The sequence below is a fragment of the Nostoc sp. genome (assembly GCF_036916655.1).
Classification (GTDB): domain Bacteria; phylum Cyanobacteriota; class Cyanobacteriia; order Cyanobacteriales; family Nostocaceae; genus Nostoc.
Genome location: NZ_JBALFY010000064.1, coordinates 1 through 57671 on the forward strand (window position 1 = coordinate 1; position 57671 = coordinate 57671).

Sequence of the window (57671 nt, forward strand, 5' to 3'; positions counted from 1 at the left end):
AGGATGAATGTCGGATTCGTTCTCTGCACAGCCCACAGAATTTTTCTTTGCTACGTCGCATTGCTCTTAATGCCTTAGAGCGAGAATCCTCTTTCGGCCGCAGTATTCGCCAAAAGTCACGGCGAGCCGCGATGAATGATCAGTATATGATTTCTGTGTTGGTGGCAGCTCTTCCAAACTCAACACTCTCCTAGAACCCCACTATCAATAGGGTTTGAGATGCGCTAACCCTGGTATTATGCTTTGGCTAACGCACCCCACAAGATCAAGCGATCGCTTTATTGGCATATTTACAGAAACCATTTAAATATTAGACTGAGGAGTGAAAAAGAATGTAGAGACGCGTTAGTGCAGCATAGTCTAATTTTGCGTCTCTAGAAGGATTTTATAATTTTGAATTATCAACTCTCCCTTTTCTCTTGCCGTTCTTTGAGTTTCAGCATGATTTCTGCGTGCATCTCGCGAGTAATTGGGTAAAAATACGTTAAAATCAAGCCCAGAATCAAACAAACTGTAGGTATGGGGCCGACGGCAACGCGAATCGCAAACAGTGCCGATGCCGGCTGAATGGGCGATGGACTTCCGGCTACAGATGCTTGAAAACCGGCTACTTGCAAAGCATTTCCCACCAAAAACAGCCCGAAAGCTAAACCAAATTTTTGCAGCAAAACCATGAAGCCATAAAAAATGCCTTCTCTGCGTTGTCCGGTTTGGAGTTCATCTAATTCAATCACATCTGGAATCATCGACCAGGGAATTAGATAAGCTGTAGATACGCCAAAACCTGCCATCACAGCCATCACATACATCAAAACTATTTGACCAGGTTGTAAGAAAAATAGTCCGGCGGCGGCTATAATCCATAAACTCATTCCCAGAAAATAAACAACTTTTTTCCCGAATTTTTTACTCAGCGCCCCCCAGACAAATAGCATTAGTAAGGCAGTTCCTTGTACTGCAATCAGTATCGTCGGGACATCTGATTCTTTGAGACCCATGCAATTTACTACAAAATAGGGAATAATACTGGCTGTAATTTGCACACCTAGCCAAGAAAAAAGATATATACCAATAACAAATAGAAAAGGTCGGTTGCTAAAGACAATTTTTAGCTGTTCCAAGAAGGGGAGAGATGCAGGTTCCTCAGCTTGGATGCGTTTGGACTCAAAAGCCATGATGCGATCGCGGACTCCAAAAACGCACCAATATAATCCTAAAATTGAAATTACCGTACAAATTGCTGCTAAAACGAGATATGCTTGTTGGCGATCGGCAATCTGCGAAAAAACAATTAGTGCTAAAATCAATGACAGAATGCTACCACCAATGGAAAATGTAAAGCGAAAACTGTTAAGGCTGGTGCGTTCGTCGTAATCTTGAGTTAATTCTGGAGTCATTGCTGTATAAGGCAAATTCACAACGGTGTAAAGGGACTGAGATAGAATCCCAATCGCTACGTAATACCAGAACAGCGGCCAAATATTATTACTATGATTTGCACTAAATTGCGGTACAATCCACTGCAAGAAAAAGAAAATTCCAAAAGGGATTGCTCCATAAAACATCCAAGGAAGACGACGACCCCAGCGACGAGATTTCGTTTTATCACTCAGGAACCCAACAAGCGGATCGTTTACACCATCCCAGATTTTGCTAATCATCAAAATGCTGCCAGCTAAACCCGCAGGGATACCAGCGATATTGGTAAAGAAAAACAGCAGATAAAAGACGGAGATATTTGCAGTGATTGCTGGGCCTAAATCTCCAGCACCGTAAGCCAGCTTTGTTTTTAAGTCGAGTTTTTTACTGAGAATATCTCGTTGGGCATCGCCATCAGCAGCAGAATCGTTCATAATAACTTGCACTCATACTAAGATAAATTTGCAATCGCCATCAATACTAGCTATCTACCACTCCCGTTAGCCTTATGCCAGACCTTTATGTTTCTTGGTCAGATTATCACCAAAAAATTGAACAACTGGCTATTCAGATTTATGAATCCGGTTGGAAATTTAACCAGATTATCTGTCTTGCTAGAGGAGGACTAAGAGTTGGAGATATTCTTTCTCGCATATACCAGCAACCACTGGCAATTTTAGCAACATCATCTTACAGTGGCCCTGGTAAACAAGATAGAAGTAATTTAATTTTCTCGCGCCACTTAACAATGACTGCTGAAAAGTTGGGTTCGCACATTCTTCTAGTGGATGACTTAGTAGACTCTGGGGTAACACTAAAACAGACTATACCTTGGCTTCAGCAATATAGTGATTTCCCCATTGAGGAAATTCGCACTGCCGTACTTTGGTATAAAGCCTGTTCAGTTCTAAAACCCGATTACTATGTCGATTACTTGGCTAACAATCCCTGGATTCACCAACCCTTTGAACACTACGAGCAGATGAACCCCGCAGAACTAGCGGCTAAGGCGAGTTAAGAAGGCAGGAGGCAGGAGGTAGGCTGTTGACTTTGTTGGTTTTACTGAATTACGTTAGCGTAGCGGTAACAAGTCCGCGTACCCCTGCGGGAAAGCAAGCTACGCGCGGCGTCTTGTAGAGAGCGTCATTACGAATTACGAATTACGAATTACGAATTATTTTAATGAGCCGTTTTTTTGTCGCCCTTTTACCACCGCAAGATATTCAAGATTACGCCAACCAGGTTAAACAGTATTTTGCCGATCGCTATGCTAGTAGCGGGGCGTTAAAGTCTCCGCCTCATATTACCCTGCAACCGCCCTTTGAATGGGCAGATGCTAACCTGTCACTGCTAGAAACATCTTTAAAAGAGTTTGCTAGTGGACAACAGCCAGTAGCAATTACACTCAAGGGGTTTAGTGCCTTTGTGCCTCGCGTCATATACATAAATGTAGTTAGAAGTCAAGAGATTTTAAATTTACAAGCTGATTTAATGGCTTATACAGAAAGCAACTTGGGAATTGTTGACAAGGTTTCTAAAACTCGCCCTTTTTCACCTCATATAACGGTTGCGTTTCGGGATTTAACAAAGCAGAATTTTAAAGCTGCTTGGCCAGAATTTGAAAAGCGTCAGTTGGATTTTGAGTTTACCGCCGACAAATTAACGCTACTACTTCACGACGGTAGGCGCTGGAATGTTAAATCGGAGTTTGCTTTTGCTGATGATGGTTTAATTCTCAGTCTATAATCTCTGAGCCAATAGAGCGATCGCTCTATTGGCTCAGATTCGCGTTCGGGTAGCACAGCTGTATAACCTACTGCGTAGTATCATCAATAGTTGAGGAGAAGCGATCGCGATCGCCCTTTCTTTTTCTCGGTGTGTAGTCGCCTACGCCAAACGTCACACATCATCTAACTTTTGGAACGCCTTGCAAACAAGAAATGTTAGATTTATTTATTTCTACTTACCTAATTTTTGTAAACCAAGATACATTAAATGGTAGTTTAATCGCAAAGGAACCAAAACGTATGTCCGTTAGTAGCCCTGAAGTCATCCGTCATATATTGATTGGGCTGGGATATTTAGCTCCTGAGATTGATCCTAAGCCGGATCTCACTAAATTTGCTCCCTGGAAGCGGAATAACAACTCCTTGACGGACGATCCGACTGAAGAAGCTATTAAAAAGTTTCAGAAACAGTACCCACAGAAACTTGCGGTTAATGGTAATGCTGATGCCGAGACTCGAACTGTAATCGAAGATACAGTCAAAGGGCTTCAGAATAGATTGAAGTTTCACGGTTTTGCAACCAATGCCGAAATTCCTCCTGACAAGCCTTTTTATGGCCCAGCTACTTATACAGCAGTTAAGAGATTTCAGAAATCTCAGGGTTTAACTGAAAATGGTATTGCTACTATTGAACAGCGTCAAATTCTACAGCAACCGAGTCTCACAGATAAGCCCCCAACTCCACCTCAGTCACAACTCAAGCTGATAGATTTGTGCTTTCAATTCAAAAAAAATCCTCAAAATCCTTCTTACATTGCAGCGTTAAATAACTTACAACAAAATTTACCCAAGGATGTTTTAAACAAAGTTACTAACAAATGGAGGGGAACAAACGATCAAAACCCTGAGATTGTCAAGCTGACAAATCTTTTTACTTATTATGATGACAACAATGCAAACCATCGTGATGCACTAAATCACTTACAAAGTCAGATTACTCCAGCCATTTCTCAAGCATTTTTAAATCTCTGGAATAAGAAGTAAACAAATGGGACATACAGCAGTGAATAGAGAACAGGGGAAATTTATACCTCATTTCCCGGAAATCTGCTGTATTTCGCGTTTCTTATAGGCAATGAAATCAGTTTAGATGTTGGGCTAGAGAGTTTCTACACAGACACAAATGGACATCAACGAAAATCGGCGAGCGACTATCCCAGACACGTCTCTTGTTGGTATGTATAGCAACAAACAAGGAGGTTAGGACATTAACTGATGATAAAACCTATATACAAACAGACTTTCAACCCAGTCCCCAGTCCCCAGTCCCCAGTCCCCAGTCCCCAGCTATAATTCTCGCGGATTTTCGTTGATTTTGGATTAGTCCACGGAGGTGGGCTTTGTTGGTGTAGTAGTGATTTCAATCCCTCAAAGACTTCCGTGTATACCGTAGCCTTTTAGGAGAAAGAAATAGAAGAGACTTTTTCCAGATACCGTGAAAAGTCAGAGATGCGATCGCAGTTAGGGGAAATTGCCCCCGAATTGTTCGGTTCTACCACTGTCATCAGTACACAAATAGCTATAACCTCTTAGGTAGTAGTGAAATGTCTACCCTAGACGCTGTTAGTCGCTCTTGAATTAAGGGGTGAAAACCTGTGTACGAATGGATATTGCCAAGCCTGAGCGAAATCTTGGCTGAAAATCAATCAAGTGTGGCTGAATCTTCACCTGCTAAAGCAGAGCAGCAATGGCGTGTCAGCCTCGCAGCGACAGAACATTTGCTATTAAATACTTTAGCATCTGATTCAGTTGACACAATCCAAGGATTAGTTTTAGCTGCACCAGCACCTTTATTTAGTCAACCAAAACTGATTCAAAGTTTACAAACAGTAACTTTTACAGCAAAACCATTTAATCCCTTGGCACTAATGCCATTTCAGATGCCAGGTGTGATGTCTGCTGCGGATTACACGAACGCGTATGTAAATGAAGAAATTGCTCCCCATGAATCGGTACTTCCTTTACTATCTGCCGATCCGCTAGGAGCAGAACAATTTTGCTTAGTTTTTACAGATAAATTTAGATTAGTACTGGTTTTAGCAACCCACAAAAACGGTAAAAAAACCTTTTCATTTTCTTTTGAGCCAGAAGTAGTGCAACAGGCTTGGCGATCGCTAGGGACACGAGTAATGCTGGCTAATCCAGAATTTTTCGCTCGCCTGGATGCATTAGTAGAAGAGTATTCCCCGGTAGCACCAGACTACCGTATCATGATTCAGTTTAGCCAGTTGTTGCTTCAGAAATTAACAGAACCAGAAGAAACTAGGGACTCTTTACTAGGAACTGGGGATAAGGCGGACAAGGAGAATAACCAATCCCCAATGCCCAATCCCCAATCCCCAAATCCTGATGTAGAATTGCTCCAAGCCTTCGCTCACGAAGTTCGTACACCTTTAACAACTATTCGCACCATGACTCGTCTACTACTGAAACGGCGAGACTTAGATGCTAGCGTGATCAATCGCTTAAAAATTATCGATCACGAGTGTACCGAGCAAATTGACCGCATGGAGTTGCTGTTTAAGGCAGCAGAATTGGAAACTACTACCTCAACAAAATCATCAAAAACTCAACTCACACCGATGTCTTTAGATCAAGTGTTGCAGCAGAGTATTCCCCGTTGGGAACAAGCAGCACATCGGCGGAACTTAACTTTAAATGTTGTTTTACCTCAGCAACTACCAACAGTAGTGAGTAATCCCACCATGCTAGATCAGGTACTCACTGGTTTGATGGAAAATTTTACTCGCAGTTTACCTGCTGGCAGCCATATTCAAGTACAGGTTATTCCAGCTGGAGATCAACTGAAATTACAATTATCGCCCCAATTCGGCTGCAAAGATTCAAATAAAGCTGCCACACCTGCAACGCCACCAATTCGTAAAGCTCTGGGTCAATTGCTAATGTTTCAACCAGAAACAGGTACGATTAGTTTGAATATCGCCGCAACCAAGCATTTGTTTCAGGCGATCGGTGGCAAACTGATTGTGCGTCAGCGTCCACATTATGGGGAAGTTTTGACGATTTTCCTGCCTTTAGAAGTTAGCAATAAACAGAAACCAGTAGTCAGAAATTAGACATCCAGTGAAAAAAAATATAGAGACGCGTAAAAAGTAAAGTAGAATTTCGTGTCTCTACAAGGGTTTTGGATAAGTTTCTAGATTAGGCATATCTAATTTCACTAAATGTCTACTATATAAACCAATTTCCATCAGCAGATTGAATTTATTGAAAGGATTGGGACTACAGAGCTTATGTCATAGAAGGATAATTCTGTTACAAATTGCGTTACCAATGTCTCACTAATAGTCAGATGGGTTTATGATTGTAATTAAATTAAGTCTCCTTACACCACACTAAAAAGCCGTAAAATTGTTTAAATTTTCACGGCTTTTATTTTCCAATTGTAGATAAAGATTTTGAATGGATTAGGTAGGCTTTTGAGCGCGCCATTATAAATATTTGAAGAGTTTATAGCGATTTGCTAAAAATTTACACTGTCCCCCAATAAAGAGGACAGTGTAGGTAATTTACGCCATTAAAGTGACAGTTTAGCGAAACATACTACTGACTGAAGTATCTTCATGAATCCGCCAAATAGTTTCTCCTAACAGATTAGCTACTGACAGTACCACTAGTTGGGGAAAACGATTGTTTTCTGGTATGGGAATCGTATTTGTCACAATAACTTCCTCAAATAACCCACTGGATAATCGCTCCATCGCTGGTGGAGAGAACACCGCATGAGTTGCACAGGCATATACCTGACGCGCTCCTTCTTCACGCAGCAATCGCGCTCCTTCAGCGATCGTGCCCCCAGTATCAATCATGTCATCCACTAAGACTGCTGTTTTGCCCCTAACATCACCGATGACATTTAACACTTCTGCAACATTATGTGCCTGACGACGTTTGTCAATAATCGCCAATGGGGCATCACCCAGTTTTTTCGCAAATGCCCTGGCTCTTGCTACACCACCAACATCAGGAGAAACAACTACCAGATCGGGTAATTGTTTGCTTGCTAGGTAATCCAGCAATACTGGTGAACCGTAAACATGGTCAAAGGGTATATCGAAATAGCCTTGAATCTGAGCCGAGTGTAAATCCATTGCTAGAACGCGATTGGCACCGGCTTCAGTGATCAAGTTAGCAACCAGCTTGGCAGTTATTGACTCTCGTCCTGCTGTTTTGCGATCGGCACGAGCATAGCCATAGTAGGGAATTACTGCTGTTACCTGTCGCGCCGAAGCCCGACGACAGGCGTCAACCATAATCAATAATTCCATCAAATGATCGTTTACGGGTTGACAACATGGCTGGATTAAATAGACATCACAACCCCGAATCGATTCTTGGATTTGAACGTAAAGTTCACCATCCGCAAATCTTTTGCGAATCATTGGCCCCAAGTCCATACCCACATAACGAGCGACTTCTTGAGACAGATGTATGTTGGCAGAGCCAGAAAACAGCCGCAGACGATGATTATCGTTCAGTCCTGTTGTAGATGGTTGCACTTTGAAAGTTGCAGAACTGAGTACAGCAGATCCTCTATGTGCATTCATAGTAATATTATCATTAGAGATTTAATAGATTTAACCGAGAAACAGCCTAAAAAAACATCTGTGAGTTTTGTTAAAGCTTCCATACAAAATTTAAACATTTCTGCATAAAATTATCAAATTATCATTCGCTAATTATTTAGTCTTCTTGGCAAATAAGGTATTGATAGCTTAACTGTCATCAATTTCATCCACTAAGTCTATAGTTCAATTTTTTTAGGTTGAGGTAAATAATCCCAATCGCTTAAACATTGTGGTGGTAAGTTTTTCTAACTATCTTATTTATAGCTGGCAGTAAAGCATTTAGAACTTAATGAGTTTATTCTCATAACAGTATAGCACCTATTATTAAGTACAACAAATGTACTTTTTGTTCTATATATTACGCATCGATCAAAACGATAATCAATTGCGAAGTCTAAAAGAGTTAGCAGCGCCCAAAACTCACCTACGTACAAGCCAGTTTTTAGATAAAGATTGGATAAAGCTTGAATAAAGATTAAATAAAAAAAAAATTTGATACCAAAATAAAGGTAGTATGCTATTGGGAAAACTTTGTAAGTATTTTTACTAAAAAAATCTATTATTAATAAATCTAAAGGAAGTTGTTGAATCTAAATTCTCTTGAGATATAGAAGCGGTAGGCATACTTATGGACTCTAGGCGTACTTCAGTAGTAGAAAAATCTTTAACTGCCATAGCAACTAATTCCAAGAAGTCAGGGCACTACTTAGCTGCCATACGACCGCGACAATGGACGAAAAACCTGGTGGTGTTTGCAGCACCATTGTTCGCATTTAGTATCAATGTGCAATCTCTGCTGGGTAGCTTATTGGCATTTGTATTATTTTGCTGTGCATCAAGTGGCTTCTACTTAATCAATGACATCGTAGATGTAGAATCTGACCGTCAACACCCTGTAAAGTGTAAGCGTCCAATAGCCGCTGGATTAGTTAGTATCCCTGTTGCGACTGTGATGGCATTGCTACTTTTAGGTGGTGCCCTAATTTTCGGGTGGTTGCGATCGCCCCATTTGGGTGCAGCGATAACTGCATACGCCCTGTTACAAGTTGCCTATAATCTGCGACTCAAACGGATGGTAATTTTGGATGTTGGGGCGATCGCTACCGGATTTGTGCTACGAGCTTATGCCGGCGCTGCTGCTACCAGTATTACTTTGTCATCTTGGTTTTTAATGTGTACTGCAATGTTGGCGCTATTTCTAGGTATTGAAAAACGCAAAGCAGAACTACGGTTAGCACAACTTAAAGGCAATAAGCCTCGCTCTGTTCTCAAATACTATTCCTTGCCTCTGCTGGGTCGCATGGAAAATGTTGTCACCACAGGCACAGTTCTCACCTATGCTCTTTGGAGTTCCGGGCCCTATCTACATGGAGCGCCCACCTCTTGGATGCTACTGACTTTACCGTTTGTGTTGTATGGAATTTTTCGCTATCAACTACTGAGCGATCCCCAAGAGATTAGTACTTACAGCGACAACGATCATCCAGAGCAAGGTGGACGTAGTGAACGCCCAGAAGAAGTTTTATTGAAAGACTTGCCGATACTAATCACAGTTATTGGTTGGATTATCACATGCTTTTTGATTCTCTGGTTGAGAAAGCAAGGGATGATTGAATAAATCTTACAGGAGAAGCCACTAGCAGTTAGTCTACCCGATCAAGCTTGTAACTGTTTCACCCTAACAAGTTGTATGAATAGTTTTAGCCTTGCTGACGAGATGAAACTACCTTGTCAAAAAATGTCTGGACTTGCTGCACTAAAAACGCGCTATCGTCCATTCATTTGTCCGCTTGATATGGTTCTGGCCAAGATTCCCGAAGGCGCACGTCTTTATGATATTGGCTGCGGTACAGGAGCATTACTTTATCTGGCTTTAAAGTTGCGTTCAGTAAAAGTAGCTCATGGTTATGATATTTCACGTGAAGCTGTGAAAGCTTCTGAGGCTTTTGCAATGAAATCTGAAATTTTTCAGGTCAGGCATTTGCATCCAGAAGAAACACCACCAGATTTGCATGGATATGACACTGTAACTATGATTGACGTTCTCCACCACATTCCTCCAAAATTACAAGACGATTTTCTCCGTAAAATAATTTCGCAGATGGATTCGGGAGCAAGGCTGATTATTAAAGACATTGAGGCATCCAAGATTATTGGGTCTTTTATGAATCAGCTTCATGACTTATTACTGGCGAGAGAATGGGTTCACCAACGCCGAAGTAGCGATCTTGTTCAGGTTTTTCAATCAATGGGAGCTACAGTTAGTCGTCCAATTCTCCGTTGGACTCTTTGGTATCCACACTTTCAAATTGTGGTATTAGTACCTTAAAGCACTTCCAAATAAAAAAATCTCAAATTTTCTTGTTGATGGGTGTTCGCATTCCCTGCCGCGACGCAAACACCCATCCCATATTCAGGGCATGCAGAACCGAGAGCAACACATCGACTCTTCTCTACGAGACTCTCTGTGTGCGTAGCTTTCTTCCACAAAGTGCTACTACACAAGTTGGATAGTAAGCCTGTCGAACTGCTCAGTACAAGTCAGTCAAACGCTGCCCACCCCACAAGAAGGATAATTTATTTATTGGAAGTCCCTAAAGGTCTGATGGGAGGAAACTTGACGGAATTTGTAGATGAAAAATCCCACAGCTATTTTCAGAAAACTCTTCAGCACCTTTATCTCCTGGCTGCATTTGCTCATTCAGGGAAACAACCAACCAGGTTTTAAAAAGAACCACCACAGACTACCACAACAAGTCTATACATTGGCAAGTATCGAAATTGAGTGGCTAAAAACATGTAAAATTCAAGGGATAATCCTGGATTTAGACAACACTATTGTTTCAGAAGACGATCGCTACCTATCTCCTTATGCAGAAAATTGGATTAAGCAAGCAAAGTTAGCCGGATTGCAATTTTTTATCCTCTCAAATGGGAAACGTCGCTATCGCGTCAAATATTGGTCTCATCGCCTTGATATTCCAGCACTCAGTCCGGCGAAAAAACCCTTTCCCCATGCATTTCGACAGGCAAAAGATTATATGAAGTTACCAGCAAAACAAATACTCGTCATTGGTGATAGTTTACATACTGATTTTGTGGGAGCATTAATTTGTAGATGTGGCTTCATCCAAGTCGCTAGCCTACCGCACCCGCCCCGATGGTGGGAAAAATTTGCTGGTAAATGGCTGCAAATACCTTATCCATCTGGAGGAGAGCTTTGGGATTTTGACGATACTACTGGCTATGAGAGTTTCTTCTAAATTGTTCTTTTCATCAAAAAATATCACTTTGTAAATTGAGTAAATTTTAATTATGAATAACCAGATAGTTTTTAGCTTGCTGATTTTAATCACGGTGGGGTTAAACACACTGGCTCAAAATCTATTGAAACTAGGAGCAGGACAAAATCCATTAAATATCTATTTAATGGCAGGGATTTTGAGTTATGGTTTAAGTGCGGTTTTTTATGTAATAGTTTTAGGCAAACTGAATTTATCTGTTGCCTATCCATTAGTAATAGGATTAACTATTATAGTTACAATGATTACTGGATCTGTAATTTTGAAAGAAAAAATCTTAATTTCCCAATGGTTAGGAGCAGGTTTGGTGTTAAGTGGTATCTGGGCAATCGCTTTAGGTAAACATTGACTATAAAAAAACTAAATTATGTAAGAACTAAAAGTGCCAGGACGTAAAACAAATGATGATGACAATCAAAAATCAGAGATGGTCTAAATATTATATCTCTATTTTAATATTGGTTTTTTTGAGTGCTTTACTTCGCTTTTTTATGCTGTCAAACCAGAGTCTTTGGTACGATGAAGGCTTGACCTTAACTAATTCTGATGTCTCGACTCTTCAAGAGAGTATTGAAAGGGTTAGAAACATCGGCAATAGTGATAGGTTTCAGCCACTATACTTTATAGTTATGTTTTGGTGGCGTCAGCTATTTGGCGAAAGTGAATTTGCCCTTCGCTCGCTCTCTACTATTTTAGGTATTGGCTCAAATGTCATTCTATTCTTTACTGCTTTGCAGATATATGGTAAAAAGCATGCCTTCTGGACTCTGGTAATTTTGACATTCAGTTCTTTCTGTGTCAACTACAGCCAAGAAGCAAGAATTTATTCCTTGGCAATGTTTATCGCCTCACTTCAATTATATTTCTTTAGCAAAGTATTAGTTAAAAATCAAGCTCATCAAAATACTTCAAAATGGCTGTTTAGTATTTTTACTGCCTTAGGGGTTTTTAGTAACATTACTATGTGGCTTTTTACTACAGCCTTATGTGTATCTCATATTGCCATCTATAGAAATTTCAAGCAATGGCTACAATGGTGGCTTCCTGCTGCGTTTTTATCTATACCGTCAGTTATATATCACCTGACTTTACCTGGAGCAACCGACCCCGAAACAATTCCAATTAATCGTTTGGGATTACCCATAATCCAAAATATTCTTTTTGTGTTAAATGGAATTTTGGTGGGAACAACCTATGGCCCTTCAATGGAGCAGCTGCGCGGCGACGATAGAGTGCAAGTTATGCTTAGTTACTGGCCTCAACTACTTGTATTATTAATTGTCGGTATTGTAATTTTATTGGCTTTAGTAAGAGTTTTATTGATACACAAGAAAAAGGGCAGAATTCAACATCCTGATTACTTTTTTACTTCTGTTTTTATCCTAGCATTTTTGCTGGGATTGCTCTTAGCTATAGTCGCCAAAACTAATTGGGTGCCTCGTCACTCCTATTATCTTTGGTTACCACTTGCCATACTTCTCCCATCGGTTTTGAGTCAAAGACCTAGTATCACATCAAAGCGCTATGGAGTGTCTCAGTTGGCTCAAATTGCTGTCATTTCTCTGATAGTTATGAATATTTATTCTCTTGGTAACTACTACTTCAATGCAGACTATCAGAGAGATGACTATCGTTCTGCTGTCCAATACCTGATAAAAAATCGCTCTTCTTCTACAGAATCTGTATTTTTATTTGCTAATCCCAGATTATTTGAATATTACGGTGACAGTTTCACTCGGGATGCAAGAAATTTGGGGGATCGGTTAAAAGATGAAATCTCGAATGAAAATTCTGCTAAAAAAATTGAAAAATTAACAAATAATAAGGATAAGGAAGTCTCTACTGAAAATTTTGCTGAAGAAATTGAAAAATTAACAAATAATAAGGATACCGTTCTTCTGACAATTAATCGTGATTATCAATTTCCTAAAGGGTTGATTGAAAGAAAAATGAGTAGTTTGTATAAGCTGGATTCTCAAGTTGATTTTGCATATTTTAAAATATATCGTTTTGTCAAGAAGAAAAATTGAATTGGGGGATTGGAGGCTCTGAAAGTTATGGAGTAAAAAACAACCTTGCTCTGGTGGGTGTGTACTTGTTAGGTATAGTAGAATATTGCGGCAGGTAACTGTCAGTCGCCTCTTGGACTTAATCTTTGTGGGTGACTTCTTCTTCAGTTGCTACTACACTCAATCAATCGATCATGCAACCACCCATTACAGTTGGTACTGTCTTGCAAAACCGTTACCGCATAATTCAAATTCTCGGACAAGGAGGATTTGGTAGAACCTATCTGGCAGAAGACCAGAGGCGCTTTAACGAACTTTGCGCGATCAAAGAATTGACTTCAACAGCAACAGGGGCTTTAGCTTGGGAGAAGGCACAAGAGCTTTTTCACAGAGAGGCTGCCATTTTATATCAAATCGAACACCCACAAGTCCCTAAATTTCGGGAAAGATTTGAGCAAGATCAACGCTTATTTTTGGTGGAGGACTACGTTGCAGGTCAGACGTACCGGACTCTGCTAGCTGAACGTCAAGCTGTGGGTCAAACTTTTACAGAGGCAGAAGTATTACAGCTAATAGAGTTGTTGCTGCCTGTTTTAGAGCATATTCACAGTCGAGGGATTATTCACCGAGATATCTCGCCAGAAAATATTATTTTGCGAGATAGTGACGCGAAACCTGTGTTAATTGACTTTGGGGTAGTCAAAGAACTAGCAACGCGTTTACGATCGCCAGATAGTGCCCTGCCAGAAACCACAGTGGGAAAATTAGGCTACTCTCCTAGCGAACAAATGCAAACAGGGGGAGCTTATCCTAGCAGTGATTTGTATGCCTTAGCGGTAAGCGCGATCGTTTTGCTGACTGGTAAAGAACCAAAGGATTTATTTGATGAAAACCAACTAACCTGGAATTGGCAGCAGTGGGTAAAAGTGAATCCGCGATTTGCTATAGTGTTGAATCGGATGTTGAATCATATACCGAGCGATCGCTATCAAAGTGCTGCTAGTGTATTGCAAGCACTGCAACCTTTACAGCAACCGAGTCTTCCTCCTCTGAATGTCTCCAACTTACAGACAATGGCTGTTGGTCGTCGTCCTGACTTAGTACCACCACCAGCTTTGTCTCAGAAACCCAATCCTGTGATTCCACCAAGCACCACTAACTCAATTTTAGATAATCCTTTAGCGATTACCGCAATTGGCAGCGCTGTCGTGATTATCGCCGGATTCGGCTCTTGGGCGCTGGTAAGTACCATCCGCAGTCAACCGAAAACACCAATTGAAACGCCTCCACAAAATTTCCCTTCCCCAGTGATTCCTGGTGGCACTACACCCACACTTACAGCTACACCCACACCTAGCAGCAATCAATCTGTTGTACCTAGTAAACGCCTCAATCTGGGAGCATCTAATAACACAGCCACGGTTAACGATACTCTGAAAACAAATCAAATAATCAGGTACACTTTTTTCGGGCAAAAAGATGACAAGCTAACTGCCTTTCTTGACCCAGGAAGCAACATTTTGTTAACAGTCTTCAGTCCCAATCAACAACCAATTGATATTAATGCCCAACAAGTAACAGCATATCAAGGCATATTGCTGGTTACTGGTAGATATACTATTGAGTTAACTCTGGTTCCAGGAATTACCGAAAGCAATTACAACCTGAATGTTGCATTAGAAAAACTAGTTAAACCAACACCGACAGCAACACCCTTGCCAATACCCACAGAGAAACCCTTGCCGATTCCCACAGAGAAACCCTTGCCGATTCCCACAGAGACACCCTTGCCGATTCCCACAGAAACACCTTTGCCAATACCCACAGAAACGCCCTTACCAATACCCACAGAAACACCCTTGCCAATTCCTACCACTATTGAAACGCCAACTTTGCCACCGACTGATGGAACACAACCATTTTCTGGTCAAAGAAATTAATGTTAAACACACTACTAATTACTGGAACTGATACGGAAGCTGGTAAAACTGTTTTAACAACAGCATTAGCAGCCTATTGGCAAAAATATTACCCGCAGCGTAGCTGGGGAATCATGAAACCGATTCAATCGGGAATTGGTGATCGCGAGTGGTATCAAAAGGTATTTGCGCTTGAACAATCTGCTGAAGAAATTACACCTTTGTACTTTCAAGCACCTCTGGCTCCTCCCATAGCAGCAGCACGGGAAAATCGCCAAATAGATTTAGCATTGGTGTGGCAAGCTTTGTCTAAGTTGCGATCGCACCGTGATTTTGTGCTTGTAGAAGCCTTGGGAGGGTTGGGTTCGCCAATCACAGAGGAATTAACGGTAGCTGATTTGGCAGGGGAATGGCGTTTACCAACGGTATTAATAGTACCAGTGAGATTAGGTGCGATCGCTCAAGCAGTGGCAAATGTAGCATTAGCTAGACAATCGCGCGTCAATCTCAAAGGTATTGTTCTGAACTGCGTACAACCCCGAACAGATGCAGAAATCGCCGACTGGACACCGCATCGATTGATTCAATCACTTACCAACACACCAGTTTTAGGCTGTTTACCTTATTTAGATAACCTGACTGATTTAGATAAACTTGCTCAAATAGCATCAGATTTAGATTGGGAAACACTGACACTTTAAATTGGGGATTAGGCATTTTGTAGCGATCGCCCAAGCCCTGTTTACAATTGGTGCAGTCATAGTTCTGACATAAGTCGGTAATAGCTTTGTCAAAATGGTAAATGAACCTAACTCTAATGACACACAAGGCAGGATTTACCTGCCTTATTTCATCTTTGGGACTTAGCAAGAAAAGAGTAAATGTCATCCAAGTGCCATATCTTAGTCACAGAAACGTCACTGGCATAAGTTAATTTGTCGGTATTTGATTGAAAGTAAATTATTTACGCCTGATCTGATGATGCTTTCTTTTGCGGTGGCGAGTGTAGTCTGTGGCAACGGTAGTGAAGTAAATCTAGACTTTGCTAGCCTTAGCTGGATTGACGTGATTATTTTAGGCATCGTTCAGGGAATTACAGAACTACTACCAATTAGCAGTACTGCTCATTTGCGGATAGTGCCAACTCTACTGGGGCTGAAAGATCCGGGGTCTGCTTTTTCAGCAGCAATGCAGTTAGCTAGCTTGACGGCTGTTTTAGTCTATTTTTGGCAAGACTTAAAAAAATTAACCGGAGAGACAGTTAGAGCAATTAGCGGGCAAGACTATCAATCTAGTTCTTTACAACTGATGTTAGGTTTATTGGTAGGAACTTTGCCCATTGCTGTGGCTGGTGTGCTACTCAAACCAATTCTTAACTCTTGCAATTCACCAATGCGAGGGTTAGTAGTTATTGGTGCAGCTTCAATTATTATGTCAGGATTGCTGGCGATCGCAGAAAAACAGGGAGGACGCGATCGCACTTTCGATAACCTCACCCTCTGGGATGGCATTTGGGTAGGCGTTGCTCAAGCTTTTGCCCTGATACCTGGCGTTTCTCGCTCTGGTTCTACCCTCACTGCTGGGTTATTTTTGGGCATGAAACGGGAGACATCAGCCCGATTTTCTTTTTTGTTGGGCTTACCAGCCGTGATTTTGGCAGGTGCCGTAGAACTCCACACTCTTACGAAAGCAGGACTGAGTGCAGCTGGTTGGTTAACTTTATTGGTGGGTTTAATCTCCGCCAGCATTTCTGCTTTTTTAGCAATTTGGGGACTCCTACGCTATCTGGAAGAACACAGTACCTTGATTTTTATTTTCTACCGCTTGGCTATGGGTGTATTTTTGATAGTTGCTGTGATGGCTGGATGGTTGCAAAATTGATTTTAACTAATATATAGATATTAGTAGCATCGGAACAAAAACTGCGAACAGAGGTGTTATATGAATATAGGACTTACGTAAAGCTTCAGGCTGTAGGGGGCAATTCATGAATTGCCCCTAACTAAGAATAAAATCAGGGTTTAAGCTATTGTTTGGCTAAGTCCTGGAATAATACAAAAGTTTTTTGGCATTGAAACCCTTATTTTGTTTTTAAGTGAAATTGGTATAACGATATGGACATAAACCCAATCGATCTGATTGAGGATGAAAACGATGAACCTGAAACCCCAGCTAACCGCGAAAAACGCAAAAGTCGTCTAAATAGTGCTGTTGCAATTGCAGTTGCATTGATAGCAACCTTTATGGGCATCTGCAAAATCAAAGACGATAATCTTGTTCAGGCAATGCAACAAGCTCAAGCAAATAAAATTGACGATTGGGCGTTATACCAAGCTCGTAATATTCGTGAAGAAATAGCCAAATCAAATGTGGTGCAACTGAAATTGCAATCTGTTTCTCAGCCTGCTGCTGTGAGGGCTGACTATGAAAAACAGATTGCCGCTTATCAAAGCATTGCTGATAAAGAAAACCAGAAAAAGCAGGAACAGAAGGTAATTGCCGAAAAAGATCAAACAACTTATGACCAGCTTAATTACCATGACGACCAGTTTGATCTAGCTGATGCCTCTTTATCGCTTTCTGTCTCGCTATTTGCCATTACATCTCTATCTCAGAAAAAATGGTTGTTCTACGCCGCCTTAGTTCCAACTCTATTTGGCTTGGTCATGGGATTATCGGGATTATTAAACTGGCAACTACATCCTGATGCCTTGACTAAATTACTATCCGAAAATTTCTTAGAAAAGCCAGCCGAAAGAAAAATAGTGCTTTCCATTGGCGCTTCCCCAAATCCCAAAGTGTTTTAATTTACTTAGGGACATCCAAATAACAAAATATCCAATTGACTCTTGTGGGGTGGGCGACACGAGAGCGCAATTTATATGGCGGGCAAGATGCCCACCCCACAAGATTGGATAATTTATTTGTTGGAAGTCCCTAAGAAGATTTTGATGCGAATTCTTCCCCATTTCCGGCGATAAACTGGGAAAATAAACTAAGTTATGTACTTAAATTAGTTTGTATTCATAATGGTTTCTACCTTTCCCAATCCCTTTTCTGTTGACCTATCTCGCATCCGACTAGCGATTCGTTCATTGCAACCGCAGTTAGTAGAGTGGCGGCGGCGATTGCATCAACAACCAGAGTTGGGTTTTCAAGAAAAACTGACAGCTGAGTTTGTATCACAAAAGCTGCAAGAGTGGGGGATTGAGCATAAGACTGGTATTGCCCACACTGGGATTGTTGCCACGATCGAAGGTAACAAACTCCCCACAAACAAAGTTTTAGCGATTCGGGCGGATATGGATGCTTTGCCAATCCAAGAAATCAACGAAGTACCGTACAAATCGCAGCATGATGGAGTGATGCACGCTTGTGGACATGATGGACATACAGCGATCGCTTTAGGTACAGCTTATTATCTCCAGCAGCATCGGCAAGACTTCTCTGGTACGGTGAAAATTATCTTTCAGCCAGCAGAAGAATCACCAGGAGGCGCGAAGCCGATGATTGAAGCTGGAGTCCTAAAAAATCCTGATGTTGACGCAATTATTGGTTTGCACTTGTGGAATAATTTGCCATTGGGAACAGTGGGTGTGCGGGCTGGGGCGTTGATGGCTGCTGTGGAGTGCTTCAACTGCATAATTTTGGGCAAAGGTGGACACGGCGCGCTACCCCATCAAACTATTGACTCTGTTGTTGTTGCTGCCCAAATCGTTAATGCTTTACAAACCATCGTCGCCCGAAATGTGAATCCCATTGATTCGGCAGTGGTGACAGTGGGCGAACTTCATGCCGGAACCAAGCGTAATGTGATTGCTGATACAGCGAGAATGAGTGCGACTGTCAGGTATTTTAATCCTAGTTTGAAAGGCTTTTTTAAGGAGCGTGTCGAGCAGATTATTGCTGGAATTTGTCAGAGTCATGGTGCGAATTATGACTTAGAATACTGGTCACTTTATCCACCAGTAATTAATGATATGAAAATAGCAGAACTGGTGCGTTCTATAGCCGAAGAAGTGGTAGAAACTTCTCTAGGTATTGTGCCAGAATGTCAAACTATGGCTGCTGAAGATATGTCATTTTTCTTAGAAGAGGTTCCTGGTTGTTATTTCTTTTTGGGTTCTGCTAACCCAGCGAAAGACTTAGCATATCCCCATCATCATCCCCGGTTTGATTTTGATGAAACCGCCTTGGCGATGGGTGTAGAAATATTTATTAGATGCGTAGAAAAGTACTTTCTTTAAACTTACTTGATTCACTTCAACGATATAGCCAAACCCGAAGCAGTGAAAGCAGTTGCTCAGTATCTACAGGTTTGGTGATGTAGTCAGAAGCTCCAGCTTCAATGCATTTTTCCTTGTCGCCTGGCATGGCTTTGGCAGTTAAAGCAATGATTGGTAGTGAGCGAAACTGTTGTTGCTGACGGATAGCGCGGGTGGTTTCGTAACCATCCATTTCTGGCATCATGATATCCATCAAAACTATATTAATGTCAGGATTTGTTTGCAGCTTCTCTATGCCATCTCTACCATTTTCGGCAAATAGGACTTGCATTTGATAGCTTTCTAAAAAGCTGGTCAGGGCAAAAATATTTCGCAGGTCATCATCTACAATCAAAATTTTCCGATTAGCCAGCACCGGATCGTTTTGATGTAGTTGCTCTAGTATTTGCCGCTTTGGTGGGGGCAAATTTGCTTGCACTCGATGCAAGAATAGGGCAGTTTCATCTAACAATCGTTCTGGCGATCGCACATTTTTAATGATAATTGTCTCTGCTAGTCCCCGCAATTGGGTTTCTTCTTGCCGGCTAAGTTCTTTGCCTGTATACACAATGATTGGCAGTTTCAACAGCCTGGGTTCAAGCTTGATTTGTTCAATGAGGGCAAACCCGCTCATATCAGGCAGACCGAGATCCAGTACCATACAATCAAAGTGATGCGATCGCAAAATCGAGAGGGCTTCTGCTCCCGTACCTACTGCTGTACTCTGGACATCGCCATTACCAATCAGTTCGATAATACTTTGAGCTTGTACCGGGTCATCCTCGACAATTAGGAGATTTTTTACCTGACGCTCAATAAAGCCTTTAATCTCAGTCAATACCTGAGTTAGGGCTTCTGGAGACACAGGTTTTTGTAGATAGGTAATTGCTCCTAGATTTAATCCCCGTTGCTGTCTTTCATCAACAGAAAGGATGTGTACTGGTATATGTCTGGTATCTGGTTTATGCTTCAGACGATCCAGCACCGTCCAGCCATCCATCTCTGGCATGTGGATATCTAGCATAATTGCATTGGGTTTAAACTGTTCTGCTAGTGCTAGACCTTGTTTACTGTGTAAAGCAACAATTGTTTTAAAGCCCTGCTGACGCGCCATATCTAGTAAGATGCGGGCGAATTTATCGTCATCCTCAATAATTAACAAGGTGCGATCGCCTGGTTGAATTATTTCCCGATCGTCTGGAATTTCGCTAGGGAGGATAGTAAGTACTTTCGCGGATGAAGAGGTATCTATCAACGCAGGTCTTTTTTCTACCATTGGCACATCTTTGATAGTCGATGCTGTGCGGATAGAAGTAGTTGGCTCAGGGGGTGGGGTGGCGAGCGTATTTTGACTATTCTTTTTTTCTTGTCGCCTGGGTAAGAAAAGGGTGAAGGTGCTTCCTTGCCCTAGTTCGCTAACTATTTCAATTCTCCCTCCCAACAGTTGAGCCAATTCACGGCTGATTGATAAGCCTAAGCCAGTCCCGCCATACTTGCGGCTGGTAGTGCCATCTGCCTGCTGAAATGCCTCGAAAATAATCTTCTGCTTCTCGGCTGGAATGCCTATACCTGTATCGCTGACGGCAAAAGCAATCATGGAATTATCAACTTCGGCTATTTTTAACTTCACGCTTCCCTGTTCTGTAAACTTAAAAGCGTTAGCTAGGAGATTTTTCAGCACTTGTTGCAGACGTTTGGAGTCGTTATAAATTGTTGGGGGTAACTTCTCATCCAGTTCAATAGTAAAACTGAGTTCTTTATTGTGGGCAACTTGCCGGAAAGTCTGCTCTAGAGATGTTTCCAAATCTACTAAAGCAATTTGCTCAATATCAAGTGACATAGTGCCCGACTCAATTTTTGCTAAATCGAGAATGTCATTAATCAACTCCAGCAAATCATTTCCAGCTGAGTAAATAGTCCGGCTATATTCTACTTGTTTGTCAGTTAAATTGTTGAGAGAGTTATCTGCTAGCAGCCTTGCCAAAATTAACAGGCTATTTAGCGGTGTCCGTAACTCGTGGGACATATTCGCGAGAAATTCTGACTTATATTTGGAAGACAATGCCAATTGTTCAGCTTTTTCTTCCAAAGACTGCCTCGCCCCTTCAACTTCCTGATTCTTGCGGGCAACTTCCTGATTTTGGATTTCTAATAATTCTGCCTTTTCTTCTAGCTCCTCATTTAATTGTTGTAATTCTTCGTTAGATTGCTTGACCAAAAATTGTGATTCTTCTAACTCATGCGCCTGTTCTTCTAGGCGTTGATTGCTTTGCTGTAGTTCTTCTTGCTGGGTTTGTAGTTCTTCTGTTAAAGCAACAGACTCTTCAAGTAGTTGCTGGGTTTGCACTTGTGAGGCAATGTTATTTAAAAATACACCTAGATTTTCACTCAATTGCTCTAGAAATGTTAGGTGCAACTGATTAAAAGGCCCAAAAGAAGCAAGTTCAATTACAGCACTTACCTCTGCTTCAAATAGTATGGGTAAGACAATAATATTTAGCGGTGGTGCTTCTCCCAAGCCAGAATTGATGCGGATATAGTCATGAGGAACTTCTGTTAAAAGGATTCTTTGTTTTTCTAGGGCGGATTGTCCTACTAATCCTTCACCTAAGCGAAACTGATTTGCGAGGTTTTTCCGCTCTTTGTAAGCATAACTACTCAACAACTTCAGCACAGGCTGGTCATCTATGGAGTCCATCGCATAAAAAACGCCCTGCGATGCCCCAACCAGTGGTGCTAAATTCGACAAGATCATCCGAGCCACGCTTTCCAGATTTCGCTGCCCTTGAAGCATCTGGGTAAATTCAGCTAAGTTAGATTTTAGCCAGTTTTGCTCGTCATTTCTTTGAGTTGTGTTTCGCAGATTAACAATCATTTGGTTGAAAGTGCGTGTCAACACACCAACTTCATCCAGGCGATCGCTATCTGGTAAACTTACCGATAAATCCCCATCCGCCATTTTTTCTGCTAAATCAGAAACTTGCTTCAACGGTGCTGAAATATGTCTGGTCAGGGCAAATCCGATTAAAGCTAAGAGCAAAGAAAATAAGGGAATACTATAGACAATGCTGGCAAGTGTTTGCTGACCAGCTGCTTGTGCCTTCTGGGTACGCTGTTTCAGCAGTGCATTCTCCTCATTTTTCATCGCCTGGATAACTTTCTGGATATTATCCATCAGTTGCTTACCCTGGTCTGTCAAAATAGCTTTCTGAGAAGCTTCTAAGCCTTGGGTTTGCCGTAGTTCGATGACATTTTTCATTACAGCCATTCTCTCGGTTAGTAGTGGCTGCAAAATATCAAGCCGACTTTGTTGGTTGGGGTTATCTACCGTTAACCTTTGAATTTCCCTAACTTTTTGATTTATTACTTGAATAGCAGCGTTATAAGGTTCTAAATAGCGCTGTTCGCCAGTGATAATGTAACCACGTTGTCCAGTCTCAGCATTTGTCAGTTGCAAGTTGAGTTCTTCAAGCTGACTTAACACCTGGTAAGTATGACTTTCTTTGCGCGAAGTTGCAATTAGCTCATTGGTGCTTTGGTAGGAGATTAGACCAATGGTGGTCAGAGTTGCCAAACTCAAGGCAAAACTTATTCCAATCTTGGTTCCAATCCTCAAACGGTTCAACATTATTCCAGGCAGGTATTTAAATTATTTCTGTTGTTGAGACGATTCTGATAATGTTCTAACTATCCAAAATCAATATTAGGATACGCTCTTATGGAATCTATCTAGTTTTTTAGATAGCAAATATTACTATTTGTATCCTCGTTTATTTACAAATGTAACGCTATTTTAAATAAGTATATCAATAATCTCTTTATCTAGCATTCTGCTCATTTAAAAAACTAAACCTTTAGACAGCATAACTTCTTTCAAAAGAAGCAGCCACATTATTTTATAATTTAATTTTGTGGTGGATAATTAAAAATTTATTCTTAGATTATTAATTGAGCATTAAACTTTACTAAAAAATAGTTGTTTTTATGATTACATTAAAAATAATTCAACGCCAATTTAATATCATATAGCGGTTCCAATTCAGATGGGGTACAACAAACATTACATCGCAAGGTTTAGGGAACATACCGTGCCCCTACTGCTGTACTAATTATGATTATTCAACAATTTTCTGTCTTTAAAAAAGCTAGATAGTAAAAATCAAGCAGCCGAATAATGAAAATTAAGTTTATGAAAACACAATTTCTAGAAATGCTAAATATACTGGCTTTCGCGGCTAAATATCACAACAACGCCATTCTACATCAATATATACTTAAACTGATATAGGACTCATATTTGATTTTTGAACAAACTCAGTAGGCCTTTATTCGTTCTTCCTAGTCCCCAGTCCCTAATCCTCATATTAACTTGACGTTGGATTATAAATTTTTCATAATCTGGCGATCGCTTCTAGTAGTATCAAGTTCAGCTGGGCTATAGATAGTAAAATGTTGAATCTTGTTACTCTCTAAAATAGCTCTTGCACCAGCTACGTATATATCAGTGCTTCTTAGCATCAATAGGTAACGATCGAGGGTCAGATGATGCTCATAATATCTAGCTAGATCGTCAGAAATCCCTAAAATAGCGTAGTTATCCTGGGAACTACTGATATTCACCTCCGAGATATTTAGACTGCTTGTATTTTTAGCAATTATCGATATTTGACTCATTGGAAAGCCAGCAGTTTTCAGTTCAGTAAGCGCTTTTTCCGCATCTTGGCACGCGTAGAAAACACCAAGGGCGTGTTTATAGCGACTATTTGGGGTAGAGTATGGCTCATAAGCGCCCCACTGTTGAAGATCGTGGCGATTAAAAATCCTCTTAGCAATGCGAATTTCTATCTCTATGCCAGTTACTATCACCAAATAGTAACCTTTGCAGACAAGATCGCCATAACCCTGTGCTGGCTTTTCAGCAATTCCTAAACTTTGGAACAAAGTGGGTAAACCATCTGCTAAAGTGGTAGCGATCGCAGTTACTTCTGCTCCGGCTAAGATGACTGGGCCTATACCAGGAATTACCAAGAGTACTAAACCGACCAATAAGCCAGTAAGACCATCTAAAGCACTACCGGTAACGGCTCCAGCAGCATCTTCTGAGGATGTATTGCTAGTGTGTTCTCTAATTTCAACACCAGCAATATCACTTTGTTCTTCTGTATTCCGTGCAATAACAGAAACTTTCTGCATTGGAAAATTAGCAGCTTCTAACTCTTGAAGTACCAATTGTGTATCGGAATACCCAGCGAAAACTCCTACAGTTATTCGCTCTTTTTCTAGTGTCATTTTATCGATTTATTGCAGCTATAAGTGATTCCCAAAACTGTTAGCTAATTTGAGGTAATTACACAGCCCGACGAGTTAGTAAACCCCAAAGGAAAATCAGTATCATCGCCCCAATAACAGAAAATAAAATGCTTCCCAGAGATAAAGCTCCTACAGATGCGGCGGCGGCTGAACTACTTCCTAACAAGACTTGACCCAAATAACCCCCGAATACGGCTCCAAGTATTCCTAATACAATGGTGGAGAGAATACCACCACCTTGGGTTCCGGGATAAAATAACTTAGCTAATGCACCTGCGATTAAACCTAGAACCAGCCAAGCAATAATGTTAGTCATAGAATTTCTCCTTCCTTGAGGATCTGCTTTGTTTGTTTTTGACTGACCTTATATTAAAGTTTGCCTGCAAATTTTCTGATCTATCTAGAGAACTAATATCAAAAATCTTTAGACATTACTGATAAGCAAGCTGTTCGACTTTTAACTTGCGCTAATAAGAGTCAGAATAAAGACGCGATGCTCTCTACGTTCGCGCAGCGTGTCGCAGACAGACGCTAAAAGCGGAGCTTGGTTCCCTGTAAGTGTACGAATACTGACTGCCACTGCGCTATCTGCAACTCGTACAGAATTCATTCTGTTAGCGGATAGCTAAGGTTTAGCCCATTCTGAATTCTGTTTTGATAAATTTTAGATATGCAAACTAGATATGATTTAGCTTATGGCGATCGCCAATTGATAATTGTGCTGATTTTGCGACTCGAATCGGGATTGCAATTATAAACTCTGCACCCTGTCCTGGTGATGAAATACATTGCAAAGATCCACCATGCTTGTCAGTAATTATCTGATAGCTGATCGATAAGCCCATACCAGTCCCCTTACCAACTGCTTTCGTAGTGAAAAAAGGGTCAAATAAACGCGACTGGATTTCTTCTGGAATTCCTGCTCCATTATCAGCAATCCGAATGATTACATTTTCATTTATCTGCTCAGAAGAAATGCGAATCAGAGGATTTGGACAAAGTTCCTTTTGGAAAGCATCTTCTAAAGCATCGATTGCATTTGCCAAGAGGTTCATAAAAACTTGATTTAGTTGCCCTGCAAAACACTGAATCTGGGACATTTTACCATATTCTGTCACCACTTGAATTTCCGGGCGATTATTTTGTGCCTTTAGCCGATGTTGCAAAATTAACAGGGTACTATCGATTCCTTCATGGAGATCGGCAGTTTTGAACTCAGCTTCATCCAAACGAGAGAAAATTCGGAGACTAAGAACAATTTCTCGGATGCGTTTAGCCCCCATCTTCATCGAGGTTAACATCTTAGGTAAATCTTCTGTTAAATATTCAATATCTGCTTCTTCGTTAGCATTTTTAATTTCTGGCTCTGGGTTAGGATAATAATTTTGATAAAGCTTAATTAATAGCAGCAATTGTTGAGTGTAATCATCAGTGTGTTGGAGATTACCGTAGATAAAATTAACCGGATTATTAATTTCATGGGCAACTCCTGCTACTAACTGACCCAAACTCGACATTTTTTCCGATTGAATTAATTGGATTTGGGTTTTTTTCAGGTCTTTTAAAGCTTGCTGAAGTTCGGTTTCTGCCAATTGGCGCTCGGTAATTTCGTCTCGTAATTGTTCGTTAGCACTTACTAACTCATCTCTGAAAGATTGCAGATCATCTGCCATTTTGTTGAATGAGATAGCTAACTCGCCAATCTCATCATGGGAGCGAATACTAACTCTGGTATCTAGTTGGCCTTCAGCCAGATTCATTACAGCTTCCTGGAGTTGTTTAATTGGTTTGGAGATGGTTATGGAGATTAGATAACCGACAGTTAGGGCAAATATGCCGCATCCCAAACTGATGACCGATGTAACGAAAATATTTTTATAGGCTGTTGTTAGTGCTGCTTGATAAAGCGGTGTATATTCTAAAATTACTGCACCAATTGTTTCATGTTTGCTAGTATTAAAAGCAACGGCAATCAATTGAATTCCATTTGGGTATTCAGGACTAGTTTCAATATATGTTCTTGTTATACCATCTTGAATAGTTTTACCAACTTCATTATTGCGATCGTGATCTAATCGTGTACCGATATCTTCCGTAACTACATCTGCCAGAATGATTTTATTCCGGTCTACAATTTCCAAATCGCGCTGACGTTGTTTGTGTAGCAATTCAACATGCTTTTGCAAATGGGCTAGCATCTCATTTTGCGATCGCATTTTATGGTCTTCAAGCTCATGACTTACGAAATATCCCAGTAGTCCAGCAACTTCTTCTGCCTCTTGTTGAGCAAGATACTTAGCTATCTCTAATTGTTGATGGGCACTAATCGCACCAATAATTCCTGAGAGAGTAGCTATTCCTAGAATACCCGAAATTAATTTTTGACTAATTTTCATTCCTTGCTCAAAACCTCAAGTGCCACCTACTGTGCTGATTTAGTTTTAGGGACTTTGCCCCTTTCCTAAAATTCCCATTTTTCAGGCAGAAAACCACATATTTAGCAGATATGAGCAAAAATTTTAATTTAGCAAGAGAGGCAAAAGGCATTCCCGATGAAACGGGGACTGGGGACTGGGAACTGGTATTTTTACTTATTACTCATTACTTATTACTCATTACTCAACACTTAGAAATACTGCCCGATGCCATTTTTTCAGTAGATTAACAATAGACTATCTCAAGGGCGCTTTATGACTTCTTTTGAAACTTCAGTTGAAGATTTGGTACTAGTTGCTGGTGCTACTGGTGGCGTAGGACAACTGGCGGTAGGCAAGTTACTAGAGAAAGGCTTGAAAGTTCGTGTCTTGACACGCAATACCGTAAAAGCTGAAAAGATGTTTAACCAGAGAGTGGAAATTGCTGTTGGTGACATTCGCCAGCCAGCGACACTGCCAGCTGCAACCCAAAATGTTACCCACATCATAAATTGTACTGGAACTACCGCCTTTCCCTCTGCGCGCTGGGAGTTTGACCAACCCCCGAACTTGATTGAATGGGGAATCACTTTCCTTAACCCCAAATCTAGTGAAGCAAAAGCAAAGAATAGTCCGGCAAAGGTCGATGCCCAAGGTGTCAGAAATCTAGTGGCAGCAGCACCCCGGAATTTGAAACGATTCGTTTTCGTTTCTTCTTGTGGAATTCTCCGTAAAAATCAGTTTCCTTTTAGTATTCTTAATGCCTTTGGCGTGTTGGATGCCAAACAAAAAGGTGAGGAGTCCATTATTAATTCAGGATTGCCCTACACCATTATCCGCCCAGGACGCCTGATAGACGGGCCCTATACCTCATACGACCTCAATACCCTTCTGAAGGCAAAAACAGGAGGTAAATACGGTGTAGTCGTAGGCACTGGCGATACACTTTCAGGTGATACCAGTCGGATTGACGTAGCCAGCGCTTCTGTAGAATCTCTTTTTCAGCCAAGTAGTTCTAGGAAAATTTTTGAAATAATCAACCAAGGACAAAGACCATCTGTAATTGACTGGGAAACTCTTTTCTCTAAGCTGGAGTGAGTAATGCCTAATTCTGAGTTGACCATCTCACCGAAGAGGCAGAGGGGCAGGGAGCAGGGGGAGCAAACGCTTCCCCTTTGCGCCAAGCATGGGTACGTTCGCGGAGCGTCTCGTAAAGCCTGCGGCATAGCTACGCTTAGGGCGCAGCCTCTCTTAGAGAAGAGAAGAGAAGCCCTTCCAGGGCGCTCGAACTGGGGCGGAGTACAAGCTCCGTCTCAGTCTGCCCCCTTGCTCCCTGCCCCCTGCCCCCTGCTTCTTTTGATCCAGGTCTTTCCGTTTCAGTTACCCTGAAGTTAGTTATCCAACTAGTATTGACTTTCCCATAGATAGAATAAATGACTCAACAAACTTCTAGAATTTGTATCCTTGGCGGGGGCTTTGGTGGTCTATACACAGCCCTGCGCTTAAGTCAATTACCTTGGGAATCGACGCAAAAGCCCGAAATTGTTTTGGTAGATCAAAGCGATCGCTTCTTATTCTCTCCTTTACTTTACGAATTACTCACTGGCGAATTACAAACTTGGGAAATTGCCCCACCCTTTGAAGAACTTTTACAGGGCACTGGTGTACGTTTCTATCAAGGGGTTGTATCTGGTATTGATATCGACCAGCAACGGGTAAATATCCAAGAAGGGCCAGAAATCCCTTACGACCGATTAGTGCTGGCGTTAGGAGGTGAGACACCGTTAGATTTAGTACCTGGTGCAGCAGCCTACGCCTATACATTCCGCACAATCTCTGATGTCTATCGTTTAGAAGAACGTCTGCGATTTTTAGAAGAATCGGATGCTGATAAAATTCGAGTAGCGATCGTTGGGGCTGGCTACAGTGGTGTAGAGTTAGCCTGTAAGTTAGCCGACAGACTAGGCGAAAAAGGACGCTTTCGGATCGTTGAAATCGCTGACCAAATCTTACGAACTTCCCCAGAATTTAATCGAGAAGCAGCAAAAAAAGCAATAGAAGCCCGTGGCGTGTTTCTTGACTTAGAAACCAAAGTCGAATCTATAGAGCAAAATTCCATTTCCCTAGAGTACAAAAACCAGTTAGATACGATTCCCGTAGATTTGGTAATTTGGACTGTAGGAACTAGGGTTGCGCCCGTAGTCAAATCTCTTTCCCTCAAGCAAAATCAGCGTGGTCAAATCACCACTACATCTAATCTGCAAGTTATCGATCATCCAGAAATCTTTGCCTTGGGAGATTTAGCAGACTGTCATGATACTGAAGGACAGCAAGTCCCCGCTACCGCACAAGCGGCTTTCCAACAAGCTGATTATACTGCTTGGAATATCTGGGCAAGTCTGACTAATCGCCCCCTTCTTCCCTTCCATTACCAACAGTTAGGAGAAATGATGGCACTAGGAATAGACAATGCTACTCTCACTGGTTTAGGAATTAAACTAGATGGGCCATTGGCATACGTCGCCCGCCGTGCTGCTTATTTATACAGACTACCAACTTTAGACCATCAGCTGAAAGTTGGTTTTAATTGGCTAGTACGTCCGATTATAGAAACACTTTCTCGGTAACTTCAGGTTGGGGATTGCTGAAAAACCAAGACATCTATGATATGATGATTTGTTTTATTTCCGTCAACTTATTTAGTAGATGCTAGACTCTACCCACAGAAACTTTCTAACAAGCCAAAATCTAAAATTCAACACTGATGGAACAACCGAAAGTTATTTTTTTAGATGCTGTGGGTACACTTTTTGATGTCAAAGGTAGTGTGGGTGAAGTCTATAGTCAGATAGCCCAAGAATTTGGTGTTATAGTTTCAGCCGAAACATTAAATACAGCCTTCATTCAAAGCTTTAAATCAGCGCCGCCACCGATATTTCCAGATGCGGAACTGCAAGATATTCCCCAGCGCGAGTTTGATTGGTGGCGGATAATTGCCCTGAACACTTTTGAAAATGCAGGTGTTCTCAAGGAATTTTCTGACTTTTCAGCTTTTTTTAGCGAACTTTACATCCACTTTGGTACTGGTGAACCGTGGTTTGTCTATCCTGATGTCTTACCAGCTTTAACTAACTGGCGGCGCTTGGGAGTTACCTTGGGGGTGCTATCCAATTTTGATTCTCGGATTTATTCAGTATTGCAAAGTTTGGGATTGAGAGAGTTTTTTACCTCCGTCACCATTTCTACCCAGGTACGTGCAGCTAAACCCGATCCTCAAATTTTTGCGATCGCTTTAGATAAACATAAATGTTCCCCAGAGGCCGCATGGCATATTGGCGATAGCATTGTCGAAGACTATCATGCAGCGAAAGCCGCTGGATTGAGAGGCGTTTGGATTAACCGGGGAAAATGAGGGTTGCTCGACAGTAAAAACTGTGCAATCTCAACTGTAATACACGAAAACATAAACTACTTCGTTAGCGATCGCAGCAGAGTTAATTGACCATAAACTAGATTATTTGCCGTTGTACACGGGGGGCAGTAATGTATTATTAGCTCAAAAAAGGTATGCCGGCCCTCTAATTATCGTTAAATGCTGAAGCAAACTTTTCCTTCCCCTGAAGCACTCCGACGGCTGCCTTTTGGTCTGGCTGATATTGCCCTCATTCTTGGCACATTAGTGCTGCTGGCGTTGATTGCACGTGTTGGTGCTGGAACATTGGTGAGCTTTGTACCACCAGATGTAGTACCAGGTATCAGTCTTGACCCGCGTAATTTACCCTATTACGCTGGGCGCTCAACTCTGCGAATGTTTATTGCCCTGTTTTACTCAACGCTGTTCACTTTAATTTATGGTTACATTGCTGCCAAAAGCCTCCGGGCTGAAAGAGTTCTGATTCCGCTACTCGATATCTTGCAGTCAGTTCCAGTACTAGGCTTTTTATCTATTACGGTTACAGGTTTTATTGCCCTGTTTCCCGGAAGCCTATTAGGACTAGAAGCAGCATCGATTTTTGCAATTTTCACCAGCCAAGTCTGGAACATGACCTTTTCGTTCTACCACTCGCTGCGAACACTACCACCGGAACTGGATGAGGCCGTCAGGCTTTATCGGTTGTCGGGATGGCAGCGCTTCACCAAACTGGAATTGCCTACGGCCATGATTGGGCTGCTGTGGAATGCAATGATGAGTTTTGGAGGTGGCTGGTTTTTTGTCGCGGCGAGTGAAGCGATCAGTGTACTCAACCAGCAATATACGTTACCGGGAATTGGCTCTTACGTAGCAGCCGCAGTTACCGCCGAGAATTTACCTGCTTTGGGTTGGGCGCTATTGACGATCGCGATCGTAATTATCCTAGTAAATCAACTATTTTGGCGACCGTTAGTCGCTTGGGCAGATAAGTTTCGCTTGGAACAGAGTGCCGCAGCCCAAGCCCCCGAATCCTGGGTTTACGATCTGCTAAAAGCAGCCCGAATCCCTCGTCTGCTGGGGCGGGTGTTAGCTCCTTGGGGTGAAGCGATCAATCGTATTCTCTCACTGCTAACGCCACTGCGAACTCCCCGTGCTGTGGAGACTGGTGGGCAAGAAATAGGCGATCGCCTCTACAACTCGATCCTCCTGGTAGTAATTGGTGGGCTATTGGTTGTCGGGCTGCACTTCATTTTCACAACAGTGGGACTAAGTGAAGTCATCAAAACCTTTGGGCTGGGATTACTCACTCTGTTACGTGTACTGGTATTGCTGGTATTTTCAACTCTAGTTTGGACACCCGTTGGAGTAGCCATTGGGTTTAATCCCCGATTAGCAACTTTGTTACAGCCTGTGGTGCAATTCCTGGCTTCATTTCCAGCAAACTTTATCTTTCCCTTCGCTACCCTCTTTTTTATCCGTTCCCATATCAGCATTGATTGGGGTAGTATTCTGTTGATGTCCCTGGGCGCACAGTGGTACATCCTCTTCAACTCCATTGCTGGAGCGATGAGCGTCCCAACTGATTTGCGCGAGATGGCAACCAGCCTCGGTTTGCGTGGTTGGCTGCTGTGGCGCAAATTAATCATTCCCGGCATCTTCTCCGCCTGGGTAACAGGTGGCGTCACTGCTACCGGTGGCGCATGGAACGCCAGTATTGTCTCTGAGGTTGTCGCTTGGGGGTCAACTACCCTAACTGCTAACGGATTGGGAGCATATATTGCTCACGCCACCGGAGCAGGTGACTGGCCTCGCATTACCCTGGGGATTGGAATGATGAGCCTATTAGTTGTTGGACTGAACAGAGTTTTTTGGCGACGACTGTATGAGTTAGCAGAAACCAAATACCATCTCTAAACCATCGTTCGCTAGAGGAGCAAGGATGACTACCCAAGTTACTAATAACGTATTAATCGCTGTCGAACAAGTCAATAAGAGTTTTCCACTACCAGAGGGCAAAGGGGAATTTAAGGTTCTCCGCAACATTAATCTGACGGTAGCTGCGGGTGAAGTAGTAGCATTACTAGGGCGCAGTGGTAGCGGCAAAAGTACCTTACTACGGATTATGGCCGGCTTGATTCCAGCAAGTGAAGGTAGGGTAATCAGCAATGGTAAACGCCTGCAAGGTGCTAACCCTGGTGTCGCAATGGTATTTCAAAGCTTTGCACTGCTACCCTGGCTGACAGTACAAGAAAACGTCGAGTTAGGGCTAGATGCCCAAGGTGTTAGTCGAGATGAGCGACGACAACGAGCGCTAAAAGCTATTGACTTGGTAGGTTTGGATGGTTTTGAAAGTGCCTATCCTAAAGAGTTGTCGGGGGGAATGAGACAGCGGGTTGGCTTTGCTAGGGCATTTGTGCTGGAGCCGCAAGTACTATTCATGGATGAGCCATTCAGCGCCCTCGATGTATTGACAGCTGAGAACCTGCGGGGGGAAATTGATGATTTATGGAATGCTGGCACATTTCCATCCAAAAGTATTTTGATTGTCACCCACAACATTGAAGAAGCCTTGTTTTTGGCAGATCGGGTAATTATCTTAGGATCAAATCCGGGGTATATTCGCGGTGAGGTGGTGATTGATCTGCCACGGCCTCACGATCGCACCAGTATCCGCTTCAAATCACTGATAGATTATATCTACACGGTGATGACTAACCCGGACGTGGAAGTAACTGGGGCAGTTGCAACAACCACATCAACTACTATAGAAGTACCGCGATCGCCTGCTGCAATCCAAGAATCGCCCTATGCCAAACCCCTGCCTCATGTCAGAGTCGGCGGTATTAGCGGTCTGTTGGAGTTAATTGTCGATCAACCAGAGGGCAAAGATGATATTCCCCGTTTGGCAGAACGAATCCGGCTAGCTGTTGACGATCTCCTACCAATGCTTGATGCAACCGTGATGCTGGGTTTTGCTGAGGTTGCCCAAGGAGATGTTTTTCTCACCAAAATTGGAGAAGATTTCGCAACTACAACTATTCTTCGCAGTAAAGACCTATTCCGGCAGCAAGTACTATCAAATGTGCCAGTCGTCGTTAGTATGGTGCAGACATTGCGGGAAAAACGGAATCGCTCAATGCGAGCGGATTTCTTTATCGATTTACTTGATGAATATTATCCCCATGAAGAAGCCGAACGGCAATTTGCCACAGCCGTAGATTGGGGGCGTTATGCCGAATTGTTTGAGTATGATGCTAGTGAAGATAGATTGTACCTACCAGAACTAGCAGCAACGCCAAGTAGTCAATCTGATTCGATAGAATGACCGGAGGCAGATTGTCTCCGGCATAGTTCCTAAGGCTATTTAATCGCGCATAATATCACTCAAATTGTACAAGCGATCGCCCCGATACAATGATGAAACCTACGGAATCAAGCCTGAGTAGCGGCTGACGAATTCCCTCTAGAATGGCTGCATTTAAAGCAGTTTCTATCTTCACTTCTTCAGCTAATGCCTGATCCCAATTTTGCTGATTCAGACGCAGGCGTAATTGTTCGACTCGATTGCTTAATTTCTTTTCAGCAACGATAGCACAATTTTGGCATAATTCAATAAAATCGGGACGATTGAAAAGTAATTCTGAAGAAGTGTTACGCACTTGATAGCAGAAATTTTGCCATTTACTAGGGTCAACAAAATCGTCAATAATTCCTAAGCGCTCTTTTGCTAGATTGTAATCTCGTCCTTGATTATTGTTTTTATCTTTATATGGACGTTGCAGAATGCTTAAGAGTGCTTTATCTTCGACAACGCGTATTGGCTCTTTGCGACCATCAACATAGATAGTTTCTATAATTGGCGGAAATAAAGCATCAACGCGTCTTTGCAAGTTTTTGAATTGAGAATTATCTAGTTTATTATCTAGTAAAACTTGTTTGGCACTTCTTAAATTTGTCTCGACTACATAATTGCATTGGAAACCGAACCACTCTTTTCCTTCTTTAGCATCCCAAGATGTATCAGTGCGCCACATTGCAAAGGCTTCACCCCGATCATCCCAGTTTATATAGTTCAAGAGTGCTTCAACAAATCCTTCGCCAACTCGAAACAGCTTAATCCCAGCATTCTGGTTTGCTACTCTACGATTATAAGTACCAAATTGGTCTAGATAACTCTCAGCAAAACGGTTTTTTAACTCATTTATAGGAACTAAGGTACGCGTTGTTGGTTGATAACGTCGCATATCTGATGAATCTGGGTTATTCATTCCCCTGAATCCCAGCGCGTCGCAAATCCAGCCTTCAATTGCTCGTTTCATTTCTAGATGACGAGCATCGTAATTATCTAGCTCTTGAAAATACTCGGTAGCAATTTCATCGTTGGCATCAATTTCATCTAGAGCATTTTGCTCGCTAATTTTGGCTATTTCCACTTCAATTTGCGCTTGAATTGGCGAAATTATCTCCAATAATCCAGCCGCACCTGATTGAAACAAAACTGTTTCTAATTCTGCAAGTTTCTCATCCACATAAAATTGGAGGCTGGCAATTGATTGCTGGAAAATACCAAAGCCATCTTTTAAGACTTTATACCAAGCATTGTGAGGACTATCTTCCAAATAAGGGCCAATCAAGGCAGTAGATTGAATGCCAATTTTGCTGCCAATGCGGTCAAGTCTGCCAATTCTCTGCTCTAATTGATTAGGCGACCAAGGCAGGTCAAAATGAATTAACCAATCGGCAAACTGGAGGTTACGCCCTTCTTCTCCAGAGCGATCGCATACTAGAATAAAGCAGTTTGGGTTATTCTTGAACCGATTTAAGCCTTCTTCAACTTTATCTGGTGATTCTCCAAATTGATGGCTGGCTACTGTCTCTGCACCAAAGGTATCAGACAAATACCGGACAATTTCGCCACAAGTTTGCACAAAGCTGGTAAATACAACAAATTTGGGCAGAATATCGCCAGTAATTGGTCTTTTGATTCTCTGCTGGATTCTGGTGATGAATTCGTTTTGATTCTTGCGAACGTTTGCGGGGATTTTGAAGTAAGTACCTAGCTGATTCAGCAGTACTGTTTTTAAATTTTCCGTCCGTTGTCCGTCTTCTTGAGGTTGACGAATAATTTTTAGTAAGGATTGCAGAATTTCTTCTTCCCCTGAGAATTTGGGGGTTGTAGTTAAGATGCGAATATCATCTTCTTTAAACTCTTGGATGAGTTTAGCATGAGGCTTGCCAGTTAACCGGGCGTTAATTACCTGCTCTAAAATGCCTAACCAAGTGCCAGCAGCGAGAAATAACAGCAGAAAGATTCGCTGATATTGCTTTTCTTGAGGGGCAACACTCCGCCATTGATTGAGGATTTCGTGGATATCAAGCGATCGCTCGTCTAAATCATACTCTTCTTTGGGGGTGAAGTTGCGGTCAAATATCACATCTTCCACCGCCGCGCGACGGTTGCGAAGCATTCGCCGGTGTAGTCGATAGGTATCGCTGACATGGACGCGAATCGCTTGGACGATTTGCTCTTGCTCGGTAGAATTTGTTTGTAAACAATTTTCTAAATCATCCGCTAGCTTCAGTAAATACTTATCCTCAGCAAAGAGATTTCGTAGTTGCTGCAAGTTGCTTTTGAGAACCTCTGGTTCTGCACCTTCTTTAAATGAAAGCAGAACTTTACCAATTTGCTGACGGCTTTCAACTTTGGTACGGAAACCTGCTAAATCACCCAGTTTATAGGTTGTTGGGTCGAGCAAGTGCAACATGGCTAAAAAATCTTGCTCATGATTCAGAACCGGAGTGGCAGATAATAAAAGTAAGCGATCGCTTTTATGAGCAAGTTCTTTGCAAGTCTGAAAACGCTGGCGAACTGCTGCATCCTTAGAGGTCGCCATTGCTGCAATATGATGAGCTTCATCTAAAATTAAGCAACCTATCTTCGCTTTCAGGTTGATTTTATGGATATCTTCAACCGCCAGCACCGCTACCCGTTTGCCAAAATGGGAGATGTAAAACTTGTTTTCTAACTCAGTCCGCCATTGCTTGAGCAAATATTGCGGAACTATCACTACCGCACCTCTTTTTGGCTCATCTAGGAGGAACTGACGGAGAATCGCACCTGCTTCGATGGTTTTTCCGAGTCCCACCTCGTCTGCCAACAAGTAGCGTTGAATTGGGTCTTCTAGTACCCGCCTAACTACTTCAACTTGGTGAGGATAAAGATTGATATTTGCCGAAATCAGTCCTGTCATCCCCCGACTCACAGCGCGTTGCTGAATCAAGGATTTCACGAAAGCCAATCTTTTGTCGTGGAAATAGGGGGTTTCGTGACCCTTCATCGCTAGAGTTTCGATGGGATTTGTGTTGGGTAAATTGCAACGAACGTAAATGTCTTCAACAGAAGCGATCGCAGTTTTCTTATCTGGTAAATCTATTTGATACATCTCTGTATCATCATCCCAGATAAAAACTCTGCCAACTATCCATTTTTCCTGGGTTGGGAACTTAATGTAGCATCTAGCTTGGGGTTCAAGCTGGACTTCAGAGAGCGAACTTAAAGGTAACGTTTTTTGGAGACGTTGCCCTATAGAGCAGAAATACTCAACGATCGCATTAGTATCAGATATTTCCGTAACTTTTCCGATACCCAAAGAGTTATTCTGGGACTGTACCAATAAACCAAGCTTAATCATAGATCCAGTCCCCTGAACAAACTAAAATAACCTCCCAGACTAGTTTTTGAGCCTATATCTGGCAGTTTTGTCGATCAACATTATAGATAATAAATTGGCATTACAGTTTTTATTAGAGCGATCGCGATGCTTTTATGAAGATACAAATACTGACTCCAACTCAGCCAATTTGTATTTTTACCTAAAATTGCTGATTTTTAAGTATAAATTCATCTTCCCATTGTTCGACTCAGCAACCTTCCAGATCCGCATATCAGTTCGTGACCAAGTACAACATTTCATTAATTCATCGCGAATCAACTTTAGCAAAACTCTGCGTATCTCTGCGTTTACCTCTGTGTTCCTCTGCGTTAAAAAAAGGCATTTAAACTAGACAAAACACTTGAGGTTGTATTTTATTTAATATCGGCTGAGATGTAGCGCAACAGATTCACACTTTACCTTGATAACGCCACGATACAATTAAAGTAATGTAGTTTTATTCACGATGAAGAAAATCAGAGACAACACAATTAAGTTAAATCAATTTTTAAAATTGATGGGTATAGTACCAACTGGAGGACAAGCCAAGCTGATGATTCAAGGTGGCGATGTCCAAGTAAACGGTATGCTAGAAACCCGACGAGGAAGGCGATTAGTACCAGGTGATAAAGTGACAATCCAAGGACAGACTTTAGAGGTGGATTTGAACAATAATGAAGATCAAGACGTAGTAATCGATTTTCCCGAACAAACCGAATAAAAGATTTTCATCCTAAATTTCAAAGTTCCTCTTTTGCCTTGTGAGTAATGCTACAAATTTCCAACAAAGTTATTATCCCACAGACTGATATTGAAATTACTGCGATTCGCTCGCAAGGAGCAGGAGGCCAAAATGTTAACAAAGTTTCCACTGCGATTCACTTGCGCTTTGATATTGTGGCTTCATCATTACCCGATTATTATAAACAACAGCTTTTAAAGCTCAACGATCGACGCATCACCCAAGAAGGAGTCATCGTTATTAAAGCCCAAGAACATCGAAGCCAAGAGAACAATCGCGAGTCAGCGTTGAAACGATTGCAAGAACTCATTCAAAGTGCAGTTGTAGTCACGATAAAACGCAAACCCACCAAACCAACCCGCAGTTCTCAAAGAAAGCGCCTCGATCATAAAATTAAGCGCGGACAGGTTAAATCTAACAGAGGACAGGTGACAGATGGGTGATTTATCGATTATTCGTAGAAAACATCATAAATAAAAAAAGATGAATAAGACATTACTAAAACTTTTGATATTTGGGCTTTTAATCTTGTTTATTGTTTCTCCCTTTGCAGCCCTTGCAAGTTTAATGCTTATAATATTATTTGCAGCATTTTTCTCTTTACTAGGGGACGTATTTCAAGCAATTATTGGTGGCGATACCAACCCGAAAAAGTCATAAAAGTAAAATTAAAAATGAAGGTGGGGATTTACACGCAAGAGTCATTTTCAAGGTGCGATCGCTTTAGAATAGACAATTTACAATCTGTCACAGCAGAAGTTGACATATATAATTTCTTCTCGCTCAAACAAAAATTAAATAATTATAATATCGATTACCTATGAGGTTGTATAGGGAATTCCAAATAAAAAAATATCCAATTAACTCTTGTGGGGTGAGCGTCTCGCCCGCCCTCTAGACTGAGCGCTCATGTTGCCCACCCCACAATATTGGATAATTTATTTCTTGGAGTTCCCATAGAATAAATTGGTTAAGCAACTTATCGTAGAAAGCCTGATTTTGTACAGTTTCACAAAGAATTATGATTATTCATAGTATTTATACAAATTTAATCTCCAAATATGTATCTAGATTAATGAAAAATATCTCTTTTTTTTGGCATAATATTATTTTACTAATTCCCTATTTTATAAAAATACCTAAAATTAATTCATACAAAGATTAATAATTATATTTGATGAAGTCTCATAAAAAGCTATATACCAAGACACTTTCAATCCAGTCAAGAGTTCCCTATTCCCTGCTGCAAATGGTATTCAATCACAGGCTGAACACTTTTTTATAGTCAACTTTAAGCAGAATATATAGATGCGGATAATTCGACATATCAACTACAAAAGGTACTAACCATGAGTTCCCGCGCACTGCTGTTAGTAAATCGTCATGCCCGCCAAGGGCAAAAGGGTCTGTCGGAAGCGATTCAATATCTGAAGACACTCGACTTTGATTTAATTGAAGAGTCTACAGAAGATCCCAAACATCTTGCTGAAGTTATACATCGCTATCAGCATCAAGTTGACTTGGTAATTATTGGCGGCGGAGATGGCACTCTCAATGCTGCCGTAGATGCTTTAGTTGATACTCAGTTGCCTTTGGGAATTTTGCCATTAGGAACTGCTAACGATTTAGCGAGAACTTTGGGAATCCCGAATTCCCTCAACGAAGCTTGCAAAATTATTGCGTATAAAAATTTACGCCGCATCGACTTGGGTTGTGTGAATGGCAAGCATTTTTTTAACGTTGCCAGCCTGGGATTGAGTGTAAAAATTACTCAACGACTTACCAAAGAAGTCAAGCGCCGTTGGGGAGTATTTGCTTATGCTGCTACTGCATTGCAAGTAATTTGGGAATCTAGACCTTTTACAGCCGAGATTGCGATTAACGGTGAATTAGTTCGCGTCAAAACAGTGCAAATTGCTGTGGGTAACGGCCGCTATTACGGTGGTGGTATGGCCGTGGCTGACGATGCCGCAATAGACGATCAAAGACTAGACCTTTATAGCTTGGAAATTGAACACTGGTGGCAGATGATATTATTACTACCTGCAATGCGACAAGGGCAACATATACATTGGCAGAGTGTACGCTCTCTTCAAGGTCAAGAAATAGAGCTACATACTCATAAACCGCGCCCTATCAATACAGATGGTGAAATCACTACTTACACACCTGCTCATTTTCGGGTTATACCTAAAGCTATAGCTGTTTTAGTACCCCCAAAAATCAGGAGTTAAGAGTTATTCTCCCTCATCTCCCTATCTCCCTGCTAGAAAGTGGGAACTCGCATCAATTCACGCCAAATGCATCTGAGATTTTCTCAAGATATAAAGTCCCTATTGCAACGCCTAGCTGAACAACCGCTAACTCTAGGTGATATTTTGGCAGAAACCTCAGAACGAGGCTTCAGCCTGGTAATTACGTTATTAGTTTTGCCATTTTTATTTCCTATGCCACCGGGATTAACTGGCCCTTTTGGTGGTGCTTGTTTACTATTATCAGGGCAAATGGTTTTAGGGAGGCGATCGCCTTGGCTACCAAAAAGAATCGCTAACTACAAATTTCCTCGTCCCTTCGCCCAGTTGCTTTTGCAAAATTTGGGGCGTCTTACCAAAGTTTTACAGAAAATTGCCCGTCCCCGATTAGCAAAAATAGCCCATAATCATTTGATTTGGCGAATTAATGGGTTTTGTATCTCTTTATTAACAGTATTACTAATATTACCAATTCCGTTTACAAATCCTATCCCCACTATAGGTATTTTACTTTTGACTGTTGCCACCATTGAATCTGACGGTTTATTAATTTGCATCGGCTATGGCATTACTGCCCTGATTAGCTTGCTGTTTGGATTTATTGGTTATGCAGTCTGGTTAGCTCCTAGTTTACTGCCCTCTATATTTAAATAATAAAAGCCCTCAGCTTTTGACTGAGGGCTGTAATTTATTAGGGTGCATCTACCATTTATTAATCCGCTTTATTGATTGCCATATCCGGGAATATTTAACTAGCATCCAAATTTATTTTCTTCCAGTCTGAAAAAATATCAGCAATAAAAAAGCCCTCAGCTTTTAGTTGAAGGCTTTGATTTAATTAAGGTGCATCTACCATTTATTAATCCGCTTTAGTTATTGCCATATCCGGGAAAATTAGATTTACGACAAAACTATTTCCTAAATTCAAAAAGATATTAGTAATAAAAAAAGCCCCCAACTAAAAGCTGAGGGCTGTGATTTAATTAAGGTGCATCTACTATTTATATATCCGCTTTAGTGATTGCTGCATCAGGAAGAATTTAAAAATTAAATGGCTGTAGAATTGATTTCGTTAGCTACAGCAGCAGTACTAACCTCAATGAATAGCATCTACGGTATTTGACTAGGCAACATTGACTAGCTTCACAGTAATTTTACAAATATCCCAAATTACCTCTGGATACACAAAGTTTCTGTTAATATCTCTAATAGGATATCCGCAATAGTACGAATATAGTTTATTAGTTGGGTATATGACTGTAAAAGTTAGACACACCCAACTTGATGAAGCGATCGCAATTTTTATTAGCCCTTGCTAGTCTTAGTATTGTCGGGGGAAGCTTTTTTATGAGAACAACTTTTAGCAGTACTGGTGAGCCTAAAATCATCACTGATGCCTCACGCTATAGAGAAATCCGTAATCAACTATGGTCTGATAATGACCAGATAAAACACTTTCCTAATGAGATTCCTGCTGATGCCAAAAACGTTCGCATTGCTTACTCTCCCGAAATTTTGCAGGGAAGTAGTTTTTTCCAAATTAGACTAAAAGAGCCACCAAACAAAATTGAAAAATTACTTTCACAATACAGAAATAGTGCCAAGCACAAATATAGGGGTGGTAATACAAATGACCACATCAACCAGCCTAACGGTGTGCCGACAACTTTTTTCTACACCAGTGACTCACCTACAGAATCTTTCCCACCGACTTATGAAATATTGGTATTAAATACAGATGACAAAGGTAGACCTGGTTTCAAGTGGAATCATGGAGATAGCTACGGCGTGGCTATTAATAGTTCTGCCTCAGAAATCATTTATTGGTCTGAAAAATGGTAATTAGCAATTCAAGATGACTTCGAGTCGCCATGAAAATCACTATTGAGAACATCCGAGTTTGAGGAAAATTCAGTTTAACCAAATAGGGAAGTTCTTGACGCTCGATTACTTGCTACCACTGATACTAATACCAAGCGACTAGCTCGACTTTCCGCTAAATCCCTATTTAAATCTTAAAAAATCCTTAACTCCTAATCCCAGTTCCGAATTCCAAGGTTTCTATTATCCATCAGTAAAGATGCTCTTGAACGTAATTGTATAAGAAGCAAAAAAGGTGAGATGATTTTCTTATATAGGAACTCATGTTACTGGTACAGTTAACAGTATTGTGTTAAATTCCTAATAAATTAAGCGAGAGAGGTGTGCAAAATGAAAAATTTAGTAAAGAATCTCCTTGATGAACGCACAAAATCAATTATTAGATCGTCCGATCTATATCAATCTTTACATAATAAAGTGCATTCAAGCAAGCTAGCTGTTGCAGGTAAAAGACTTGATATTTGTGCTAATGAAGTTGCTATTTATCTGCTTCTGGTTGGTAAAGAAAAATATGCATTGCGTGACAAAATTTGTCTTGAAATTGGCAGTGGGTGGTTACTGACTCATTCGTTAGTATTTTATCTTCTCGGAGCAAAAAAGGTTTATGCAACGGATATTTACCCATTATTACAACTCGATAATATTTTCAAAGCTGTGTGTAAGTCTGTAGATTGGAGTATCTTAGATAGTCTATCTACATTTGAAGATCGCGAGATTATCTATTTACGTTTAAATAAACTACTTTCATTAAAAAATTTCTCTGTAGAAGCCTTACACGACTTGGGTATAGAATACGTTGCTCCAATTGATTTATCTCAACAACTACCTAGTAAAGAAAAAATAGATTTTGTATTTTCCAAATCTGTGTTGGAGCATGTACCAGTTGATGATGTTGTGCCACTTTTAGAAAATATTGTAAGTAGCCTCTCTGAAGATGGCTTTATGTTTCATCTTATTCATTTAGAGGATCATAAAAATTTAAGTGAAAGACCATTTGATTTCTTTGCCTATCCACAAGAAGCCTATTCGAGAGAATTACAATCCAGGTGGGGAAATCGAATTCGACGAAGCCAATGGAAGCAGATATTTTCTAACCTCAAACATCTAGACTCTAAATTTGTATTTGAGTGGTCATGCCAGCACGGAGAATTACCAGAAAAAATAGACTCGTCTGTTCAATATATAGATGAAGAAGATTTAAGAATATCCCATATTGGTGTATTTGGAGAATTCACATCGCTTCCGAAAGTCAAATCTTAGGTAAGGATAAGTTTTGAATAGAGGAAGCAGACCCTCACTTCATATCTGATACCATTCTTTTGTGAAGGTTAAGCGCATCTTTATACAGAATTGGTATGAATATTGCTTTTATCCTTTTGGGTATATTACTTTGGGTAGTTAAAACTTATAGTCAGCATAGATAAGATTTATAAGTGATTAAAAACTATCTGAATATGTAGAATGCCAACTGCTTTAATTACCGGTGCCTCTAGTGGTATTGGTAAAGCCTTTGCTCAAGAACTAGCTGCACGCAAAACAAATCTTGTACTCGTTGCTCGTTCTGAAGAAAAATTAAGCCAATTAGCTAAACAACTACAAGAACAACACAAAATTCAAGTAGAGGTTATAGTCAAAGACCTCACAGAACCTAATGCCGCTGCTAGTGTATTTGATGTCACCAAAGCAAAGGATTTAACTATTGACTTATTAATCAACAATGCTGGTTTTGGTTACTATGGCGACTTTGCCGAAGGGGATGGAGAAAGACAAGTCAAAATCGTACAATTAAACATTTTGGCATTGGTAGATTTAACCCATAAATTTCTACCCTTGATGCGGCAACGCCGTTCTGGAAGCATTATTAATGTATCTTCTATTACGGCATTTCAACCGATACCATACCTTTCTGTTTATGCTGCCAGTAAAGCTTTTATTCTCAGCTTTAGTGAAGCATTATGGGCAGAAAATTATCAATATGGTGTCCGTATTTTAGTCACTTGTCCAGGGCCGATAGAAACAAACTTTTTTGCAGAAGCTAATTTTCCTCCATCACTGGCAAGTAGTACAGATAAAGTATATTCTTCTGAAAAAGTGGTTTGGGAGTCTTTAGAGGCTTTAGAAAAAGGCTATCCAACTGTTATTAGTTCTGATACTAACACTCAAATTAGAAGCAAATTATCTCGGCTTGTGCCGCGTAAACTTCTGCTGAATATGTTAGCAAAACATTTTAAAGCTTAAGGAATTAGGAGTTAGGAGTTAAAGAAAGTGATAAATTTAAAATTCTTAACTTTTCACTTTTAACTCCTAACTCTTCTTTTCTTAGATGTATCTTGTTAATTGAACTCGGTAACGATCTTTTTTTGTCACAGCGATTTCCCCAACTTCTAAACGCCCTTTAGAGCGAATGGCGATTAAGTCGCCTGATTTGACTTGAGAACTAGCTTGAGTAACTTCCTTCCAATTGACGCGGACATCACCAGCATCAATGAAATCAACCATTTTGCTGCGAGACATGCCAAAACCAGCAGATGCGATCGCATCTAATCGCAAAGAAGCCTCCACAGTAGTTAATTCTTTTTTCTTTGGTTCCCGAACCCTTAATTCAGTTATCTCAATCCGCTGAGTTTTCACAGGAACCGATCGCACCTGTTTCAGACTCATTTCCAAAAATTCCACCAACTCTGGTGCAACAATCGCTTGGGCCCCTCGTTCTCCTAAAACAATTACATCTCCCGTCTTTTCACGAACAATTCCTGTCCCCAACATTGCGCCTAAAAAGTCGCGGTGAGAGGCGGTATCAAACAGGAAATTACCAGCGATTTCCACAGCCACAAGGCTGACTTGAGATTGATCTAAGGGAAGTTCCGAACGAGCGATCGCTATTCTTTGGCGTTCAGCTTGCGGATATCCACCCCACGCCACTAATTGCACTTCTGTTAATCGGTTAAACACCCGTTGAATTTCCACCAATTCTGGAGGAGATAGAAAATCTGTCAAAACCACTTCCCAAGTTTTGATTGCTTGTTCTGCTTGATCGATTACACGAGCTACACTATCTCGATTTTCAACACCTTTTAAAAGTTCTTCTCGTGGCAACATTCTTAAAAATTATGAGTTATGAATTGAGAATTAATCTGCTATAACTATCTTGATTCTAACTTTCTCAAGCAATTATTGACGCGGCATTTTATCTAGTCTAAAAATCTCTCATGCTTTTCTTTTGATAGTTCCAGCACTCAGAGTTTTAATCCCTATTGCAATCATCCATGAATGGCATGAAAGCGCCGTTGCGATCGCCAGTCCTGAACTGGCAGCCGCTTTTAGTGCCGAAACTAATGAAGTAGCATTAACCAAACCATCTGCTTAGAGTGACGTGTGAACTTCTATGTCAGATAATCCCTCAGAAAATCCAATAGTGGAGAATGCGGAACCGTCAGAAGTTAAACTGAGGGCTCCAGCATTATCTGAGGTTCAATACACAGTATTTGTGTCAGCATAACCTTGGATATTTTCTGGATCAAACTGACGTAATATTCGCGTTGCTTGCCGAGTAAGAGTTTCAGAACCTTGAACAGCAACTAAATATTTACCTGCATCTAAGCGATTGCGATAAGGTAAAGCATCACCACCACCTACGAGTAAACCAACTCCGCCGCCAACAATCACACCACCCATCGCACCACTAGCAGCACCCAGCAGTCCGCCAACGATGTGATTGCCAACTTCACCTGCCCAGGAAAAAGTATTTAAACCTGTGATGAGGCTGAATGTAAAACCTGCAAAAAAGCCAAATGGTATCAGCCAGGTTGCCATCAATTTTGCTTGCTTTTTAGCTTGGTCTTTGGGGTCAATTAAGCCGAACTCATCAGCCGTTTTATACCCCCTCCCCAGGATAGTACTGTTTATGCCTTCTTTTTCTAAGGCTAAGTAGGCAGCTTCGGCTTGAATCCGGTCAGGTAATACGGCAACAAGGTAATTCATTGATTTTACAATTTGTCTAATAGAAGTTTTGCCTTAATTAACAGCGTATCAGTCCTGGTCGAATCAATCTTGTATTGAGTAGGAGTTAGGAGTTAAATGTACATTATCCAATCACTTGAGCAAATCTAGTGGTTCACAAAAATTGTTCACGCCCTGCTTGAGGACATATATTAAAACTGGTGCTGCCAAAATCTTAGGAAAGGTTGGTGTTGTTTTTAAATGCTCCATCATCTTTTGAAGAGAAGTATTAAGTAAATCTTCTCGATATTCTTGTTCGCAAATGACGACACGCCATTTTCTAGCTAAAGCATCTAACCACTCAGAATTTGCTCTTTCTGGCTGTTGTCCGGCGCGGATAGCTAGCGTCATCGCAGCATCTTCTAAATCTCCCTCACAGTCTTCAATCAAATCCAGCGCTTCCATATCGCTGAGATCATCTGCCAATTGAGAGCGAAACTGTGCAATCTCTTGAGACGTTACTTTAGTCATGAATCTTTGACAAGGGGAGCGATCTATCACTCAGTTATGCTATATCATTTCACAAAATTCCTGTTACAAATAGGTTTTTTTTGACCAAAAAGCCTCATTCTTCAATGTAATTATTGGAAAATGAGGCTTTTTGAATTTTTAATTAGGATATTAAAGTCAGCAGTTTTAGCGTAATGCTCTGAGGGTAACAGACCGTTGTAACTGAGCTAAAGCGCGATTGTAATCCAAAATTGCTGTGACTCGATTACCTTCAGCTTGTGTGAGGTCGTTTTCAGAGTTAATAACATCAGTTTGAGTGCCTACACCAGCTTGGAATCGCAAACGCGCTAAACGTAGAGCTTCCCTAGCTTGTTCTAAAGCAGTATTAGCGGTTTGAACATTCTCCAAACTAGATTGCTGGGTAGAATAGGCTTGTTCTACCTGAAAGCGAATTTGGTTGCGCTGTTCAGCAAATTGAGTTTCTGCGATCGCAATATTAACTTTTGACTGAGCCGCCCTTGCTCTTGCGGCTCCTCCGTCATACAAACTTAGGGTTGCCCTAACTCCGAATGAATAACCATCAGTAAAGCTGACATTATCATTGAACTGGTCTAGGATGTCGTAGCTGCCTACCAAACTAATTTGAGGGCCTAGTTCTGCAAGGGCTTGTCGACGCTGTTGTTCGCTGATATTGCGTTGTGCTAACTGCTGTTGCAGTTCTGGACGATTTTGATAAGCCAACACAATACTTTGTTCTAGTGTTGGATTCCAAAGACCAGCTAATTGTACAGGGTCAGCCGCACTGATATTAATCCCTTGAGGCAAACTGATCCGAGTTGCTAATTGACGACGGGAGATTGTCTGCTGGGATCTAGCATTAGTTAAATTTTGTTGGGCATTTGCTAAATTCACCTGCGATCGCAACACATCAAACCGCGTACCAACCCCAGCCCGCTCTAAAGCTTCGGCATCACGCAAACTCGCCTCAGAGTTTCCTACAGCCGATTGGGCAATCCGTACTTGTTCATCGGTTTGTTGCAGATTGTAGTAGTCAGTGGCAACATTCAGACGGATTGTCTCAGACTGAGTTTCTACAGCCAACTCATTAAAACGCACTTGTTCTTCAGCCGCTTTGACGCTAGCTTGCACTCTCCCAGAAGTGTAGATATTATATGAAAGTTGTGCCTGGCCAGAAAAAGATGTACCGGGTTTATCTTGCTGAGGGGCAAATGGCCCGTTTAATGCGTCCTGAAGCTGACCACTAGCAGACTGACTACGAGTCAGATCGGTGCTAAGTCCCAGAGTGGGCAACAAAGCAGCTTGCGCCTCGCGTAGAGCCGCCTTATTGCGTTCTAGCTCCAATAACGACACCTGGAGATCGTGATTGTTACGCCGTGCTAACTCCAAAGCCTGTGCCAAAGTAATCGGCTGATTCCCCTGAAGTCTCACTTCCTCTGGTTTGGTGGGAAATTGCAGAGGATTTGAGTTAGGAATCAGGTTCTCTGGAACTTGCACCGGCCCTGAGGGTGCAGGAGTTACGGTTCCTGGCACAGTGGAAGGTTGCACCGAACCCCCCGATGTCGGAATTACGGTTCCTGGCACAGTGGAAGGTTGTACCGAACCCCCCGATGTCGGAACTACGGTTCCTGGCACAGTGGAAGGTTGTACCGAACCCCCCGATGTCGGAATTACAGTTTCCGGTACAGTGGGAGTTGGCGTCGAATCTGTCGGAATCGGGGTATTACTTTGAGCCACGAGGCCAATAGCATTTTGTTGTAAGCAGGTGCTTGAGGCCAGTAGCAAATTAGTCGAGGAGTCAGTTTTGCTTTTTCCTAACTCCTGTGGACACCTCTGCGCTGACAACAGTTTTGCTGTTCCTCCACCTGTGGCTGAAGTTTGTAAAAATGTTTGTAACTGAGTAACAGTATTTATCTTTTGACCTACTGGCTGCTGTGCAGAAGACAGAGACAAAATTTCTTTTTGGACAGAAGCGGGTTTTGAAGTGTAGTTAGGAACTAGGATCTTCTTTAATTTCTGCCCATTCAGGTCTGAATTACTCTGTTTTTGCTTGCTTTGAGCAAAATGGCTCACATCTGGCTGTTGAGAAGGATTAGAGGTAGGCGTCAGACTTAAAAATCTACCTTCATCTTTCTTCATTGGCAAAACAGTATTTTCAGCCGTAAATACTGGAATACTGCTATTACTTAAAGGCTTCACACTGAGTTTAGTAAAACCAAAAGTAGGTACTAGGGTTGGAACACTAACATTTGCACTGTTGGGCAGTTGCGTATTTATGGTGTCTACAGCCAAGTGTTGACCATAAGTAGAAGTCAAAACACTAGGAGAAGACGCCAGTTGTACCCCAGTTAATTTCGCAGTACCAGCCCAAGCAGGCTGAGTTGTTAATACCGCTGCTGTTACACCAGGTAAGAAGCTATAAAATAATTGCTGTCCTTTCACCGCATCCCCTCACACGAAAATCAATCTAGCGGCAGAAAACCTTTCTTCACCACAGAATATAGCACGATACTAAACTTAGGAAAGAATATACTACGATACTAAATTTAGGGTTCGGAACTCTGTTTGTCTTCAAAACGTCTAACAATGCGAGAAAGTTCCGCCTTTTCATCGATACTAACGCGAGTAGGAGCACCGCTGATAATCCGTTCGTAGTTTCGGAAAGAATCTTTGATATCGGGCCCGTCAGCAGTAATATTATACTCACGAATTCCCTTATCGTGCCAAGAACCTCTCATTTTAAATACGTTAATTGCCCGCGACATTTCGCCGCGAATTTCTACGTATTGTAACATTAGAATTGTATCGGTAATCGTGGAAATATGAGAGTCGGTAATGGAATGCGCTCCCAGAAATTGGTCAGTTGTGTTAGTAAAGAAACCAGTAATTTCTTCTTGTTTAGCATAACCCGTCACCCCAATTACAAACTGGCGAAATGCATTATTGCTCACTCCTCTAGCTAGTGCTGATAGGGAATCGATAGCGATGCGAGCAGGTTTGAAGATCGCAATTTCTGATTTAATAATTTGTAAATGGTCTTCTAAACCAGTTGATTCGGGATAGGTACAGATGATTTTGAGTAAACCTCGATCTTCTAATTCTTCAAAATCAATTCCCCAAGAGGAAGCATTACGAGATAGCTGGGCCCGTGATTCTTCATAAGCAAATAATATCGCTTGTTCTCCATTCAGGCAGCCATCTTGAATAAACTTACTGACTAACAAGGTTTTGCCCGTACCTGTCGCCCCTGTTGCTAAAATGATGGAATCTTTAAAGAAACCACCACCACACATTTCATCTAAAGTTTTGACACCAGAAGATACCCTGACATTAGAAGAGCGTTGAGTTAAGCGCATTGCTCCCAGTGGGAAGATATTAACTCCTTCATTAGTAATTGTGAAGGGATATTCACCTTTCATGTGAGTTGTGCCGCGCAACTTGAGAATTTCAATTGTGCGACGGCGGCGTTCTCCTTCTAAAACGTTGCGAACAATTACTACATTATCAGAAACAAATTCTTCTACTCCGAAAGAGGCAACGGGGCCATATTCTTCACCACGTTCAGTAGTAATTACAGTGGTGACACTCAGCAGTTTGAGACGGGCTACTAGGCGAAAAATCTCGCGTCGCACCACTCCCATTGCTTCATACTGCTGAAATACTGCTGTTATTGAGTCGATGGAAACTCGTTTAGCTTTATATTTGCGGATGGCATATTGCAAGCGTTCAATGAGTGCAGAAAGGTCAAAATTCCCAACTATATCTTGACCTTCTGGATCGGGAGAGGCATCAAGAATAAATAACTTGCCTTCTTCAATTAGACGTGGCAAATTCCAGCCAAAAATATTGGCATTTTTAATAATATCACTAGGCGATTCCTCAAAGGTAACAAATACTCCGGCTTCATCAAAGTAGGTGATACCGTTATAGAGAAACTGAAGAGAGAATAAAGTTTTGCCAGTGCCGGAAGTGCCGCTAATCAAGGTAGTTCTACCAATTGGTAAACCACCATGACTAATATCGTCAAATCCTTCGATCATCGTCCGAATTTTGTCTAAACCCCCAATTTTCGGTGGTTGCGTTGGTTCTAATTGCTCGTTTTCACTCATTGCTTGATAATAATTTTGGATGAAAACCTGTTTTTTTTATGAATAAAGTTTGTACTAATTTTTTATGATTAAAATTTTACTCTTCAATATCTTCTTCACTCAGTTCTTCATAAAGTAAATCTAATCCAATTAATACTCTTTCTCTATCGGAAAGATCCCCGATAATTTTGCGAACAGGTGGAGGCAAAATTTTAGATAATGTTGGCGTTGCTAATATTTTATCTTCTTCCGCCAGTTGTGGGCTTTTTAGTACATCGATTACTTTCAAAGCATAAACACCTTCAAATTCTTGTTCTAAAATATCTTTGAGTGTTTTTAAAGCTCTAACTGAATTAGGAGTGTTCCCTGCTACGTAAAGCTTAAGAACGTAGGTTTTTCTGAGTTTTTTCATATACTTAATCGCTAGTCACGGGCATAAAAATACAATATCTTTCGCACATCAAGACAAGTTTAACATTGATGAATTTAATTTATTTGGAAATCGAACTGCGATAGACTTCACACAGATGAGCTAGAATATCTATCAATGTTAGACGATAATCAAGTAGCGTTTCATTGCTCCTGCCTTCTAACTTTAGCTGATTAGAAAAGTCTTCAATTACCTCCATGTGAATTTCAATTATTTGTGGCACAGGGATATTAGCATAAAATATAGTATTGATAAATTTATCAATTTTATCTTTAAGTGTTTTATCTGTGCTAAAATAATCTATAAGAATTAGACTATAATCCGATTTAAGCTGTCTTAATAATCCTTGCCTTTCTGCTAGAGTCATCTCCTGGAAATGCTGTTGGCTTTTTTGCATCTGACTGGCAAACACATAAACGTACTTGCCAGTGTATGCCTTACTTGGATCTTGTTGCAGCCAATTTGGGAAATAGTTGATGTTTACAGTGGCAGTTGCACCAACGGGTAGGTAGGAAAACTGGGCAATAATCGTGTCGAGCAAGTTCCACACCCACGCGATCATTTTTTTTTGGTTGGCTAAGTCAGCTAAATTATCTAAACATTTGTTAACATCGGGTTGCAGAATCAATATCGGTAATAACATCTACTCTTAAATATATTTCTTTAATCGCCCGAACCAATAAAGGTGGGCTAACGCTTCTAGGGTAATGCTGGCTGTACAGTAAACTGGTAATTCCAACCCAAAATAACGCTCTGTGTTAGCAGATAGTGTTAGCCAATCAACAACCTAGTACAAGCAGGCAAAACTAAAAAGAAAGAATGCTTATTTTGTAAGCTTTCTGGCTATTTTAAATGGGTGGTTTATTTACGCCGTGTTGTATTAGTGCCGCAATGGAGTACTAAGACTTAGTACACGTTACCGTGAAAGAGATTCGGAAATATCGAGGGTTGATGTTGGGTTTCACTATGTACCCCTACAGGGAACTTGCTACCACCAAACTTACGAATGATTAACTTCCATACTATTTTTGTGGTGGGCTGTACTAAGTAGGTCTTTGATGATGAGCTATCTGTCAGCATAGGAAGACACAGTAGCTAACTTATTATTTGCATATTTATGTATATAAAGAGATAGATTTTTGGATTTTGCTCCTTAATAAGATACTTAAACGAACTTAAAGGATTGTCGCGTTCTAAATCATTATAATTCCTCAAGGTTCTAAAGCGAATCTTTGGGGCCATAATTGTTTTAGCTGTCGCTATCGATGAGGAGTTTAAATACCAGTAAGACACTGGGGAGGCTAGTTGCTAGAAATGAGAAACGTGGCCTCTTGAAAAAATGCACTCGTCCGCAAGCAAGTGTCCGTGAAGAGAAATCCCATTATTTTTTAATGGCGTTGAAATAACCAGAGTTGCTTATATGAGTCTTCTTAGAGGATATGACTTCAGGCGAAAAGACCATCAGCTGGCAGATGGAAATGCCGGAGGGTTCCACAGGAAGAATGACCCCCAAAGCCCTATGTTAATGCTAGATTACCCGCTTTATGACTTTCAGGCAACCGTACCTAGCTGCCCTCAAACAAGTTCTCTGGCAGTGGTGTTGGAGATTTTTGAGCAAGAGCAGTGCGATCGCTTGGTAGTAGTGAATCAACAGCAATGCCCCATCGGATTGCTGTATTCTGCCCGTTTAATCCCAACATTATTAACACATAGTGACAAGAAAAATCTAAATTTACACCAATCGCTCTCTACCTGGGGTCAAGGTCTAATTGAGCCAATACAGACAATATTAGCTTCTGAGCGTGTAGAGCAATTGAGCTTGCACTTGGGCGATGCCGCCGAAAAACAACAGAATTTAGATTGGGCGCTGATTGACTCTGATGGTCGATATTTGGGGCTACTGGATAGTTCGCGCTTGGTGCGATCGCTAGCCAAAGAACGTATGGCTGGCTTACAAAGCTCAGGTGAGCATCACCATGAGTCTGATGCTAGGACAAATGAATCCAAGTCCTTAGGACACCAACCACTGGTTCACTTGCTAGAAAGACTGCCTTGGCCTTTGATGTTGCAAACGGGTAATGGCAAAGTGGTAGCGCGAAATCCCGCTTGGTGGCAGCAATTAGGAACCTTAAAAGACCCAGAAGGAGTTAGGCAACAGGTAGAGGCAATACTTATCCCTAACCTCTTGGAAACCCCAGAATATGTCACTCAACAAGCAATCAAGGTTCATCCCAATGGTAGGGAGAATGAGCATGGTGAAGAGGAACTGATTCAGCCAGAAGCATCAGGTGATACTGGATACAGTCGGTGCTATTTAGATAGTCAAGTAGGTACTTGTACTTGCGTTGTCGAAGTGCAAAATGGTCAAGAGCGAATCTGGCAATTTGCCAAAATTCCCTTAGATAGTCCTGAGTTTAAAGTCATGAGTGCTGAAGAGGAGGTTACACTCAGCAATGACTTGTGGTTAGTTTTAGCTACTGATGTCACTGAACAACAGCAGCTTTGCAAAGAATTGGCGGCAAAAAATGCCGATTTAATTCAACTAAATCGGTTGAAAGACGAGTTTTTAGCTTGTATTAGTCATGAACTCAAAACTCCCCTAACTGCTGTTTTAGGATTATCGCGCTTGCTGGTGGATCAGCAGTTGGGAGAACTTAACGAACGTCAAGCCCGTTATGCAGGACTGATTCATCAAAGTGGACGCCACCTGATGAGTGTGGTTAATGACATTTTAGATTTGACCCGGATGGAGACGGGACAAATGGATTTGACGCTGACTCCGGTAAAAATTCGAGCTGTGTGCGATCGCGCCCTGTCGGAAGCTAAAGCTATCCACACTCAAACCACCAAAGCTACAACCACTCCGCCACCTCCAAATGCGCGTTCATCTGTTCCTCAATTCTGCCTTTCCATTGAACTAGGCTTAGATCAGATGGTGGCAGATGAATTGCGCTTACGCCAGATGTTAGTACACCTACTTTCCAACGCCTTTAAATTCACTGAAATATCCGGCGAAATCGGGTTGCGGGTGAGTCGTTGGGAAGGGTGGATTGCCTTTACTATTTGGGATACAGGCATTGGCATTCCTGAACACCAGCAACACTTAATTTTTCAAAAATTCCAACAACTAGAAAATCCCCTCACCCGCCAATTTGAAGGCACTGGTTTGGGGCTGGTATTAACTCGCGCCTTGGCTCGTCTCCACGGAGGAGATGTCAGCTTCTTATCGCGTGAAGGAAAAGGTAGCCAGTTCACACTACTGCTGCCGCCTAGTCCCCCAAATACAGGCTTTTCTGAACCAGATATGGCAATCAGAGAAGACGAGGAAACACGACACCAACAGACACGGCAAAACCCCGCAGCAGCTCGTCAGTATGTTAGTACGCCCACACAGCATCATCATGGTAGTTCGCAACGGCTGGTTTTGGTAGTCGAGGCAGTAGCCAGATATATTGAAGACTTGACCGAACAACTCAAAGGTTTAGGGTATCGGGTAGTGATTGCGCGATCGGGGACAGAAGCAGTGGAAAAAGCTCGGCGCTTGCAACCAATAGCGATATTTTTGAATCCATTGCTACCCCTGCTATCAGGTTGGGATGTGCTAACTTTACTCAAATCTGACACCGCAACCCGTCATATATCTGTAATTGTGACAGCGACGGGAGCCGAAAAGGAGCAAGCATTTGCTAATCGAGCCGATGGTTTCTTAAGTTTGCCAGTTGAGCATCAGGTATTAGCACCAGTTCTCGAAAAATTATGTACTGTACAAGCAGTTGGGCAGCAAGGGTTAAACAACGATGCAATTACCCCAACTAAAACCCCACTGCGAATTCTCCGGTTGGTAAATCCCCAGTTGGAATCAGTCAATCCTCACCCTTCACTTCGAGAACATCGGGTGATTGAAGTAGATGACCTAGATCAGGCAGAACTTTTGGCGCGGGTATGGCAGTTTGATGTCATTTTGCTTGATGTCGAAAGTACCACCGCCCAAATTTATCTGCAACAACTAATTGAGCATCCACGTTTAGCGGCCATACCCCTGGTTACTTGCGATGTCGCAACCACCTTAATAGCTTCTAAAATACCAGGGCTATCTGTATTTCCTTACTTAACACCATTTGCTAAAGACAACAGCGATCGCACCGAGAAAACAGATGCCTTACTATCTGTACTGCAAATTGCTTCTGGGATTTGCTGCCCTCCTAACATCTTGGTAGTAGATTTGACAATGCTGCGTGATTTTCCCCAGGTAAGACGCAAGCCTGCTAAGGGTTATCGCACTGAAAAAAATTGCTCAATTAGTAGTGAAACTGCGGAACGGGGTTCTGAGTGGTTCCAAGCTTTAATTCAGTATCTACAAACAGCAGGCTTCAAAGCGGCGATGAGTCCATGTTGGGCAGAAGTGTTACAACAAATTCGTCACCAAAGCGTTGACTTACTGCTAATTTGTTTAGGAGAATCTGCTATCCACAAAGATGTACTCAAAGCACTGAAAACATTAGGAGATTCGCCTTTAAAGTTACCACCAATTTTGGTACTAAATCAGCGATTAAATCTCCCAGAAACTAGCTTCCAGTCTGGGGTAGCTTATAAGGAGCAGAAGAAGAATGGTTTGGAATCGATAGAAACTGTTGTTGGTGCGATCGCAACTCAAATCTTACCGCGATCGATATCAATGGAAGACCTCTTAAATCAGATCAATCAAGCTTTAGCTGTCAACGGTTACAATGGTAAATGTTAATGGGCATTGGTCATTGGTCATTAGTTATTAGTTATTTCCCAAGGACTAATGACTAATGACAATTTACGATATATCTATTTTTTCATTTTTCTTTTTCTTAAAAGGAACTCGAACCAAGTTATAAGCACCCTTGGTCGATAAACTCTTGTAATCATCTGGCTGTAAGTCCATTTGTAAAAACTTTTTCTGTTCAGCCAACAGCAGGACTGAGGCAGGTTTTAATCCTTTGGCAGCCTGATTTTTAATATGCTGTAAAGCCTCTTGGGGAAATCCTAAATAATTTACATGAATGTGGCTGTAAAATACCACACTGGGCTTTTTGAAGCCAAGCATGATCAATTCTTCATCTGGTTGTTTTGCTTCTAGGATGACCGCAGACAATTCCCTTAAGGGTAATTGACGTTCTCGATCGATAAAGAACAAAGCAGGCGTTAAGACAAAAATTAAAAACGCCACAAACCCGATTAAATTAATACTGATAACGTAATTCCAGCGACGAATCAGTAAAAAACCAGCAATCAAAACAGCACATACCAGCCAAATTACACCCGCAATTACTGGTATACCGGATTGTTGAATTAGTTCGTGGAAGTTGCTGATAGCTGGATCAGTACCTAATATATGGGTTAGGTTAAATAGTGCTGTTGCCAAAAATGATAAAAACACTACATTCACCCAACCACTCCAGATGAGTGATGCGGGGATGGGGACACGTGGGGATGAAGAGGAATTCTCTAATACTTTCTCCGTGTCATTTTCATTCTCTGTATTTGGGAAAAGGTCACTCCACAACAAGGCTACCAGAATTGCTGCTGCTGGCATTAAAGGCAATACGTAGCTAGGGAGTTTGGTGACAGCAATGCAGAAAAAGACAAAAATGCTAGCAAACCAGAACCAGGCAAATAGACCAAATTGCTGAAAACGTTCAAGAGATCGCCAATGCGATCGCTGCCAAAACTTTAATCTGATTATAGAAGCTGGTAAATACACGGAGTATGGTGCAAAACCCAGTAGCACTATTACAAAGTAAAAATACCAAGGTGCTGAGTGACCATTAACTACTTCTGTAAAGCGTTCCAGGTTGTGATAACCAAAAAAGGAGTTAATATAATTCCAGCCATTGCGCCAAATTACTAAAGCATACCAGGGCACTGACAAACCGAGAATTATCAGTATACCTACAAAGAGGCGCATTTCCCGCAGCACCTCTCGCACTTTACCCATGTAAAGCAAAAAAGTACCAACAATTATCCCTGGCAAGACAATTCCCACTGGCCCTTTAGTCAAAATTGCGCCAGCAATCAGCACATAAAAAGCTAAGTACCACTTATTAGGGAATAGGGCATTGGTGATTAATTCTGCTCCCCTGCTTCCCTGCTCCTCTGCCCCCCTGCTCTCCTTCCCTGCATACCCTAGAAAGAAACATAACAAGGCTGATCCCATGCATCCGGTGAGCAGCATATCAGAGACACCCGTTCTCGCCCAAATAATAGTTTCGGGATTAAGTGCCATGAGCGCTGCTACGATAAAAGATATTAAGTAGCGGCGAGTGGGACGTGAAACTTGCTCTAATTCATCTTGTTTAGTCAAATACCACTGTATGGTGTAAAAAGCTAAACAGACTAAGCCGAAGGCTGCGATCGCAGAAGGAAGACGTACTGCCCACTCATTCACCCCAATTAGGTGAAATGCGATCGCTTGACACCAGTAAATTAAAGCAGGTTTATCGAAACGAGTGTCACCATTGAAAAATGGGGTAATCCAATCACCTGTAACGAACATCTGGCGGGAAGCTTCGGCAAAAAGCGGCTCTGTCTCATCAATCAAGCCAATGTTGCCCAAATTCCAGCCAAAAGCCACCCAGCCAACCAGTATCAACCACAAAATCGACACAGTTATACTAAGGGCTGGATTTTTGGCTATTTTGTTGA

General features: G+C 41.4%; 46 protein-coding genes (1 of these 46 running past the window's edge). 31 read left to right on the top strand and 15 right to left on the bottom strand.

Going from position 1 to position 57671, the window contains the following annotated elements:
• Window positions 1-194: transposase (locus V7L31_RS15455; RefSeq protein ID WP_442944430.1), on the top strand; the 194-nt coding region annotated here is incomplete at its 5' end.
• A 207-nt stretch (window positions 195-401) separates the two neighbouring features.
• Here the strand turns inward: V7L31_RS15455 and V7L31_RS15460 are convergent.
• The gene (locus V7L31_RS15460) at window positions 402-1853 is read right to left on the bottom strand and encodes an MFS transporter (protein ID WP_334697037.1); all 1452 of its coding nucleotides are present in this window, start codon (window positions 1851-1853) and stop codon (window positions 402-404) included.
• 74 nt (window positions 1854-1927) lie between these two features.
• Here V7L31_RS15460 and V7L31_RS15465 point away from each other — a divergent pair, with 74 nt between their 5' ends.
• The 4 genes from V7L31_RS15465 (at window position 1928) to V7L31_RS15480 (ending at window position 6283) form a co-directional block, all read left to right on the top strand.
• Window positions 1928-2437, top strand: a complete 510-nt coding sequence (locus V7L31_RS15465) for a phosphoribosyltransferase (protein WP_334697038.1) — start codon at window positions 1928-1930, stop codon at window positions 2435-2437.
• Between the two features lie 164 nt (window positions 2438-2601).
• Complete coding sequence (locus tag V7L31_RS15470; RefSeq protein WP_334697039.1) at window positions 2602-3165, top strand: 2'-5' RNA ligase family protein; 564 nt, start codon at window positions 2602-2604, stop codon at window positions 3163-3165.
• A 281-nt stretch (window positions 3166-3446) separates the two neighbouring features.
• Entirely contained in the window at window positions 3447-4190 is a 744-nt protein-coding gene (locus tag V7L31_RS15475) for a peptidoglycan-binding domain-containing protein (protein ID WP_334697040.1), read from the top strand.
• A 611-nt stretch (window positions 4191-4801) separates the two neighbouring features.
• Entirely contained in the window at window positions 4802-6283 is a 1482-nt protein-coding gene (locus V7L31_RS15480) for a sensor histidine kinase (RefSeq protein ID WP_334697041.1), read from the top strand.
• A 474-nt stretch (window positions 6284-6757) separates the two neighbouring features.
• On the opposite strand, the gene V7L31_RS15485 is transcribed toward V7L31_RS15480, so the two are convergent.
• On the bottom strand, window positions 6758-7774 hold the full coding sequence (locus tag V7L31_RS15485; RefSeq protein WP_179068697.1) for a ribose-phosphate pyrophosphokinase: 1017 nt from the start codon (window positions 7772-7774) through the stop codon (window positions 6758-6760).
• 649 nt (window positions 7775-8423) lie between these two features.
• Between V7L31_RS15485 and V7L31_RS15490 the strand changes: the two genes are divergently transcribed.
• The 10 genes from V7L31_RS15490 (at window position 8424) to V7L31_RS15535 (ending at window position 19272) form a co-directional block, all read left to right on the top strand.
• Window positions 8424-9413, top strand: a complete 990-nt coding sequence (locus V7L31_RS15490) for a decaprenyl-phosphate phosphoribosyltransferase (protein ID WP_334697042.1) — start codon at window positions 8424-8426, stop codon at window positions 9411-9413.
• Between the two features lie 72 nt (window positions 9414-9485).
• Complete coding sequence (locus V7L31_RS15495; RefSeq protein ID WP_334697043.1) at window positions 9486-10124, top strand: class I SAM-dependent methyltransferase; 639 nt, start codon at window positions 9486-9488, stop codon at window positions 10122-10124.
• Window positions 10125-10428: 304 nt separating this feature from the next.
• Window positions 10429-11058, top strand: a complete 630-nt coding sequence (locus V7L31_RS15500; RefSeq protein ID WP_334697044.1) for a YqeG family HAD IIIA-type phosphatase — start codon at window positions 10429-10431, stop codon at window positions 11056-11058.
• 52 nt (window positions 11059-11110) lie between these two features.
• Complete coding sequence (locus V7L31_RS15505) at window positions 11111-11446, top strand: EamA family transporter (RefSeq protein ID WP_334697045.1); 336 nt, start codon at window positions 11111-11113, stop codon at window positions 11444-11446.
• A gap of 52 nt (window positions 11447-11498) precedes the next feature.
• Window positions 11499-13127, top strand: coding sequence for a glycosyltransferase family 39 protein (locus tag V7L31_RS15510; RefSeq protein WP_334697046.1), 1629 nt, complete (start codon window positions 11499-11501; stop codon window positions 13125-13127).
• 173 nt (window positions 13128-13300) lie between these two features.
• Complete coding sequence (locus V7L31_RS15515; protein ID WP_334697047.1) at window positions 13301-15046, top strand: protein kinase domain-containing protein; 1746 nt, start codon at window positions 13301-13303, stop codon at window positions 15044-15046.
• On the top strand, window positions 15046-15726 hold the full coding sequence (bioD, locus tag V7L31_RS15520; RefSeq protein WP_334697048.1) for a dethiobiotin synthase: 681 nt from the start codon (window positions 15046-15048) through the stop codon (window positions 15724-15726). The genes V7L31_RS15515 and bioD overlap by 1 nt, the downstream gene beginning before the upstream one ends.
• Before the next feature lie 277 nt (window positions 15727-16003).
• Entirely contained in the window at window positions 16004-16906 is a 903-nt protein-coding gene (locus V7L31_RS15525) for an undecaprenyl-diphosphate phosphatase (RefSeq protein WP_334697049.1), read from the top strand.
• 233 nt (window positions 16907-17139) lie between these two features.
• Window positions 17140-17832, top strand: a complete 693-nt coding sequence (locus V7L31_RS15530; protein ID WP_334697050.1) for a DUF4337 domain-containing protein — start codon at window positions 17140-17142, stop codon at window positions 17830-17832.
• A gap of 222 nt (window positions 17833-18054) precedes the next feature.
• A complete protein-coding gene (locus tag V7L31_RS15535; RefSeq protein WP_334697051.1) occupies window positions 18055-19272 on the top strand; it encodes a M20 family metallopeptidase in 1218 nt (405 codons plus the stop codon).
• A gap of 16 nt (window positions 19273-19288) precedes the next feature.
• On the opposite strand, the gene V7L31_RS15540 is transcribed toward V7L31_RS15535, so the two are convergent.
• The 4 genes from V7L31_RS15540 to V7L31_RS15555 all read right to left on the bottom strand — a co-directional run bounded on the left by V7L31_RS15540 (window position 19289) and on the right by V7L31_RS15555 (window position 26996).
• The gene (locus V7L31_RS15540) at window positions 19289-22918 is read right to left on the bottom strand and encodes a response regulator (protein WP_334697052.1); all 3630 of its coding nucleotides are present in this window, start codon (window positions 22916-22918) and stop codon (window positions 19289-19291) included.
• 752 nt (window positions 22919-23670) lie between these two features.
• Entirely contained in the window at window positions 23671-24579 is a 909-nt protein-coding gene (locus V7L31_RS15545; protein WP_334697053.1) for a hypothetical protein, read from the bottom strand.
• A 58-nt stretch (window positions 24580-24637) separates the two neighbouring features.
• Window positions 24638-24916 (bottom strand): GlsB/YeaQ/YmgE family stress response membrane protein, encoded by a 279-nt coding sequence (locus tag V7L31_RS15550; RefSeq protein WP_334697054.1) that lies wholly within the window; start codon window positions 24914-24916, stop codon window positions 24638-24640.
• A 361-nt stretch (window positions 24917-25277) separates the two neighbouring features.
• Window positions 25278-26996 (bottom strand): ATP-binding protein, encoded by a 1719-nt coding sequence (locus V7L31_RS15555; RefSeq protein ID WP_334697055.1) that lies wholly within the window; start codon window positions 26994-26996, stop codon window positions 25278-25280.
• A 110-nt stretch (window positions 26997-27106) separates the two neighbouring features.
• Here V7L31_RS15555 and V7L31_RS15560 point away from each other — a divergent pair, with 110 nt between their 5' ends.
• The 6 genes from V7L31_RS15560 (at window position 27107) to V7L31_RS15585 (ending at window position 33751) form a co-directional block, all read left to right on the top strand.
• Window positions 27107-27265, top strand: coding sequence for a hypothetical protein (locus V7L31_RS15560; protein WP_334697056.1), 159 nt, complete (start codon window positions 27107-27109; stop codon window positions 27263-27265).
• 25 nt (window positions 27266-27290) lie between these two features.
• On the top strand, window positions 27291-28112 hold the full coding sequence (locus V7L31_RS15565) for an SDR family oxidoreductase (protein WP_334697057.1): 822 nt from the start codon (window positions 27291-27293) through the stop codon (window positions 28110-28112).
• 335 nt (window positions 28113-28447) lie between these two features.
• Window positions 28448-29641 carry an NAD(P)/FAD-dependent oxidoreductase gene (locus V7L31_RS15570; RefSeq protein ID WP_334697058.1) on the top strand — a complete coding sequence of 398 codons (1194 nt, stop codon included), beginning with the start codon at window positions 28448-28450 and terminating at the stop codon, window positions 29639-29641.
• Between the two features lie 137 nt (window positions 29642-29778).
• Complete coding sequence (locus V7L31_RS15575) at window positions 29779-30426, top strand: HAD-IA family hydrolase (protein ID WP_334697059.1); 648 nt, start codon at window positions 29779-29781, stop codon at window positions 30424-30426.
• A 180-nt stretch (window positions 30427-30606) separates the two neighbouring features.
• On the top strand, window positions 30607-32340 hold the full coding sequence (locus V7L31_RS15580) for an ABC transporter permease (protein WP_334697060.1): 1734 nt from the start codon (window positions 30607-30609) through the stop codon (window positions 32338-32340).
• A 25-nt stretch (window positions 32341-32365) separates the two neighbouring features.
• Window positions 32366-33751, top strand: coding sequence for an ABC transporter ATP-binding protein (locus V7L31_RS15585; protein WP_334697061.1), 1386 nt, complete (start codon window positions 32366-32368; stop codon window positions 33749-33751).
• Window positions 33752-33806: 55 nt separating this feature from the next.
• Here the strand turns inward: V7L31_RS15585 and dpdE are convergent, their stop codons facing one another.
• On the bottom strand, window positions 33807-37118 hold the full coding sequence (gene dpdE, locus V7L31_RS15590) for a protein DpdE (protein ID WP_334697062.1): 3312 nt from the start codon (window positions 37116-37118) through the stop codon (window positions 33807-33809).
• Window positions 37119-37605: 487 nt separating this feature from the next.
• On the opposite strand from dpdE, the gene V7L31_RS15595 reads away from it, so the two are divergent.
• The 8 genes from V7L31_RS15595 (at window position 37606) to V7L31_RS15630 (ending at window position 44252) form a co-directional block, all read left to right on the top strand.
• Window positions 37606-37860 carry an RNA-binding S4 domain-containing protein gene (locus V7L31_RS15595; RefSeq protein WP_292847539.1) on the top strand — a complete coding sequence of 85 codons (255 nt, stop codon included), beginning with the start codon at window positions 37606-37608 and terminating at the stop codon, window positions 37858-37860.
• Between the two features lie 47 nt (window positions 37861-37907).
• Complete coding sequence (gene arfB / locus V7L31_RS15600) at window positions 37908-38324, top strand: alternative ribosome rescue aminoacyl-tRNA hydrolase ArfB (protein ID WP_334697063.1); 417 nt, start codon at window positions 37908-37910, stop codon at window positions 38322-38324.
• Window positions 38325-38364: 40 nt separating this feature from the next.
• On the top strand, window positions 38365-38541 hold the full coding sequence (locus tag V7L31_RS15605; protein WP_334697064.1) for a hypothetical protein: 177 nt from the start codon (window positions 38365-38367) through the stop codon (window positions 38539-38541).
• 689 nt (window positions 38542-39230) lie between these two features.
• Complete coding sequence (locus V7L31_RS15610) at window positions 39231-40115, top strand: lipid kinase (protein WP_334697065.1); 885 nt, start codon at window positions 39231-39233, stop codon at window positions 40113-40115.
• Between the two features lie 66 nt (window positions 40116-40181).
• Window positions 40182-40787 (top strand): exopolysaccharide biosynthesis protein, encoded by a 606-nt coding sequence (locus V7L31_RS15615; RefSeq protein ID WP_334697066.1) that lies wholly within the window; start codon window positions 40182-40184, stop codon window positions 40785-40787.
• A gap of 630 nt (window positions 40788-41417) precedes the next feature.
• The gene (locus tag V7L31_RS15620) at window positions 41418-41975 is read left to right on the top strand and encodes a hypothetical protein (protein ID WP_334697067.1); all 558 of its coding nucleotides are present in this window, start codon (window positions 41418-41420) and stop codon (window positions 41973-41975) included.
• Window positions 41976-42344: 369 nt separating this feature from the next.
• On the top strand, window positions 42345-43274 hold the full coding sequence (locus tag V7L31_RS15625; RefSeq protein ID WP_334697068.1) for a hypothetical protein: 930 nt from the start codon (window positions 42345-42347) through the stop codon (window positions 43272-43274).
• A gap of 201 nt (window positions 43275-43475) precedes the next feature.
• The gene (locus V7L31_RS15630) at window positions 43476-44252 is read left to right on the top strand and encodes an SDR family NAD(P)-dependent oxidoreductase (protein ID WP_334697069.1); all 777 of its coding nucleotides are present in this window, start codon (window positions 43476-43478) and stop codon (window positions 44250-44252) included.
• Between the two features lie 81 nt (window positions 44253-44333).
• Here V7L31_RS15630 and V7L31_RS15635 read toward each other — a convergent pair whose 3' ends face one another.
• Window positions 44334-45113 carry a photosystem II S4 domain protein gene (locus tag V7L31_RS15635; RefSeq protein WP_334697070.1) on the bottom strand — a complete coding sequence of 260 codons (780 nt, stop codon included), beginning with the start codon at window positions 45111-45113 and terminating at the stop codon, window positions 44334-44336.
• A gap of 121 nt (window positions 45114-45234) precedes the next feature.
• Between V7L31_RS15635 and V7L31_RS15640 the strand changes: the two genes are divergently transcribed.
• Window positions 45235-45381, top strand: coding sequence for a hypothetical protein (locus tag V7L31_RS15640; RefSeq protein ID WP_334697071.1), 147 nt, complete (start codon window positions 45235-45237; stop codon window positions 45379-45381).
• 104 nt (window positions 45382-45485) lie between these two features.
• Here the strand turns inward: V7L31_RS15640 and V7L31_RS15645 are convergent, their stop codons facing one another.
• From V7L31_RS15645 to V7L31_RS15670, 6 genes are all read right to left on the bottom strand, one after another.
• Window positions 45486-45995, bottom strand: a complete 510-nt coding sequence (locus V7L31_RS15645) for a hypothetical protein (RefSeq protein WP_334697072.1) — start codon at window positions 45993-45995, stop codon at window positions 45486-45488.
• A 111-nt stretch (window positions 45996-46106) separates the two neighbouring features.
• Entirely contained in the window at window positions 46107-46484 is a 378-nt protein-coding gene (locus V7L31_RS15650; RefSeq protein ID WP_334697073.1) for a hypothetical protein, read from the bottom strand.
• A 165-nt stretch (window positions 46485-46649) separates the two neighbouring features.
• A complete protein-coding gene (locus V7L31_RS15655; protein WP_334697074.1) occupies window positions 46650-48923 on the bottom strand; it encodes a TolC family protein in 2274 nt (757 codons plus the stop codon).
• 104 nt (window positions 48924-49027) lie between these two features.
• Window positions 49028-50590 carry a circadian clock protein KaiC gene (kaiC, locus tag V7L31_RS15660; RefSeq protein ID WP_334697075.1) on the bottom strand — a complete coding sequence of 521 codons (1563 nt, stop codon included), beginning with the start codon at window positions 50588-50590 and terminating at the stop codon, window positions 49028-49030.
• A 76-nt stretch (window positions 50591-50666) separates the two neighbouring features.
• Complete coding sequence (gene kaiB / locus V7L31_RS15665) at window positions 50667-50981, bottom strand: circadian clock protein KaiB (protein WP_179066879.1); 315 nt, start codon at window positions 50979-50981, stop codon at window positions 50667-50669.
• 79 nt (window positions 50982-51060) lie between these two features.
• Window positions 51061-51642, bottom strand: coding sequence for a KaiA family protein (locus V7L31_RS15670; RefSeq protein ID WP_334697076.1), 582 nt, complete (start codon window positions 51640-51642; stop codon window positions 51061-51063).
• A gap of 876 nt (window positions 51643-52518) precedes the next feature.
• Here V7L31_RS15670 and V7L31_RS15675 point away from each other — a divergent pair.
• Window positions 52519-55740 (top strand): ATP-binding protein, encoded by a 3222-nt coding sequence (locus tag V7L31_RS15675; protein ID WP_334697305.1) that lies wholly within the window; start codon window positions 52519-52521, stop codon window positions 55738-55740.
• 63 nt (window positions 55741-55803) lie between these two features.
• On the opposite strand, the gene V7L31_RS15680 is transcribed toward V7L31_RS15675, so the two are convergent.
• On the bottom strand, window positions 55804-57671 hold the 3' portion of the coding sequence (locus V7L31_RS15680; RefSeq protein ID WP_334697077.1) for an ArnT family glycosyltransferase. Its footprint extends 43 nt past the window's final position; the window shows 1868 of its 1911 coding nt (coding positions 44-1911); its start codon lies beyond the right edge, outside the window; the stop codon is at window positions 55804-55806.

Coding starts and splice junctions, on each gene's coding strand:
- V7L31_RS15460 (WP_334697037.1), bottom strand. CDS start 1,853: ATGAACGATTCTGCTGCTGATGGCGATGCCCAACGAGATATTCTCAGT.
- V7L31_RS15465 (WP_334697038.1), top strand. CDS start 1,928: ATGCCAGACCTTTATGTTTCTTGGTCAGATTATCACCAAAAAATTGAA.
- V7L31_RS15470 (WP_334697039.1), top strand. CDS start 2,602: ATGAGCCGTTTTTTTGTCGCCCTTTTACCACCGCAAGATATTCAAGAT.
- V7L31_RS15475 (WP_334697040.1), top strand. CDS start 3,447: ATGTCCGTTAGTAGCCCTGAAGTCATCCGTCATATATTGATTGGGCTG.
- V7L31_RS15485 (WP_179068697.1), bottom strand. CDS start 7,774: ATGAATGCACATAGAGGATCTGCTGTACTCAGTTCTGCAACTTTCAAA.
- V7L31_RS15490 (WP_334697042.1), top strand. CDS start 8,424: ATGGACTCTAGGCGTACTTCAGTAGTAGAAAAATCTTTAACTGCCATA.
- V7L31_RS15495 (WP_334697043.1), top strand. CDS start 9,486: ATGAATAGTTTTAGCCTTGCTGACGAGATGAAACTACCTTGTCAAAAA.
- V7L31_RS15500 (WP_334697044.1), top strand. CDS start 10,429: ATGAAAAATCCCACAGCTATTTTCAGAAAACTCTTCAGCACCTTTATC.
- V7L31_RS15505 (WP_334697045.1), top strand. CDS start 11,111: ATGAATAACCAGATAGTTTTTAGCTTGCTGATTTTAATCACGGTGGGG.
- V7L31_RS15510 (WP_334697046.1), top strand. CDS start 11,499: ATGATGATGACAATCAAAAATCAGAGATGGTCTAAATATTATATCTCT.
- V7L31_RS15515 (WP_334697047.1), top strand. CDS start 13,301: ATGCAACCACCCATTACAGTTGGTACTGTCTTGCAAAACCGTTACCGC.
- bioD (WP_334697048.1), top strand. CDS start 15,046: ATGTTAAACACACTACTAATTACTGGAACTGATACGGAAGCTGGTAAA.
- V7L31_RS15525 (WP_334697049.1), top strand. CDS start 16,004: ATGATGCTTTCTTTTGCGGTGGCGAGTGTAGTCTGTGGCAACGGTAGT.
- V7L31_RS15530 (WP_334697050.1), top strand. CDS start 17,140: ATGGACATAAACCCAATCGATCTGATTGAGGATGAAAACGATGAACCT.
- V7L31_RS15535 (WP_334697051.1), top strand. CDS start 18,055: ATGGTTTCTACCTTTCCCAATCCCTTTTCTGTTGACCTATCTCGCATC.
- V7L31_RS15540 (WP_334697052.1), bottom strand. CDS start 22,918: ATGTTGAACCGTTTGAGGATTGGAACCAAGATTGGAATAAGTTTTGCC.
- V7L31_RS15545 (WP_334697053.1), bottom strand. CDS start 24,579: ATGACACTAGAAAAAGAGCGAATAACTGTAGGAGTTTTCGCTGGGTAT.
- V7L31_RS15550 (WP_334697054.1), bottom strand. CDS start 24,916: ATGACTAACATTATTGCTTGGCTGGTTCTAGGTTTAATCGCAGGTGCA.
- V7L31_RS15555 (WP_334697055.1), bottom strand. CDS start 26,996: ATGAAAATTAGTCAAAAATTAATTTCGGGTATTCTAGGAATAGCTACT.
- V7L31_RS15560 (WP_334697056.1), top strand. CDS start 27,107: ATGAGCAAAAATTTTAATTTAGCAAGAGAGGCAAAAGGCATTCCCGAT.
- V7L31_RS15565 (WP_334697057.1), top strand. CDS start 27,291: ATGACTTCTTTTGAAACTTCAGTTGAAGATTTGGTACTAGTTGCTGGT.
- V7L31_RS15570 (WP_334697058.1), top strand. CDS start 28,448: ATGACTCAACAAACTTCTAGAATTTGTATCCTTGGCGGGGGCTTTGGT.
- V7L31_RS15575 (WP_334697059.1), top strand. CDS start 29,779: ATGGAACAACCGAAAGTTATTTTTTTAGATGCTGTGGGTACACTTTTT.
- V7L31_RS15580 (WP_334697060.1), top strand. CDS start 30,607: ATGCTGAAGCAAACTTTTCCTTCCCCTGAAGCACTCCGACGGCTGCCT.
- V7L31_RS15585 (WP_334697061.1), top strand. CDS start 32,366: ATGACTACCCAAGTTACTAATAACGTATTAATCGCTGTCGAACAAGTC.
- dpdE (WP_334697062.1), bottom strand. CDS start 37,118: ATGATTAAGCTTGGTTTATTGGTACAGTCCCAGAATAACTCTTTGGGT.
- V7L31_RS15595 (WP_292847539.1), top strand. CDS start 37,606: ATGAAGAAAATCAGAGACAACACAATTAAGTTAAATCAATTTTTAAAA.
- arfB (WP_334697063.1), top strand. CDS start 37,908: ATGCTACAAATTTCCAACAAAGTTATTATCCCACAGACTGATATTGAA.
- V7L31_RS15605 (WP_334697064.1), top strand. CDS start 38,365: ATGAATAAGACATTACTAAAACTTTTGATATTTGGGCTTTTAATCTTG.
- V7L31_RS15610 (WP_334697065.1), top strand. CDS start 39,231: ATGAGTTCCCGCGCACTGCTGTTAGTAAATCGTCATGCCCGCCAAGGG.
- V7L31_RS15615 (WP_334697066.1), top strand. CDS start 40,182: ATGCATCTGAGATTTTCTCAAGATATAAAGTCCCTATTGCAACGCCTA.
- V7L31_RS15620 (WP_334697067.1), top strand. CDS start 41,418: ATGAAGCGATCGCAATTTTTATTAGCCCTTGCTAGTCTTAGTATTGTC.
- V7L31_RS15625 (WP_334697068.1), top strand. CDS start 42,345: ATGAAAAATTTAGTAAAGAATCTCCTTGATGAACGCACAAAATCAATT.
- V7L31_RS15630 (WP_334697069.1), top strand. CDS start 43,476: ATGCCAACTGCTTTAATTACCGGTGCCTCTAGTGGTATTGGTAAAGCC.
- V7L31_RS15635 (WP_334697070.1), bottom strand. CDS start 45,113: ATGTTGCCACGAGAAGAACTTTTAAAAGGTGTTGAAAATCGAGATAGT.
- V7L31_RS15645 (WP_334697072.1), bottom strand. CDS start 45,995: ATGAATTACCTTGTTGCCGTATTACCTGACCGGATTCAAGCCGAAGCT.
- V7L31_RS15650 (WP_334697073.1), bottom strand. CDS start 46,484: ATGACTAAAGTAACGTCTCAAGAGATTGCACAGTTTCGCTCTCAATTG.
- kaiC (WP_334697075.1), bottom strand. CDS start 50,590: ATGAGTGAAAACGAGCAATTAGAACCAACGCAACCACCGAAAATTGGG.
- kaiB (WP_179066879.1), bottom strand. CDS start 50,981: ATGAAAAAACTCAGAAAAACCTACGTTCTTAAGCTTTACGTAGCAGGG.
- V7L31_RS15670 (WP_334697076.1), bottom strand. CDS start 51,642: ATGTTATTACCGATATTGATTCTGCAACCCGATGTTAACAAATGTTTA.
- V7L31_RS15675 (WP_334697305.1), top strand. CDS start 52,519: ATGTTAATGCTAGATTACCCGCTTTATGACTTTCAGGCAACCGTACCT.